Source organism: Klebsiella indica, from assembly GCF_005860775.1.
Taxonomy (GTDB): domain Bacteria; phylum Pseudomonadota; class Gammaproteobacteria; order Enterobacterales; family Enterobacteriaceae; genus Klebsiella; species Klebsiella indica.
This window is the reverse complement of sequence record NZ_VCHQ01000019.1, coordinates 1-57,671: the sequence shown is the minus strand read 5'-3', so window position 1 is coordinate 57,671 and position 57,671 is coordinate 1. Positions and strand designations below refer to the sequence as shown.

The 57,671-nt window shown below is 52.0% G+C and carries 48 protein-coding genes, 1 tRNA gene and 1 pseudogene (1 of these 50 running past the window's edge); 37 read left to right on the top strand and 13 right to left on the bottom strand.

What is annotated here, in order from left to right; genetic code table 11:
* The 3 genes from FE839_RS15140 to pepA form a co-directional block, all read right to left on the bottom strand.
* Positions 1-1,076, bottom strand: the beginning of a protein-coding gene (locus FE839_RS15140; RefSeq protein WP_138361630.1) for a valine--tRNA ligase. 1,780 nt of this gene lie to the left of the window's left edge; the window shows 1,076 of its 2,856 coding nt (coding positions 1-1,076); it begins with the start codon at positions 1,074-1,076; the stop codon falls past the left edge of the window.
* Positions 1,076-1,519: a DNA polymerase III subunit chi gene (gene holC, locus FE839_RS15135; protein WP_138361629.1), complete on the bottom strand. Its 444-nt coding sequence runs from the start codon at positions 1,517-1,519 to the stop codon at positions 1,076-1,078. The genes FE839_RS15140 and holC overlap by 1 nt, the downstream gene beginning before the upstream one ends.
* A gap of 121 nt (positions 1,520-1,640) precedes the next feature.
* A complete protein-coding gene (gene pepA / locus FE839_RS15130; protein ID WP_138361628.1) occupies positions 1,641-3,152 on the bottom strand; it encodes a leucyl aminopeptidase in 1,512 nt (503 codons plus the stop codon).
* Positions 3,153-3,546: 394 nt separating this feature from the next.
* Between pepA and lptF the strand changes: the two genes are divergently transcribed.
* From lptF to iolB, 4 genes are all read left to right on the top strand, one after another.
* Complete coding sequence (gene lptF, locus FE839_RS15125) at positions 3,547-4,644, top strand: LPS export ABC transporter permease LptF (protein ID WP_138361627.1); 1,098 nt, start codon at positions 3,547-3,549, stop codon at positions 4,642-4,644.
* Positions 4,644-5,726 carry an LPS export ABC transporter permease LptG gene (lptG, locus tag FE839_RS15120; RefSeq protein WP_138361626.1) on the top strand — a complete coding sequence of 361 codons (1,083 nt, stop codon included), beginning with the start codon at positions 4,644-4,646 and terminating at the stop codon, positions 5,724-5,726. Before lptF ends, lptG begins: the two co-directional genes overlap by 1 nt.
* A 526-nt stretch (positions 5,727-6,252) precedes the next feature.
* Positions 6,253-7,758, top strand: a complete 1,506-nt coding sequence (locus FE839_RS15115; protein WP_138361625.1) for a CoA-acylating methylmalonate-semialdehyde dehydrogenase — start codon at positions 6,253-6,255, stop codon at positions 7,756-7,758.
* A gap of 18 nt (positions 7,759-7,776) precedes the next feature.
* The gene (gene iolB / locus FE839_RS15110; protein WP_138361624.1) at positions 7,777-8,589 is read left to right on the top strand and encodes a 5-deoxy-glucuronate isomerase; all 813 of its coding nucleotides are present in this window, start codon (positions 7,777-7,779) and stop codon (positions 8,587-8,589) included.
* A gap of 168 nt (positions 8,590-8,757) precedes the next feature.
* Here the strand turns inward: iolB and FE839_RS15105 are convergent, their stop codons facing one another.
* Both FE839_RS15105 and FE839_RS15100 read right to left on the bottom strand, forming a co-directional pair.
* Entirely contained in the window at positions 8,758-9,615 is an 858-nt protein-coding gene (locus FE839_RS15105) for a MurR/RpiR family transcriptional regulator (RefSeq protein ID WP_138361623.1), read from the bottom strand.
* A gap of 152 nt (positions 9,616-9,767) precedes the next feature.
* A complete protein-coding gene (locus tag FE839_RS15100; protein WP_138361622.1) occupies positions 9,768-11,681 on the bottom strand; it encodes a bifunctional 5-dehydro-2-deoxygluconokinase/5-dehydro-2-deoxyphosphogluconate aldolase in 1,914 nt (637 codons plus the stop codon).
* A gap of 954 nt (positions 11,682-12,635) precedes the next feature.
* Between FE839_RS15100 and iolD the strand changes: the two genes are divergently transcribed.
* From iolD to FE839_RS15065, 7 genes are all read left to right on the top strand, one after another.
* The gene (gene iolD / locus FE839_RS15095; protein ID WP_138361621.1) at positions 12,636-14,576 is read left to right on the top strand and encodes a 3D-(3,5/4)-trihydroxycyclohexane-1,2-dione acylhydrolase (decyclizing); all 1,941 of its coding nucleotides are present in this window, start codon (positions 12,636-12,638) and stop codon (positions 14,574-14,576) included.
* A 48-nt stretch (positions 14,577-14,624) separates the two neighbouring features.
* Positions 14,625-15,638, top strand: a complete 1,014-nt coding sequence (gene iolG / locus FE839_RS15090) for a bifunctional inositol 2-dehydrogenase/D-chiro-inositol 1-dehydrogenase (protein ID WP_138361620.1) — start codon at positions 14,625-14,627, stop codon at positions 15,636-15,638.
* 128 nt (positions 15,639-15,766) lie between these two features.
* Positions 15,767-16,666: a myo-inosose-2 dehydratase gene (gene iolE / locus FE839_RS15085; RefSeq protein ID WP_138361619.1), complete on the top strand. Its 900-nt coding sequence runs from the start codon at positions 15,767-15,769 to the stop codon at positions 16,664-16,666.
* Between the two features lie 330 nt (positions 16,667-16,996).
* Positions 16,997-17,905 (top strand): dihydrodipicolinate synthase family protein, encoded by a 909-nt coding sequence (locus FE839_RS15080; RefSeq protein ID WP_138361618.1) that lies wholly within the window; start codon positions 16,997-16,999, stop codon positions 17,903-17,905.
* A 14-nt stretch (positions 17,906-17,919) separates the two neighbouring features.
* The gene (locus FE839_RS15075) at positions 17,920-19,887 is read left to right on the top strand and encodes a YjhG/YagF family D-xylonate dehydratase (RefSeq protein WP_138361617.1); all 1,968 of its coding nucleotides are present in this window, start codon (positions 17,920-17,922) and stop codon (positions 19,885-19,887) included.
* A 353-nt stretch (positions 19,888-20,240) separates the two neighbouring features.
* Positions 20,241-21,620 (top strand): glycoside-pentoside-hexuronide (GPH):cation symporter, encoded by a 1,380-nt coding sequence (locus FE839_RS15070; RefSeq protein WP_138361616.1) that lies wholly within the window; start codon positions 20,241-20,243, stop codon positions 21,618-21,620.
* A 12-nt stretch (positions 21,621-21,632) separates the two neighbouring features.
* Entirely contained in the window at positions 21,633-23,252 is a 1,620-nt protein-coding gene (locus FE839_RS15065) for a glycoside hydrolase family 43 protein (RefSeq protein ID WP_138361615.1), read from the top strand.
* Positions 23,253-23,256: 4 nt separating this feature from the next.
* Here the strand turns inward: FE839_RS15065 and FE839_RS15060 are convergent, their stop codons facing one another.
* The 7 genes from FE839_RS15060 to ahr all read right to left on the bottom strand — a co-directional run bounded on the left by FE839_RS15060 (position 23,257) and on the right by ahr (position 30,459).
* Complete coding sequence (locus tag FE839_RS15060; protein WP_138361614.1) at positions 23,257-24,015, bottom strand: IclR family transcriptional regulator; 759 nt, start codon at positions 24,013-24,015, stop codon at positions 23,257-23,259.
* Positions 24,016-24,248: 233 nt separating this feature from the next.
* Positions 24,249-25,559, bottom strand: coding sequence for an ABC transporter substrate-binding protein (locus FE839_RS15055; RefSeq protein ID WP_138361613.1), 1,311 nt, complete (start codon positions 25,557-25,559; stop codon positions 24,249-24,251).
* 2 nt (positions 25,560-25,561) lie between these two features.
* Positions 25,562-26,647, bottom strand: a complete 1,086-nt coding sequence (locus FE839_RS15050; protein WP_138361612.1) for an ABC transporter ATP-binding protein — start codon at positions 26,645-26,647, stop codon at positions 25,562-25,564.
* Positions 26,648-26,652: 5 nt separating this feature from the next.
* Complete coding sequence (locus FE839_RS15045; protein ID WP_138361611.1) at positions 26,653-27,477, bottom strand: phosphodiesterase; 825 nt, start codon at positions 27,475-27,477, stop codon at positions 26,653-26,655.
* 10 nt (positions 27,478-27,487) lie between these two features.
* A complete protein-coding gene (locus FE839_RS15040; protein ID WP_138361610.1) occupies positions 27,488-28,375 on the bottom strand; it encodes a carbohydrate ABC transporter permease in 888 nt (295 codons plus the stop codon).
* On the bottom strand, positions 28,365-29,237 hold the full coding sequence (locus FE839_RS15035; RefSeq protein ID WP_138361609.1) for a carbohydrate ABC transporter permease: 873 nt from the start codon (positions 29,235-29,237) through the stop codon (positions 28,365-28,367). Before FE839_RS15035 ends, FE839_RS15040 begins: the two co-directional genes overlap by 11 nt.
* A gap of 202 nt (positions 29,238-29,439) precedes the next feature.
* On the bottom strand, positions 29,440-30,459 hold the full coding sequence (gene ahr / locus FE839_RS15030; RefSeq protein ID WP_138361608.1) for an NADPH-dependent aldehyde reductase Ahr: 1,020 nt from the start codon (positions 30,457-30,459) through the stop codon (positions 29,440-29,442).
* A 222-nt stretch (positions 30,460-30,681) separates the two neighbouring features.
* Here ahr and FE839_RS15025 point away from each other — a divergent pair.
* The 11 genes from FE839_RS15025 to FE839_RS14975 all read left to right on the top strand — a co-directional run bounded on the left by FE839_RS15025 (position 30,682) and on the right by FE839_RS14975 (position 38,109).
* Positions 30,682-30,766: transfer RNA gene (locus tag FE839_RS15025), tRNA-Leu, on the top strand.
* 164 nt (positions 30,767-30,930) lie between these two features.
* The gene (locus FE839_RS15020; RefSeq protein ID WP_138361607.1) at positions 30,931-32,193 is read left to right on the top strand and encodes a tyrosine-type recombinase/integrase; all 1,263 of its coding nucleotides are present in this window, start codon (positions 30,931-30,933) and stop codon (positions 32,191-32,193) included.
* 52 nt (positions 32,194-32,245) lie between these two features.
* Positions 32,246-32,887 carry a hypothetical protein gene (locus FE839_RS15015; RefSeq protein WP_241675635.1) on the top strand — a complete coding sequence of 214 codons (642 nt, stop codon included), beginning with the start codon at positions 32,246-32,248 and terminating at the stop codon, positions 32,885-32,887.
* Between the two features lie 379 nt (positions 32,888-33,266).
* Entirely contained in the window at positions 33,267-33,497 is a 231-nt protein-coding gene (locus FE839_RS15010; protein WP_138361606.1) for a helix-turn-helix transcriptional regulator, read from the top strand.
* 140 nt (positions 33,498-33,637) lie between these two features.
* Entirely contained in the window at positions 33,638-34,195 is a 558-nt protein-coding gene (locus FE839_RS15005) for a host cell division inhibitor Icd-like protein (protein ID WP_421808668.1), read from the top strand.
* Complete coding sequence (locus tag FE839_RS15000; RefSeq protein WP_138361604.1) at positions 34,188-34,388, top strand: hypothetical protein; 201 nt, start codon at positions 34,188-34,190, stop codon at positions 34,386-34,388. Before FE839_RS15005 ends, FE839_RS15000 begins: the two co-directional genes overlap by 8 nt.
* Positions 34,381-34,572, top strand: coding sequence for a hypothetical protein (locus tag FE839_RS14995; protein ID WP_138361603.1), 192 nt, complete (start codon positions 34,381-34,383; stop codon positions 34,570-34,572). Before FE839_RS15000 ends, FE839_RS14995 begins: the two co-directional genes overlap by 8 nt.
* The gene (locus tag FE839_RS14990) at positions 34,565-34,759 is read left to right on the top strand and encodes a hypothetical protein (RefSeq protein WP_138361602.1); all 195 of its coding nucleotides are present in this window, start codon (positions 34,565-34,567) and stop codon (positions 34,757-34,759) included. The genes FE839_RS14995 and FE839_RS14990 overlap by 8 nt, the downstream gene beginning before the upstream one ends.
* The gene (locus FE839_RS14985) at positions 34,752-34,982 is read left to right on the top strand and encodes a hypothetical protein (RefSeq protein ID WP_138361601.1); all 231 of its coding nucleotides are present in this window, start codon (positions 34,752-34,754) and stop codon (positions 34,980-34,982) included. Before FE839_RS14990 ends, FE839_RS14985 begins: the two co-directional genes overlap by 8 nt.
* Positions 34,983-35,036: 54 nt before the next feature.
* Complete coding sequence (locus FE839_RS14980; RefSeq protein WP_138361600.1) at positions 35,037-35,408, top strand: hypothetical protein; 372 nt, start codon at positions 35,037-35,039, stop codon at positions 35,406-35,408.
* 40 nt (positions 35,409-35,448) lie between these two features.
* Positions 35,449-38,109, top strand: coding sequence for a toprim domain-containing protein (locus FE839_RS14975; RefSeq protein ID WP_138361599.1), 2,661 nt, complete (start codon positions 35,449-35,451; stop codon positions 38,107-38,109).
* A 137-nt stretch (positions 38,110-38,246) separates the two neighbouring features.
* Here FE839_RS14975 and FE839_RS14970 read toward each other — a convergent pair whose 3' ends face one another.
* Entirely contained in the window at positions 38,247-38,954 is a 708-nt protein-coding gene (locus tag FE839_RS14970; protein ID WP_138361598.1) for a hypothetical protein, read from the bottom strand.
* 1,473 nt (positions 38,955-40,427) lie between these two features.
* On the opposite strand from FE839_RS14970, the pseudogene FE839_RS14960 reads away from it, so the two are divergent.
* The 15 genes and pseudogenes from FE839_RS14960 to tnpC form a co-directional block, all read left to right on the top strand.
* Positions 40,428-40,607, top strand: a pseudogene (locus FE839_RS14960) (Ogr/Delta-like zinc finger protein); the annotation flags it as partial.
* Between the two features lie 484 nt (positions 40,608-41,091).
* Positions 41,092-41,814 carry a hypothetical protein gene (locus tag FE839_RS14955; RefSeq protein ID WP_138361595.1) on the top strand — a complete coding sequence of 241 codons (723 nt, stop codon included), beginning with the start codon at positions 41,092-41,094 and terminating at the stop codon, positions 41,812-41,814.
* A 17-nt stretch (positions 41,815-41,831) separates the two neighbouring features.
* The gene (locus FE839_RS14950) at positions 41,832-43,103 is read left to right on the top strand and encodes a P2 family phage major capsid protein (RefSeq protein ID WP_138361594.1); all 1,272 of its coding nucleotides are present in this window, start codon (positions 41,832-41,834) and stop codon (positions 43,101-43,103) included.
* Positions 43,104-43,187: 84 nt separating this feature from the next.
* Positions 43,188-43,928: a hypothetical protein gene (locus FE839_RS14945; RefSeq protein ID WP_138361593.1), complete on the top strand. Its 741-nt coding sequence runs from the start codon at positions 43,188-43,190 to the stop codon at positions 43,926-43,928.
* Between the two features lie 417 nt (positions 43,929-44,345).
* Entirely contained in the window at positions 44,346-45,665 is a 1,320-nt protein-coding gene (locus FE839_RS14935) for a tyrosine-type recombinase/integrase (RefSeq protein ID WP_138361591.1), read from the top strand.
* Between the two features lie 131 nt (positions 45,666-45,796).
* Complete coding sequence (locus tag FE839_RS14930; RefSeq protein WP_138361590.1) at positions 45,797-46,036, top strand: HTH-like domain-containing protein; 240 nt, start codon at positions 45,797-45,799, stop codon at positions 46,034-46,036.
* Between the two features lie 39 nt (positions 46,037-46,075).
* Positions 46,076-48,514, top strand: a complete 2,439-nt coding sequence (locus FE839_RS14925; RefSeq protein WP_138361589.1) for a type I restriction-modification system subunit M — start codon at positions 46,076-46,078, stop codon at positions 48,512-48,514.
* Positions 48,514-49,875, top strand: coding sequence for a restriction endonuclease subunit S (locus tag FE839_RS14920; protein ID WP_138361685.1), 1,362 nt, complete (start codon positions 48,514-48,516; stop codon positions 49,873-49,875). Before FE839_RS14925 ends, FE839_RS14920 begins: the two co-directional genes overlap by 1 nt.
* Positions 49,876-49,887: 12 nt before the next feature.
* The gene (darT, locus tag FE839_RS14915; RefSeq protein WP_138361588.1) at positions 49,888-50,544 is read left to right on the top strand and encodes a type II toxin-antitoxin system toxin DNA ADP-ribosyl transferase DarT; all 657 of its coding nucleotides are present in this window, start codon (positions 49,888-49,890) and stop codon (positions 50,542-50,544) included.
* The gene (gene darG / locus FE839_RS14910) at positions 50,541-51,608 is read left to right on the top strand and encodes a type II toxin-antitoxin system antitoxin DNA ADP-ribosyl glycohydrolase DarG (RefSeq protein ID WP_138361587.1); all 1,068 of its coding nucleotides are present in this window, start codon (positions 50,541-50,543) and stop codon (positions 51,606-51,608) included. The genes darT and darG overlap by 4 nt, the downstream gene beginning before the upstream one ends.
* A 20-nt stretch (positions 51,609-51,628) precedes the next feature.
* Complete coding sequence (locus FE839_RS14905; protein WP_138361586.1) at positions 51,629-54,724, top strand: type I restriction endonuclease subunit R; 3,096 nt, start codon at positions 51,629-51,631, stop codon at positions 54,722-54,724.
* Entirely contained in the window at positions 54,724-55,440 is a 717-nt protein-coding gene (locus FE839_RS14900) for a M48 family metallopeptidase (protein ID WP_138361585.1), read from the top strand. The genes FE839_RS14905 and FE839_RS14900 overlap by 1 nt, the downstream gene beginning before the upstream one ends.
* A gap of 89 nt (positions 55,441-55,529) precedes the next feature.
* Positions 55,530-55,931 (top strand): IS66-like element accessory protein TnpA, encoded by a 402-nt coding sequence (tnpA, locus tag FE839_RS14895; RefSeq protein ID WP_138361584.1) that lies wholly within the window; start codon positions 55,530-55,532, stop codon positions 55,929-55,931.
* Positions 55,928-56,275, top strand: coding sequence for an IS66 family insertion sequence element accessory protein TnpB (gene tnpB, locus FE839_RS14890; RefSeq protein WP_042922210.1), 348 nt, complete (start codon positions 55,928-55,930; stop codon positions 56,273-56,275). Before tnpA ends, tnpB begins: the two co-directional genes overlap by 4 nt.
* Before the next feature lie 47 nt (positions 56,276-56,322).
* Positions 56,323-57,671: IS66 family transposase (gene tnpC / locus FE839_RS14885; protein ID WP_138361583.1), on the top strand; the 1,349-nt coding region annotated here is incomplete at its 3' end.

Genomic DNA, 57,671 nt, shown 5'->3' with positions numbered 1-57,671 from the left:
GGTTTAATCTCTTCCAGCAGGCCGAGGGCATCGATAGCGGCAACCACCGCTTTACGTGCGGCAAAGCGCTCCAGCTTCTGGAATTCCGCCGGAATGTCGCTGGAGTAGACGTCGGACTCTTCGCCTTTGGTGTCATACACTTCCGCAGTTTCGCGGATATCGCCATCAAAGGTGAAGATGTTGATCATTGGCAGGGCATGACGACGGCCCACTTCATAGTCGTTAAAGTCGTGCGCTGGGGTGATCTTCACACAGCCGGTGCCTTTTTCCATATCGGCATGTTCATCACCGACGATCGGAATGCGGCGGTCAACCAGCGGCAGAATGACGTATTTGCCGATCAGGTCTTTATAGCGCGGATCTTCCGGGTTGACGGCCACACCGGTATCGCCCAGCAGGGTTTCCGGACGGGTGGTGGCGACCACCAGGTAATCTTTACCGTCTGCGGTTTTCGCACCGTCAGCCAGCGGGTAGCGGATGTGCCACATGGAGCCTTTGGACTCGCGGTTTTCCACTTCCAGGTCAGAGATAGCGGTGCGCAGTTTCGGGTCCCAGTTGACCAGACGCTTGCCGCGGTAGATCAGATCTTCTTTGTACAGGCGGACAAACACTTCTTTCACCGCGTTGGACAGGCCTTCGTCCATGGTGAAGCGCTCGCGCGCCCAGTCTACGGAGTTACCCAGACGGCGCATCTGACGGGTAATGGTGCCGCCGGATTCCGCTTTCCACTGCCAGATTTTGTCGATGAAGGCATCACGCCCGTAATCATGGCGGGTTTTACCCTCTTCGGCGGCAATTTTGCGCTCAACCACCATCTGGGTTGCGATCCCCGCGTGGTCGGTACCGACCTGCCACAGGGTGTTTTTACCCTGCATGCGCTGGTAGCGGATCAGGGTATCCATAATGGTTTGCTGAAAGGCATGACCCATATGCAAACTGCCGGTGACGTTCGGCGGCGGGATCATGATGCAGAAGCTTTCCTGGCTTTCGTCGCCATTGGGTTTGAAATAGCCCTGCTTTTCCCAGTGCTCGTAAAGCGGCTGTTCGATATCTTGGGGGTTGTATGTCTTTTCCATTATTTCCAGGTTGCCGTGTTCAGGTTGAAACCAGCCATGCGGTACGCTTTATAGCGTTCGCGCGCCAGTTGCTTCAAAGAATCTTCATAGGGGACGAAGTCTATCACTTCTGTGAAAGCGGTGGCAAAATCTGCAAAGTTTAGCCGCAGGCTGATCAGAATATCCCGCGGGCTGCTGTTGCGTTTCTGCGGCCAGGCGATCTCCACTGGTGCACCGCCTGCAGGGCCTTCTCCCGACAGATTATGCGGAACAAAACTCTCCGGCGGTCTTGCCCACAGCGCTTCATCCAGGCGGATGGCCTGTTGGTCGTCTTCACAGGCAATCAGCACGCGTTTACCACTGCGCCAACGTTCTGCGGCAATGTCGCACACCAGTTGTTCAACGGCGCTCAGGCCATCAACGATGGTGTCATTGTCCAGAATATAGAACGTTGTATTCTTCATATATGGGGCTTCTTGTTGTGGATTTAAATGCAAAGCCGGGTGGCGCTACGCTTACCCGGCCTACAAACGGCATTTTTCCGTAGGCCCGGTAAGCGTAGCGCCACCGGGCATCAGACGGCAATCACTCTTCGCCGTTAAAACCCGCACGATTGAGCAGGAACTGCGACAGCAACGCCACCGGACGGCCGGTGGCGCCTTTGGCTTTGCCGGAACGCCATGCGGTGCCGGCGATATCCAGGTGCGCCCAGTTGTACTTACGGGTAAAGCGCGACAGGAAGCAGCCCGCGGTAATTGCCCCGCCAGGACGGCCGCCGATGTTCGCCATATCTGCAAAGTTAGACTCTAGCTGTTCCTGGAACTCATCGCCCAGCGGCAAGCGCCATGCGCGATCGCCCGCCAGTTCGGATGCGCCAATGAGCTCATGGGCCAGCGGATTGTGATTCGACATCAGGCCGGTGATATGGTGGCCGAGCGCAATCACGCACGCGCCGGTCAGCGTCGCCACGTCGATAACCGTTTCCGGCTCGAAACGCTCAACGTAGGTCAGCACATCGCATAGCACCAGGCGCCCTTCGGCATCGGTGTTCAGCACTTCAACCGTCTGGCCGGACATGGTGGTCAGCACGTCGCCCGGACGATACGCTCGCCCGCCCGGCATGTTTTCACACCCGGCCAGTACGCCGACAACGTTTAACGGTAGCTGAAGCTCGGCGACCATACGCATCACGCCGTACACCGCCGCTGCGCCGCACATATCGTACTTCATCTCGTCCATGCCTTCGGCAGGCTTGATGGAGATGCCGCCGGAGTCAAAGGTCAGCCCTTTGCCCACCAGCACGATCGGCCGTGCGTCTTCCGACGGGTTGCCTTTGTATTCGATCACCGACATCAGCGATTCGTTCTGCGAACCGTGACCGACCGCCAGGTAAGCGTGCATCCCCAGCTCTTTCATCTGCTGTTCGCCGATGACGCGGGTAATGACGTTCTTGCTGTAGCTGTCGGCCAGCTGGCGCGCCTGGGAGGCCAGGTAGGCGGCATTACAGATATTCGGCGGCATATTGCCGAGATCTTTCGCCGCTTTAATCCCGGCGGCAATCGCCAGACCGTGCTGGATCGCACGCTCGCCGCTGGTCAGTTCCCGGCGGGTCGGCACGTTAAAGACCATTTTACGCAGCGGGCGGCGCGGCTCGCTCTTGTTGGTCTTCAGTTGATCAAAGCTGTACAGCGTCTCTTTGGCCGTTTCGACAGCCTGGCGCACTTTCCAGTAGTTGTTGCGGCCTTTGACGTGCAGTTCGGTCAGGAAGCAGACCGCTTCCATTGAGCCGGTGTCATTCAGCGTATTGATGGTTTTCTGAATGACCTGTTTGTACTGTCGCTCGTCCAGCTCACGCTCTTTACCGCAGCCGATGAGCAGAATGCGCTCCGACAAAATATTCGGCACATGGTGCAGCAATAATGTCTGGCCAGGCTTGCCTTCCAGTTCGCCGCGACGCAGCAGGGCACTGATATAACCATCGCTAATTTTGTCGAGTTGTTCGGCGATGGGGGAGAGCCGACGCGGTTCAAAGACGCCAACTACGATGCAGGCGCTCCGCTGCTTCTCCGGGCTACCGCTTTTTACACTGAACTCCATGCACTATGCTCCTGAATCTTAAAGACAACAGTGGTCGCTACAGATATACTCGTCGTCTTTCACGTTGCAGATGCGTTGGCTGCGCCTGCTCACCTCAGTCACTTACCTGATGTAAGCGCCGGAGCTTCACAGTCTTTGCCGCCTGCCTGCAACTCGAAATCCATAGAGTACAGAAATTGAAAGCTTTCGTAACTCATGTCCGCTGTTGTGGTGACTTCATGTTAATCTTAACGTTATTACGGCTTTGGTTCGTCAGAAAAGATCCTGATACGCGGAACCAGCGAGTCATTTAATCTTAGCGATGTTTTCGACGACCAAAGAGAATAAATGACGTTTAAGCCATGAAACAAGCAATTTTCCTGCAATAAAACGGGTTTTTACGGGCGTATTTATAGTGTTAATCATAAGATATCTGGTTCGTGAGACGCTGAAAAGCCAGTTGGCGATCTTGTTCATCCTGCTACTCATTTTCTTCTGTCAGAAACTGGTCAGGATCCTTGGCGCCGCTGTTGATGGCGATATCCCGACGAATCTGGTGCTCTCACTGTTGGGGCTGGGCGTACCTGAAATGGCGCAGCTCATTCTGCCCCTGAGTTTGTTTCTCGGGCTGCTAATGACGCTGGGTAAACTGTATACCGAAAGTGAAATTACGGTGATGCACGCCTGCGGCTTGAGTAAAGCCGTGCTGGTGAAAGCCGCGATGATCCTTGCACTATTTACCGGCATCATCGCGGCGGTTAACGTCATGTGGGCCGGGCCCTGGTCGTCCCGCCATCAGGATGAAGTGCTGGCGGAAGCGAAAGCGAATCCCGGTATGGCTGCGCTGGCCCAGGGGCAGTTCCAGCAGGCCAGCGACGGCAGCGCGGTACTGTTTATCGAAAATGTCAAAGGCAACCATTTCAGCGATGTCTTCCTGGCACAACTCCGTCCTAAAGGCAATGCCCGTCCTTCGGTGGTGGTCGCGGACACCGGCGAACTGACATTGCGTAAAGACGGCTCGCAGGTGGTCACCATGAATCAGGGCACGCGCTTTGAAGGGACCGCGATGCTGAGAGATTTCCGCATCACCGACTTTAAAAATTATCAGGCGATTATCGGCCATCAGGCGGTGGCATCCGATCCTAACGATACTGAACAGATGGACATGCGTACGTTATGGCGTACTGATACCGATCGCGCCCGGGCGGAGCTGCACTGGCGTTTCACGCTGGTGGCGACGGTGTTCATCATGGCGCTGATGGTTGTGCCGCTCAGCGTGGTGAATCCGCGTCAGGGCCGCGTGCTATCGATGTTGCCGGCGATGCTGCTGTATCTGGTGTTCTTCCTGCTGCAGACGTCGATTAAATCGAACGGCGGTAAAGGAAAAATGGATCCGATGATCTGGATGTGGGGAGTCAATCTGCTCTATTTCGCATTGGCCGTGCTGTTGAACCTGTGGGATACGGTGCCGATGCGCCGCTTCCGTGCCCGTTTTAATAAAGGAGCGGTGTAATGCAGGCGTTTGGCGTACTTGACCGTTATATCGGTAAGACGATCTTCAATACCATCATGATGACGCTGTTCATGCTGGTCTCCCTCTCGGGCATCATCAAATTTGTCGATCAGTTGAAAAAAGCGGGGCAGGGTAACTACGATGCGCTGGGCGCGGGGATTTACACGATCCTTAGCGTGCCGAAAGATATCCAGATATTCTTTCCGATGGCGGCGCTGCTTGGCGCGCTGCTGGGGTTGGGGATGCTGGCCCAGCGCAGCGAACTGGTGGTGATGCAGGCTTCCGGTTTTACCCGTTTTCAGGTTGCGCTGTCGGTAATGAAAACCGCGATCCCGCTGGTATTGCTGACTATGGCTATGGGCGAATGGGTCGCGCCGCAGGGTGAGCAGATGGCGCGTAACTACCGTGCTCAACAGATGTATGGCGGTTCTCTGCTTTCCACTCAGCAAGGGCTGTGGGCGAAAGACGGCAATAACTTTGTTTATATTGAACGGGTAAAAGGCGCCGATGAGCTCGGCGGCGTGAGTATTTACGCTTTTAACGACCAGCGTCGTTTACAGTCGGTTCGCTATGCCGCTTCAGCGAAATTTGATACCGAGAATAAGCTCTGGCACTTGTCGCAGGTGGATGAATCCGATCTTACCAACCCGAAACAGGTGACCGGTACCCAGAGGGTCAGCGGGACCTGGAAAACCAATCTGACGCCGGATAAACTGGGCGTGGTGGCGCTGGACCCGGATGCGCTGTCGATCAGCGGTCTGTATAACTATGTCAACTATCTGCGGTCCAGCGGTCAGGATCCGGGGCGTTATCAGCTCAATATGTGGAGCAAAATCTTCCAGCCGCTGTCGGTGGCGGTGATGATGCTGATGGCCCTGTCATTTATCTTTGGCCCGCTGCGTAGCGTGCCGATGGGGATCAGGGTGGTTACCGGGATTAGCTTCGGTTTTATCTTCTATGTGCTGGACCAGATTTTTGGCCCGTTAACCCTGGTATACGGTATTCCGCCAATTATCGGCGCGTTGTTGCCGAGCGCCAGCTTCTTTTTGCTGAGCCTCTGGTTGATGATGCGTAAATCCTGATGTAATAGGCCCTCTTTCTGATGTCGAAAGGGGGCGCTTTATCGCCCCTTCCTGTCTGACACGCTTCCCTGTATTTTCCGGTTTGCCGCACGACGGCGCATTTCGCCATGGTTTACGCCATGTTGTCGCCTTCACTCTCGAATAAATCCGCTTCAGCGGGTCGAAGCAATACGCTTTACTGGCGCAAAAAAGGGACGCGTTCGGATATGTTACAATTAAAATATTTATTCTAAAAATAACAATGCATGAAATGGTGGATTTTTGAGCCGGATCGCAATGTGAGTGTCTGTTGCGTTTTTGTTACTATCGTTCGCCGCTTCCTGTCATATCTCATCTCTTTTCGTGACTATTTCGCCTGCGAGGTGACATTTTCTTACAGGAAAATGCGACTCTCATCACCAAAATAGAATTTCATTATAGATGAATATTGAAATATTAATTTCATTTTACTACGGTTATAGCATAGCAGATCCAGCAATGGGCCGTACTGCGTTGGCCCCGATACTCCATACTATGAGGCGAAAGCATGACTATCACAGGAAACTTTATTGGCGGGCAGACCGTTACCAGCAGCAGCAATAAAACGATACCGGTTTTTGACCCCGCGACGGGCAAAGTGGTCCGCGAAGTCACGTTATCGACCGCCCAGGAAGTGTCTGACGCCATTCAGGTTGCTCGGGATGCTTTTGAGGGTTGGTCGCGTACCACGCCGCTGCGCCGCGCTCGCGTGATGTTCAATTTTAAAATGTTGCTTGAACAGCATGCCGAAGAGTTGGCAGGGATTATTGTCAGCGAGCACGGTAAAGTCTTTTCAGACGCAATGGGTGAGCTGACCCGTGGCATGGAAGTTGTTGAATTTGCCTGCGGTATTCCGCACCTCATCAAGGGGGAATTCTCCTCGGATGTGGGGACCAGTGTTGACAGCTATTCCCTGATGCAGCCGCTGGGTGTGGTGGCGGGCATTACGCCATTTAACTTCCCTGCGATGGTGCCGATGTGGATGTTCCCGCTGGCGCTGGCTTGTGGAAATAGCTTTGTTCTTAAACCGCCTGCGCTGGCGCCGACCGCCGCTGTACGTCTGGCGGAACTGCTGAAAGAAGCGGGCCTGCCGGATGGCGTCTTTAACGTGGTGCACTGCAGCAATGAAGACGCTGAACAGCTGTATAAGGACCCGCGTATTGCGGCGGTAAGCTTTGTAGGATCTTCCGGCGTGGCGGAGCATATTTATAAAACCGCCAGCGCGTATGGTAAGCGGGTTCAGGCATTCGGCGCGGCGAAAAACCACGCGATTGTTATGCCGGACGCGGATCTTGATGCCACCGTTAACGCCATTATGGGCGGCGCATTCGGCTCAGCAGGCGAACGCTGCATGGCGCTGCCGGTCGTGGTGGCTGTAGGTGATGAAACGGCTGACAAGCTGATCGCACGTCTGAAACCGTTGGTGGAAGCCCTGAAAGTCGGCCCGGGATGTATGCGCGGCAAAGAAGAGAACGAGATGGGACCGGTTGTTTCCGATACTCATCAGAAGAAAGTGCTAGGGTATATTGATAAAGGGGCCAGCGAAGGGGCGACGCTGGTTGTTGACGGACGTAAGCTGCGGGTAGCCGGGTTTGAAGAGGGGTACTACGTCGGCGGAACGCTGTTTGATAACGTTACCCCAGAGATGACTATCTGGCGCGAAGAGATTTTTGGCCCGGTGCTGGGGATTGTCCGCGTGGCGGATTACCACAGCGCGCTGGAGCTGGTGAATAGCCATGAGTTTGGCAACGGCAGCGCCGTCTTTACCAGCAACGGGCACACCGCACGCGAATTTGTACATGATGTTCAGGCCGGAATGGTTGGGGTCAACGTCCCTGTTCCTGTTCCAATGGCCTTCCATAGCTTTGGCGGCTGGAAACGCTCCGTATTTGGCGCACTGAACGTGCATGGGCCGGATGGGGTACGTTTCTACACGCGTATGAAAACCGCCACCGTCCGCTGGCCGCAAGGGCAGCAAACTGTATCTGAGTTCAGTATGCCGACGTTAGGCTAATCGGCGAAGGAGAACGCCATGTCTTTACTGGCTAAAGCGAAACAAGAAGGGCAAATCCAGCACATCACCCCGCAAAGCGCGGGGTGGAAATATATCGGTTTTGATGTCTGGATGTTAAAGAAAGGGCAAACCATTACGCTGGATAGCGGCGATCGCGAACTGTGCCTGGTGCTGGTTGCCGGGCTGGCTTCGGTAAAAACCACGAAAGCTGACTTTCCGAATCTTGGTCAGCGGATGTCGCCGTTTGAGCGCACGCCGCCATGGTCAGTCTACGTGCCGCCGCAGGATAAAGTCGAAGTGACGGCGGATTCTGACCTTGAGCTGGCCGTATGCAGCGCGCCGGGCAAAGGTACGCTTCCTGCGCGAGTCATCTCCCCGCAGGATGTGGGCGTGGAGCATCGCGGTAAAGGCCGCAATCAGCGTCTGGTGCATAATATTCTGCCGGATAACGTGCAGGCGGATTGCCTGCTGGTGGTGGAAGTGTACACCGATGAGGGCGCGACCAGCTCATGGCCATCGCATAAGCATGATACGGCGCTGCCGGGTCAGGAAACCCAACTGGAAGAAACCTATTATCATCGTTTCGATCCGCCGCAGGGTTTTGCGTTTCAGCGTGTTTACACTGATGACCGCAGTCTGGATGCCTGCATGGCCCCTTATAACCACGATGTGGTCATGGTGCCGCGCGGTTATCATCCGGTGGCAGCGATTGCGGGTTATGACAGTTATTATCTGAACGTTATGGCGGGCCCGGATCGTAAATGGCTGTTTACCTGGGAAGACGATCACGCGTGGATCAACAGCCCTGAATATCCCCGTCACGGCGAATAGTTGTTGATGATGAATTACTGATATTACTGATATTACTGATATTACTGATGACGAAAAGGCCGATTAGCGATGCTAACCGGCCTTAAATTTTGCAATAGTGCCCGTATTCTGTGCCGGATGGCGGCTGGACGGGCAGACACAACGCGCAGCCCAGGGAAAACCAAAAAATTAAGCCTGCTGCTTCGCTTCTGCCTCCTGGCTGCTATTCAGCGCCAGAGAGACCGCCAGCGTCTGAGCCAGACACAGGGAGGCCACCTGAGAACGGAAACCATCAACCTGCGCCTCGCGTACCACAAAACAGACATCGCTGAAGGCCGCCAGCGGGCTGACCTGACTGTCGGTAATCGCTATCTGTCGGGCTTTGCGTTGTGCCCCCAGTTCCACCAGTTCGACGACTTCACGCGCATAGGGGGAGAAGCTTACCGCGATGACAACGTCCTTCTGGCTCACAAGGCTGAGCTGTTCGGTGAACATCCCGCCGAGGCCGTCAATCAGGAACGCTTTGCGGTCCAGATGGCGCAGGGCGTAGGTCAGATAGGAGGCGACGCTAAAGGAGCGACGCAGGCCAATCACGTAAATGTTTTCCGCCTCTGCCAGCAGCGCCACCGCGCGCTGTAGCTCATCGCCGGAAGTCTGCATTGCCAGCTGCTGTAACGCCTGTGTGTTGACCATCGTAAACATATTCAGGATTTCGGTCGGCGTTTCCGGCGGGCTGGAGTCATCTGTGGTGGTCTGGCGGAACAGACGCGCACGTTCAGTATAGTTAGCGGTCTCCTCCATCAGATGCTGTTTAAACATCTGCTTCATTTCATTAAAGCCGCTAAAACCAAAGGCATTAGCGAAACGAATCAGTGTTGAAGGCGGGACATCTGCCTGCTGCGCGATAGAGGCCACGGTGTCGAAAGCGACGCTATTACTGTTATCCAGAATATAACGGGCTACCTGCTTCAGGCGTTTACTTAATGTGTCGTAGCGACGCCTGATTTCATCCTGCAAGATGGTAAGTTGAGTCGGATTATTGGCCATAGATTGCGCTCTGAAAAAAGAAAAGGAATATAATTTCCAGTGTATCAAATGAAGCGAATTTTTCATTCACTTCGCTGAAATTCTCGGCTTATTTCGTGAAGATCCAGAAAAAAAGCCCGCATCTTCAGGAGAGGATGCGGGCCGGTTCAGAATCAGCCGCGGGCTTCGCGCCAGTAGCCGATGAGCGTGAGGTAGTTGTGTTTCACTTCTTCAATCAGTGCCTCGTCGGTCAGTTCTCCTTGCATCCAGCGGCGTGAAGGCTGGCCAAAGATGGTGCGACCAACGGCAAAGCCTTTGATCATTGGATGCTTCGCGGCTTCGGCAAAACCGGCGCGCAGGCGATCCGATGGCGCATCCAGGCCGAGGATCAGTATCCCACGACACCAGCTATCTTCACGTTCAATCAGCTTGCTGATCCTCTCCCATTCAGCGCTCGACAGCGGCGGCAGCTTCCACCAGTCCGGCTGAATACCCAACTGATAGAAGTGTTCCAGCATATCGTGGTAATGGCGTTCATCGTTATCCGGGCCGTTCTCCGGCAGGATAATTTCCAGCAGTAGTTCATGACCCGACTTGTTGCACGCCTGCCAGACCTCCAGCAGCAGCGCGTCCTGCTCGGCGCGCAGTTCTGCGGGATCGGCCGGATGGTAGAAGACCAGACATTTCACCACATGCTCCAGCGGCCAGTCGATCAGTTGGGAACCGATGTTGCCATGCTCCAGACGTAGCGGACGTGAGCTCGGCATTTCGATCGGACGACCAATCCACCAGCCTTTACCGGTGATGGCATTGAGTGAACTCTGACCGTAGGTGCCATCGGCGAGGATACCGCTGCGTCCATCAAGTCCGGCTTCTTTCGCGGCGGCTTCCGCGGCGGCCAGCAGCAACAGCTTCAGAGGTGGAATGCAGGATTCATCGCGCCCGGTTTCCAGTGCCAGATCCGCCAGTTGTTTACGGTGGTCAAAGGCGAAGATACACAGCTCAGGCCATGCCTGACGGCGGCTGGTGACACGATGGAGATGGTTGAGGCGCGCGTCGACATCCGGACGCGGGACCGATTCTGCGCGCGACAGGTAGTCGTCAAGCTCGACTTTGGTTGGCATTGCCGGTGCGCAACCGTGGCGCGAGACCACCAGCGCGCCGCAGGCGTTAGCGTAACGGCAAGCCTGCTCCCAGCCTTCATCGTTAAGCCAGCCCCGCAGGAGGCCTGACATAAAGGCGTCGCCAGCGCCCAGAACGTTAAGCACCTCTACGCGCACGCCCTGGTGCAGCGGTACGCTATCCCAGCTGTCCGGAATGGCACCTTCCAGCACCACACAACCCATCGGACCGCGTTTACAAACCAGCGTCGCTTTAGTGGCATTACGCACGTTTTTCAGCGCGGTTAGCGTATCAGTGCTGCCGCCGGCAATATGGAACTCCTCTTCAGTGCCGACCACTAAATCGAACAGATGCAGCACTTCCTGGAGCTGGCTGGTTACCGGGCCGGATTCAATGAAACGCGTTTCACCATCGCCCAGCGAAGTTAAGCCCCAGAGTACCGGGCGATAATCGATGTCCAGCGCGGTACGTAGGCCGTGACGACGGGCATACTCCAGCGCTTTCAACACCGCTTCACGGGTATTGGCGTGCGAAAGGTGAGTACCGGTTACCGCCAGCGCCCGGGAAGAGGCAATATACTCTTCCTTAATATCTTCTGGCGAAAGTGCCATATCGGCGCAGTTATCGCGGTAAAAAATGAGCGGGAACGTCTCCTGATCTTTGATTCCCAGCATCACTAATGCCGTCAGGCGCTGCTTATCCGTGATCAAGTATTCCGTATCGACGCCGGCGCGGCTAAGCGTTTCACGTAAAAAACGGCCATTATGTTCGTCGCCTACGCGCGCGAGCATGGCCGATTTTAATCCCTGAATGGCGGTACCGAAGGCGACGTTGCCGGAAGAGCCTCCAAGGTATTTAGAAAAACTGGCAACATCTTCCAGCCTTGAGCCAATTTGCTGGGCGTAGAGATCGACTGCCACCCGGCCAATACAGATGACATCGAGTCGCTTTACTGCTGCATTCATAGCTAGGGTTTCCTTTTGCATTTCTGCTGTACGGAAGAGTCGGGATGCCGACAGCGTCTCCGAAAACAGCCTGAGGGTTATTGGTTCCCCTTAGTTTGAGAAATAAATATTTCATTTGCAAACTAGTTCGAAATTAAAAAACCAAAAATGTGAGGGATCTACCACTATGCCGCGCTGAGCCTCATTCCGGGATGGATCTTGCGAGGCGGCGAAAAGGCGTCCCGGACGGCGTGTGTTATTTTCTTTATCTATGATTTTTAAGGAAATATAAACGATATGGCCTCATAAACCGCGCGTCCAGCCAAATGCGGGCTGTTAATGAAACGTGTGAAATGCACGGGTAAGCATTTTATCCATAAAACTGCCGCCTTTTGTCGGCCGCTAATCTGTTGGGGTAAAATGATCCGGCGCACTCTTGCCTCTCATCCTGGCCAACCATAACATCACCGCGCCCCCGCCTGTTTCTGATGGATTTCAGACTGCTGACAAACTGCGCCGCGAGGGCATGAATCGTGGGTAGCGTGCCGTAATGGACTGGGGGTATCTATATAACTTTTTGATATTACATGTTTTTAAAGATAGGGTAAGGCGTTAGCCATCATTCGGAAAAAATGTGCGTACCTTATCGAGGGCCGGTTTTTTCATGATGCTCAGATCTGTTTCTGACAGATTTGCTTTTCATTCCAGCCACCTGGCTTGCGCATGCTCATGGGGATGCTGTTTGTTGCCGCCTGAATACCGACTGAATGATTTTATGTATAGTTTGATCCCTCTCGCAAAATGAAATATTTCTTCTGTATTTATATTTAATGAAAAAAATGTTTGCCTATAATCCAACAGTATTCCTGTGACGTTAACGATTTCCCTGAGTCATTAATCGTATCACTGTACAGGCTGTACAGGGCAAACGCGCTAACCCACACAACAAATACTGAAATATAAGGATTAGGCAACATGGGCAGACTGAGACTGACAACGGCGCAGGCGCTGGTTAAGTTCCTGGATAATCAGTACCTGGACGTCGATGGTGAAGAGCATAAATTCGTGCAAGGTATCTTTGCTATCTTTGGCCACGGCAACGTTCTGGGGCTGGGACAGGCCCTGGAGCAAGATAGCGGTGAAATGCGGGTCTATCAGGGGCGTAACGAGCAAGGGATGGCGCATGCTGCGACGGGTTTTGCCAGACAGTCTTTACGCCGTCAGATTATTGCCTGCACCTCCTCCATCGGCCCCGGTGCGGCGAACATGATTACCGCCGCCGGCACCGCGACCGCCAACCGTATTCCTCTGTTATTGCTGCCCGGCGATGTGTTTGCCACTCGCCAGCCCGATCCGGTTTTACAGCAAATTGAACAGAGCCATGATCTGAGTATCAGCACCAACGACGCGTTTCGTGCGGTGAGCAAATACTGGGATCGCATTACCCGCCCGGAACAATTGATGAGCGCCTGCATCAACGCCATGCGCGTGCTGACCGACCCGGCGGAAACGGGCGCGGTGACTCTGTGCCTGCCGCAGGATGTTCAGGGTGAAGCCTGGGATTATCCCGCGTCTTTCTTTACCCGTCGTGTACACCGTCTCGACCGTCGCCCGGTTAGCGCCGTGCAGCTAGCGGACGCGGTTGCCGCAATTAAAGCCAGCCGTAAACCGCTGATTGTTTGCGGTGGCGGGGTGAAATATTCCGGCGCAGGCGAAGCGTTGATCCGTTTCGCCGAACGCTACGGTATCCCGTTTGCCGAAACCCAGGCCGGTAAAGGCACCGTTGTCTCTTCGCATCCGTTTAATGTGGGCGGCGTTGGCGAAACCGGGTGTCTGGCAGCCAACCTGCTGGCGAAAGAAGCGGATTTAGTTATCGGCCTCGGCACGCGGTTCAGCGACTTCACTACGTCGTCGAAATGGATTTTCCAGCATCCGGAAGTGCGTTTTCTCAATATTAACGTCAGCAATTTCGATGCCTGGAAACTGGACGGTATTCCAATGCTGGCCGATGCGCGTGAAGCCCTTACTGCCCTGGATGACGCCCTGTCCGGCGAAACCTGGCAGGCCGGGTGGGGCGAGCAGATTGAAAGCGTGCAGAGCCGTCAATTGAAAGAGACGCAGCGCGTTTATCAGGCGGTGTGGCAGGAAAAGTCTTTCGTACCGGAAATTGATGATCATCTGGATCGTGAGTCGGTGTATCGCGAATTCCGCCAGATAACCGATTCCACCCTGACACAAAGCAGCGTCCTCGGCGTGCTGAACGAAACCTTACCGGCCGACGCGGTGATTGTCGCGGCGGCGGGAAGTTTGCCGGGAGACCTGCAGCGCGTCTGGCGCAACCGGGCAACCAACACCTATCACGTGGAATACGGCTACTCCTGCATGGGTTATGAAGTCAGCGCCGCGCTGGGCGTTAAACTGGCTCAGCCCCAGAGCGAGGTTTACTCCCTGGTGGGTGACGGTTCGTTCATGATGCTGCATTCCGAACTGGTGACCTCCCTGCAGGAGCGCGCGAAGATCAACATCATACTGTTCGACAATATGGCCAATGGTTGCATCAACAACCTGCAGATAGGGCATGGTATGGACAGTTTTGGTACTGAGTTCCGCTTCCGTTGCGCGGAGACGGGCCAGCTTCAGGGGGGCCTGATGCCGGTGGATTTTGCTACTGTTGCTGCCGGCTATGGTTGTAAAACCTGGCGCGTGACGACGCTGGATGAACTGCGCCATGCGCTGGATGCCGCGCGTCGTGAGACGATCAGTACGCTGATCGATATAAAAGTGCTGCCGAAAACGATGGTGCATGGCTATGGAAGTTGGTGGAACGTAGGTGTCGCGCAGACAGCGCTGTCGGCACGGATCCGCGAGGTCGCCAAAATAATTAATGAAAAACGCGCTCAGGCGCGGGATTACTAAAACTGAACATAAACTCTGAACCCTAAAATTATCGGGAGAACACTCACTATGTCACTTAAATTAGGCGTTATCGGCGCAGGTGCCATTGGTAAAGAACATATCCGCCGTTGCACTCAGGTATTACAGGGCGCCACGGTCGTGGCAGTTTCAGATATCAATCAAGAGAACGCTCGCGCTGCGGTTGCATTGCCGGGCGTCACTGCGGAAATTTATGCTGATGGTCATGATGTGATTAAGGCCAGCGATGTTGACGCCATCCTGGTCACCTCATGGGACCCGACCCACGAAGAGTATACGCTGGCTGCTATTGCTGCCGGTAAGCCAGTCTTCTGTGAGAAGCCATTGGCGATGAGCGCGGAAGGCTGTCGCCGTATTGTCGATGCAGAAATGAAAGCGGGGCGCCGCCTGGTGCAGGTTGGTTTCATGCGCCCCTATGACGAAGGCTATCAGGCGTTAAAAAAAGTGATTGATGACGGCGATATCGGTGCGCCGCTGATGCTGCGCTGCGCGCACCGCAATCAGTCTGTAGGCGAGAACTATACCACCGATATGGCGATCACCAATACCCTGATCCACGAGCTGGACGTTTTGCGCTGGTTGTTGAACGACGACTATCGTTCGGTACAGGTACGCTTCCCGCGTTCCACGTCTTACGCCCATGCGGGGCTGAAGGATCCGCAGATCGTGTCGTTTGAAACCAGGAAAGGCACACTGATCGATGTTGAAGTGTTCGTGAATTGCCAGTACGGCTACGACATCCAGTGCGAGGTTATTGGTGAAACCGGCATTGCCCGTCTGCCTGAGCCGTCAGCGGTACAAATGCGTAAATCCGCTAACCTGTCGACCGCTATTCTGGTCGACTGGAAAGACCGCTTTATCAAAGCATATGACGTTGAACTGCAAGCTTTCATTAACGATGTTAAGGCTGGACAACTGAATGGCCCATCAGCATGGGATGGCTATGCGGCATCTGTTGCTGCCGACGCCTGTATCAAAGCGCAGGGGATCAGCGAACCGGTTACGATAGCGTTGCCTGAATGTCCCGAGTTCTATAAACGTTAAGCACATTTTTCTGGTGGGTAGATCTATTTACATAGGGATTTGGAAAATAGAAATCAGGTAACGGAAACATGTGAACTTATCGAGCATCAATTGCTGCGCTGGCAAGGCGCAGCGGCAGGAGCCCTACTATGAACAAAGATAATGTAAAACTGGCTATCGCCCCGATTGGCTGGACGAATGACGATATGCCGGATCTTGGCAGCGAGAATACTTTCCAGCAAACCGTCAGCGAAATGGCGCTGGCGGGTTTTACCGGTAGCGAAGTTGGCAGCAAATATCCACGCGATCCGGCGGTTCTCAAGCCGATGCTGGATATCCGCGGCATTCAGATTTGCAACGCCTGGTTTAGTACCTTTTTTGCCAACGGGCAGCGGGAAAAAACCATTGATGAATTTGTGAATCATATGAATTTTCTTCATGCCATGGGCGCGAAAGTAATCGGTTGTTCTGAGCAGAGCGGCAGTATCCAGGGGCTGGAAAAACCGATTCTTGGCAATGTGAAACCGTGTTTTAGCGAAGAAGAGTGGCAGCGGGTTGCGGAAGGTTACAACACCATCGGCCGTCTGGCGGCGGAAAAGGGTATGCAGGTTTGTCTCCATCATCATATGGGAACCGGTATCCAGACCACCGAAGAGATCGACAAGTTTATGTCGCTGGTAGATGACAAAGTCTTCCTGCTGTTCGACACCGGCCATGCCTGGTATTCCGAAGGCGGTGAGGAGCCGATGCTGGCGATTCTGAAAAAGTATTTGTCGCGGATTAACCATGTGCACCTGAAAGACGTGCGTCCGCCGGTGATTGAACAGGTGCGTCGTGAAGGGCTCTCTTTCCTTGATGGGGTGAAGAAAGGGACCTTTACGGTTCCGGGCGATGGGGTGATTGATTTCCGCCCGGTGTTCAAATTATTGGACGATCATGGTTATAAAGGCTGGATGGTGGTCGAGGCCGAGCAGGATCCGGCGCTGGCCAACCCATTCGAATATGCGGTAAAAGCACGTAAATACATCCGTGAAACGGCAGGAATCTAATCGTTGTTTCATTTCAGGCCACAGCGTGCTGTGGCCTGCTTTTTCTACTTTCCTCTCAGTGGAATAAAACTCCTGGGCACTCGCTCTCTCTCCAGTCATCAATATAGTACAGTTTTTCTTCTCGCAGCCAGTCTGAACGGCGGTATATGTCTCGCACCGAGCTCACCACAACTTTTAGAACAGAACGGTTATTTTGTGATCGAGATTAAAAAATACGCACTTCCGGCTTCCTTAGCATTTACCTTTTCTTTGCTGGCGGCATAGTATGATCGTTAAATAAAAGAACGAGGTTCTATAATATAGAACAAGATGATTCAGCAAGGGGATCTCATGCAGCAAACCATGCAGTTCTCAGGGATTATTCCGCCTGTTTCGACTATTTTTACCGCCGATGGTCAGTTCGATGAAGTGGGTACCGCCGCGTTGATTGATGACATGATTTTCGCTGGCGTTGACGGCCTGTTCATCCTCGGCAGCGGTGGGGAGTTCTCTCAGCTTAATGTCGATGAGCGTAAAACCATTGCCACCTTTGTCATTGGTTATGTGGATCGGCGGGTGCCGGTGTTGGTTGGCACCGGTGGCACTAACGCCCGGGAAGTCATCGAACTTAGTCAGCACGCACAGGAAGCGGGAGCCGACGGCATTGTGGTCATCAACCCCTATTACTGGAAAGTTTCTGAACACAATCTGATTCGTTATTTTCAGCAGGTGGCTGATTGCGTGACTCTGCCGGTGGTGCTGTATAACTTTCCGGCGTTAACAGGCCAGGATCTGCCTCCTGAGTTGGTAAAAACGCTGGTGGATTCGCGACGTAATATTGTTGGCATCAAAGACACTATCGATTCGGTGGCTCACCTGCGCAGCATGATCAAAACGGTCAAATCGGCGCACCCACACTTCTCGGTACTTTGTGGTTACGATGACCACCTATTTAACACTCTGCTGCTTGGCGGTGATGGGGCGATCTCTGCCAGCGTCAATTTTGCGCCGCAGATATCAGTGAAGCTGCTGCAGGCTTTCCGCGATGGCGATCTGGCGCAAGCGGCACACTATCATCAGACGCTGTTGCAAATCCCGCGAATTTATCAACTGGATACACCGTTCGTTAACGTGATTAAAGAGGCGATCGTCATGTGCGGTCGCCCGATTTCGACACACGTACTCCCCCCGGCCTCTCCGCTGGATGAAGTGCAAAAGATGCAGCTTAAAGCGCTGTTGCAACAGCTTAGACTCTGCTAAACCGGAATAATAAGATGGCGATAGAGAAGATATTCATTTCCCAGGATGATGCCTTTTATGCGGTCATCACTCATGCATCCGGACCACAGGGCGTGCTGCCACTGACGCCGCAAATGCTGATGGAATCGCCGAGCGGTAATCTGTTTGGCATGACGCAAAACGCCGGCATGGGCTGGGATACCAACAAGCTTACGGGGAAGGAGGTGTTGATTATTGGTACCCAAGGGGGAATTCGCGCCGGTGATGGTCGCCCGGTGGCGTTAGGTTATCATACCGGGCACTGGGAAATCGGCCTACAGATGCAGGCGGCGGCAAAAGAGATAACGCGCAATGGCGGCATTCCGTTCGCCGCTTTTGTCAGCGATCCGTGCGATGGACGATCTCAGGGTACCCATGGGATGTTCGACTCCTTGCCGTACCGCAACGACGCGGCGATTGTGTTTCGTCGTTTGATCCGTTCGTTGCCGACGCGTCGGGCGGTGATTGGTGTCGCCACCTGTGACAAAGGCCTACCGGCGACGATGATCGCGCTGGCGGCGATGCACGATCTACCGACCATTTTGGTACCCGGTGGGGCAACGCTGCCGCCAACCTTTGGCGAAGACGCTGGAAAGGTACAGACTATTGGCGCACGCTACGCCAACCATGAATTGTCGTTGCAGGAAGCCGCTGAACTCGGCTGTCGTGCCTGTGCCTCGCCGGGCGGCGGCTGCCAGTTCTTAGGCACAGCGGGTACCTCGCAGGTTGTGGCGGAAGCGCTCGGGCTGGCGCTGCCGCACTCGGCGTTGGCGCCATCAGGGCAGGAAGTGTGGCTGGAAATCTCGCGCCAGTCGGCACGAGCGGTAAGCGAACTGGATAATCTCGGCATCACCACTCGCGATATTTTGAGCGATAAAGCGATCGCAAACGCGATGGTAATCCATGCGGCGTTTGGCGGTTCGACCAATCTCCTGTTGCACATTCCCGCTATTGCTCATGCTGCAGGCTGCACGATTCCTGACGTTGAACAGTGGACACGTATAAATCGAAAAGTTCCGCGTCTGGTCAGCGTGCTACCGAATGGACCGGACTACCACCCGACGGTACGCGCTTTTCTCGCCGGTGGAGTGCCGGAAGTGATGCTGCATTTGCGAGGTCTGGGCCTACTGCATCTGGATGCGATGACAGTGACTGGTCAGACGGTGGGTGAAAATCTTGACTGGTGGCAAGCTTCCGAACGACGTGTGAAATTTCGCCAGTGTCTGCGCGATCAGGATGGAGTCGATCCGAATGATGTGATCCTCCCCCCGACCCGTGCAAGGGCTAAAGGACTTACCTCGACGGTTGCCTTCCCTGTTGGCAATATTGCTCCGGAAGGAGCGGTGATCAAAGCCACGGCGATCGATCCGACTGTGGTGGATGAGGATGGTGTGTATCGTCATACCGGGCCTGCGAGGATATTTGTTTCTGAAGCGCTGGCGATCAAAGCGATCAAAAACGGCGAGATCGAACAGGGAGACATTATGGTAGTGATTGGTGGTGGGCCGTCCGGCACTGGCATGGAAGAGACCTACCAGCTTACCTCGGCGTTGAAGCACATCTCATGGGGAAAAACGGTATCCTTGATTACCGATGCCCGTTTCTCCGGGGTTTCGACCGGTGCCTGTTTTGGTCATGTCGCTCCGGAGGCGCTGGCGGGCGGGCCGATCGGTAAACTGCGCGATGACGACATTATTGAGATTGTAGTCGATCGTTTTGCTTTAACCGGCAGCGTTAATTTCATCGGCACAGTGGAAAAGCGATTGACGGTGGAAGAGGGGGGGATGGAATTAGCGGCGAGACCTCTCCATCCTGACCTGCATGCTCATGACTGTTTACCCGACGATACTCGCCTGTGGGCGGCTTTGCAGTCGATTAGCGGTGGTACATGGAAAGGCTGCATATATGATACTGATAAAATTATTGAGGTGATTAACGCCGGTAAAAAAGCCCTTGGACTTTAAATAAATTTAAGTTTTTCTCGCTTGTGTGAAATATTTCGCGGGCCGTTTTTTTATGTCTTAAATAAGCCAAATTCCATTTTCTTATATGTTTGTAATTAGCTAAAAATAAAAGATAAAAATATTTTTTATTTGTGTTTAATGTCGATGGAAATCACAAAAACTAAATAACATAATTCATAAGTAAAAAATGACCATTGCCGTAAAAAGGAACAACTCCGTACACTGAAATAACACGAAAACGTGAATTAAGCACACGTATCATGGGTGTATTCCTGATTCTTCAGCGGCTATTTATTGCTTTTTTCAGGTCCCTGACGTTTGCACGATATCCACTCTCTGGATCGGGGATAAATATGCAATTAACTATGAAAGATAAAATCGGGTACGGGCTGGGCGATACTGCCTGCGGGTTTGTCTGGCAGGCAACGATGTTTCTGCTGGCTTATTTTTACACCGACGTATTCGGCCTGTCCGCCGGCATTATGGGTACGCTGTTTTTAATTTCCCGCGTTCTGGATGCCGTCACCGATCCGCTGATGGGACTGCTGGTGGACCGTACCCGTACTCGCCACGGTCAGTTTCGTCCGTTTCTGCTGTGGGGGGCGATTCCATTTGGGGTCGTCTGTATGCTCACCTTCTACACGCCGGATTTTTCTGCGCAGGGGAAAATTATTTATGCCTGCGTGACCTATATTCTGCTGACGCTGGTTTATACCTTCGTCAACGTGCCCTACTGCGCGATGCCGGGAGTAATTACCGCCGATCCAAAAGAGCGCCATGCGTTACAGTCGTGGCGTTTTTTCCTTGCGGCGGCAGGTTCGCTGGCGATCAGCGGCATAGCGCTGCCGTTGGTGAATATTATCGGTAAAGGTAACGAACAGGTCGGTTATTTTGGCGCGATGTGTGTGCTGGGACTGGTCGGCGTGGTACTGCTTTACGTCTGCTTTTTTACCACCAAAGAGCGTTACACCTTTGAGGTACAGCCAGGGTCGTCGGTGGCGAAAGATCTCAAGTTGCTGTTCGGTAACACCCAATGGCGAATTATGTGTACCTTCAAAATGATGGCGACTTGCTCCAACGTTGTGCGCGGTGGGGCAACGTTATACTTCGTGAAATATGTGATGGATCATCCAGAAATGGCGATGCAGTTCCTGCTTTATGGCAGCATCGCTACTATGTTCGGTTCGCTGGCCTCGTCACGCCTGTTGGGCCGCTTTGACCGGGTAAAGGCTTTTAAAGCGATTATCGTCGTCTATTCGCTGATAAGCCTGCTTATTTTCGTTACTCCTGCTGAGTACATTGCGCTGATTTTCGCTCTCAATATTGTTTTCCTGTTCATCTTTAACACCACTACGCCACTGCAGTGGCTGATGGCTTCCGATGTGGTCGACTATGAAGAGAGTCGTAGCGGGCGGCGTCTCGATGGTCTGGTGTTCTCTACTTACCTGTTCAGTCTGAAAATTGGCCTGGCTATTGGCGGCGCGGTGGTGGGCTGGATTCTGGCATATGTGAACTACTCCGCGAGCAGCAGCGTACAGCCGGTGGAGGTTTTAACCACCATTAAAATCCTGTTCTGCGTGGTGCCTGTGGTGCTCTACGTTGGCATGTTCATCATGCTTTCATTTTATAAATTGACCAATGCCCGCGTTGAAGCCATCAGCCAGCAATTACGTAAGCATCGTGAGGAGCCGAAAGAGGCTATTTCTGCCGCGACCACTGCGACGTCAAATTAATGAGGAGGCAATATGTACACCATTACTAACCCTATTCTGACCGGGTTTAACCCGGACCCATCGCTGTGTCGCCAGAATGAGGATTATTACATCGCAACCTCCACCTTCGAGTGGTTTCCGGGGGTACGCATTTATCACTCGCGGGATTTGAAAAACTGGTCGCTGGTGAGCGCACCGCTGGATCGCGTGTCGATGCTGGATATGAAAGGCAACCCTGATTCCGGCGGCATTTGGGCACCATGCCTGAGCTATGCCGACGGGTTGTTCTGGCTACTGTATACTGATGTGAAAATCGTCGATTCGCCATGGAAAAATGGTCGTAACTATCTGGTGACCGCACCATCGATTGAAGGGCCGTGGAGCGAGCCCGTTGCGATGGGCAACGGCGGCTTCGACCCATCGCTGTTTCATGATAGCGATGGTCGAAAATACTATATTTACCGACCATGGGGGCCGCGTCACCACAGCGATCCGCACTGTACCATCGTGCTACAGGAGTATTTTCCGCAAACCCGGACCCTGTCTAAAACGCGCAAAACTTTGTTTACCGGTACGGCGCTGCGTTATACCGAAGGGGCGCACCTTTATCGCAAGGATGGCTGGTATTATCTGCTGGTCGCTGAGGGAGGTACCAGTTACGAACACGCGGTGGTTGTGCTCAGGGCGAAAAATATTGACGGGCCGTACGAACTGCACCCGGACGGGACAATGATGACCAGTTGGCATCTGCCGGAGAACCCGTTACAGAAAAGCGGCCACGGATCGCTGCTGGAGACGCATACTGGCGAGTGGTATATGGCCTATCTTACTAGTCGTCCGAAGCGTTTACCCGGCGTGCCGCTGCTGGCCTCAGGCGGTCGTGGTTACTGTTCACTGGGACGAGAAACCGGAATTGTGCGCATCGCCTGGCATGACGGTTGGCCGTCCGTGGAAGGAGGAAAACACGCCCAATTGACCGTGCCGGGGCCGCAAATGGTTGAAAGTCGTGCGGCTGCGGTGGTGAACTGGCGAGATGACTTCAATGGCCCGACACTCAATCCAGAGTTGCAAACTCTGCGTATTCCGTTTGATGACACGCTGGGCTCCCTCAGCGTGCGGCCGGGATTTTTACGTCTGTACGGTAATGACTCGCTCAACTCTACCTTTATCCAGTCCACGGTGGCGCGGCGCTGGCAGCATTTCGCCTTTCGCGCCGAAACACGGATGGAGTTCGCCCCGGAAAACTTCCAGCAGAGCGCCGGATTAACCTGTTATTACAACAGCAAAAACTGGAGCTACTGTTTTGTTGACTATGAAGAAGGGAAGGGGAGAACTATTAAAGTATTGCAACTTGACCATAACGTACCGTCGTGGCCGCTGCACGAACAACCCATTGCAGTGCCGGACGAGACGCGGAGCGTGTGGCTGAGGGTTGACGTTGACCATCTTATCTATCGCTACAGCTACTCGTTTGACGGTGAGCAATGGCAAACTGTGCCGGTGGAATATGCAGCCTGGAAGTTGTCGGATGATTACATCGGCGGACGCGGATTCTTTACCGGTGCTTTTGTTGGCTTGCACTGCGAGGATATTAGCGGTGATGGTTGCTACGCTGATTTTGACTACTTCAGTTACCAACCGGTCATCGAGTAAATCCTCAGGCCGGGTAGCCCAGCGCTTTCGACAACTGGCGCCCGGCCTCTTCCAGCAATCCGCGGTAGCGGGCCAGCTCGTCGTCATCGACACGGGAGGTTAACGTTGACAGGCTCAGCGCTGCAATAACGCGAGATTCATGGTTCCACACCGGCACTGCTACGCAGCGTACGTCTTGTTCATTCTCTTCGCAATCCAGCGCATAACCCTGGACGCGGGTTTGTGCCAGCGTCGCCAACAGATCTTCGCGGCAGGTAATTGTTGCTGGAGTGAACGATGTGTACTGATAGCCTTCCAGCAGAGTATTCAGCTCTGTCTCGCTTAGCCAGGCAATCAATATCTTGCCGATAGCCGTCGCATGGATCGGTAAACGACGACCGATACGTGAGTAGGCAATGGCGGCAAGCCTGCCTTCAATTTTCTCGATATAAACGCCTTCGCGTCCGTCAAGAATACCAAGATGGGTGGTCTGTCCGGTGCGTTGCGAGAGTTCCGTCAGCCAGCGTTTCGCCTTCTGACGAATGTCTATGCTGCTTACCACAAAGTTGCCGCGCTCTACTAGCTTCATGCCCAGGCGGTATTTGTCGTTTTCCGGGTTCTGGTCGATATAGCCGTATAACTGTAAAGTTTTGAGTAGCGAATGGAGGGTGCTTTTACTCAGGCCCATCTGTTTGCTGATGTCGGTGATTTTGAGTTCCGTAGCCTGTTCATTAAACAGATCGAGGATCGTCAGTGCACGTTCAACAGACTGAATAATAGGCATAATGCATGACCGCTCACGCTGGGGGGGAGGGAAGATGAAAAAGTACCTTTTTTACGTTGAAAAATCAAACGGCTGGGGCAGAAAGGACGAGTGATATCATCTTGTACTGGCCTGTAGCACCAGTCAGCGAGGTACGATCGGGGAGATTCACGGCGGCGAGTAACCTCCCAATTCACGCCGTGACTGAACGCGCTCCCCACCTCATCGCGGTGTACCGTCTGAGGAGAAAATGCTTACTTCACTTCCGCCAGGGCAGTCTTATCCACGTAGGGTTTCATCAGCGCGTCGGCCTCTTTCTGTGCCGCCTGTGCTGCGGCTTCCGGGGTGACTTTAGCATCGTTCACCACCGCGGCCAGCTGGTTTTCCATCGCTTTACGCACGGCGACGGTCTCCCAGGTGGCGTACCACGGATGCGCATACTTCAACTGCTCAAGAGCGATCGCCGCGCGCGGATCCTGCTGCAAATAGGCCTTCATTTCGGGCGTATCGTAGGCGGCTTTACGCGGTGAGAAATAGCCAGTAAAGCGGCTCCAGGCCCCGTTAACCTGCGGGCTGACCAGATACATCAGGAACTGATACGCGGCTTTTTTCTGCGCGTCGTCGATCCCCTTAAAGCTCACAAGGCTGGCGCCGCCGATCGGCACCGCGCGCTGTTCTTTGGCCGGCAGCATCGCCACGCCGAGCTCAAAATCTTTGCTGTTCTCGCGCATAAAACCCAGCGCGCCGGTGCTGAGCATCGCCATTCCGACTTTACCGGAGAAGAAACTGGCGCTGATCTGTTTCGAGTTCAGCACGCCGGAGGGCATCACTTTGTCTTTATAAATCAGGTTCTGCCAGAAGCGCAGGGCACCGATAGTGGTCGGCGTGTTGTAATACACTTCGCCCGGATAATCCTCGTTAAAGTATTGTCCGCCGTTGGCCCGCACCAGCGCTGAGAAGATCCAGCCGCCGTAATCATCGTTAGTTGACGGCAGCATGATCCCCCATTGCCCTTTACTCGCGTCGGTCAGCTTTTTGGCGTCCGCCAGCAGCTCGGCCCAGGTCTGGGGCGGCTGTTTGATCCCGGCCTGATCGAACATGGTTTTGTTGTAGTAAAGGATTGGCGTCGAATTATGGAACGGGATCGCATAGGTGGTGCCCATCACCTGGGCATTTTTACGCATTGCCGGCCAGAACGCCTGCTGCAAAAAATCCCCCGCTTTTTGATTGCCATAACGGAACAGTTCGTCCATCGGCAGGATCTCATCTTTTAGCGCCAGATCGGTGGTGAAGTTAGCGGACATAATTACCAGCGCGGGCGGTTGTCCGGCCTTTTGCGCCGATTCGGCTTTGATTTTGGTGGTATCGTAGTTGCCGGTAAAGATTCCGCGCACTTCGACATCCTGCTGCGACTCGTTGAAGGCCTTAATGATGCGGGTCATCTCCATGGTCAGCTTGCCATCCACCGGCGCCGGAAACATGAAGTCAATTTTCTCTTTTGCCAGCGCCACGCCGCTGAGAGCGAGGCTTAGCCCAACCGCAAGAGCCGTGAGAGGTTTAAACATGATTAATCTCCTGGAGTAAGCGCCTGATGCACAGGCGTTAAATTATGCTGTTTCTCAGCATGAAAAAGATGAATATCGTCGGGCGAAAAGCCGAGAAGCAGGGTGTCGCCTTTCTCCGGCACCGCTCCGCGATGGCGACGGCTAAAGCGTAAGGTGCCGATAGGGGTGCTGACGTGGAGCAGATAATCGGCTCCCATCAGTTCTCGTTGCAGCACGGTGGCGGGCAGGCGCAGATGGCTCTCTTCCACGCGATCGCTGATATGTTCCGGACGAATACCTAACCAGACGCGGGATTCTTCCCGGTAGCCCGGCGGTAGCGGGTGACGTTGTTCGCCAAGGAGTACCTGACCGTCGGCGCAGGGCAGCGACAGCAGATTCATCGCCGGGGAGCCGATAAAACCGGCGACAAACAAATTGGCCGGATTCGCGTAGAGATACTCCGGGCGTCCGACCTGCTGTACGTGACCGCCGTTCATCACCACAATACGGTCAGCCATCGACATCGCTTCCGTCTGGTCATGGGTGACGTAGATGGTGCTGATGTTGAGCTGCTGGTGGAGGTCCATAATGCTGTCGCGTACTTCGCTGCGCAGGCGGGCATCAAGGTTGGAGAGCGGCTCATCCATCAGGAACAGGCGCGGGTTGCGCACAATTGCCCGCGCCATCGCCACCCGCTGCCGCTGACCGCCGGAAAGCTTCGCCGGTTTGCGGTCCAGCAGGTTTTCCAGTTGCAGCATCTGCGCCACTTTCTCCACCCGCGGCTGCCAGCTGGTTTTATCCTCTTTTCTCACCTTCATGCCGAAGGTGATGTTGTCGCGCACCGACAGATGTGGAAACAGAGCATAGTTCTGGAAAATCATCGCAAAATTACGCTCTCTGGGCGACATTTCGCTGATGTTCTCATCATATAGCCAGATTTCCCCCGCGCTGACCGGCTCCAGCCCGGCGATCAGGCGCAGCAGGGTGCTTTTGCCGCAGCCGGACGGGCCGACCAGCACCACGAATTCACCGTCGTGAATATCCAGCGACAGGGCGCTGAGGGCCGGTTTACCGTCAAATTGTTTACTGATGTTTTGCAGACTAAGCATGGTGATTAGCGATCTTCCGTTGGGCAACTGATATGTTCGTCGTACATCCACGGCCCGGCGTAATGAGTCAGCGGATGTTGATAGCTCACCCACCGATCGCCCACCTGGCGATGCATCAGGCATGACGCGGGGGAGAGGTCGTAATACGGGCGCGTATCTTCGTGAAAATAGGGGACCTGGTGGACGGTTCCCGGAATGGTGGAGATGATGGCCTGGCGATATTGAGTCATGGTCAGACTGTGGTTATGGCCGCAAAAAATGCGCGTCAGCGACGGGAAACGTTCAACCAGCGCCAGCAGACGGTGGCCGTTCTCGCAGGCGATGGGGTCCATCTGCGCGTTGCCCAGCGGCAGCGGCGGATGATGCATAAACACCGTTGCTGGTTTGTCGCCGCCATCAAATAGCTGCGCTTCCAGCCATTTGATGGTGTCGTCCGTTAGCCAGCCTTTCGACGTCCCCGTCCGGCTGGAGTCGATAAACAGCAGGCGAGTGGCAAAATCGTCTACCGCATAATGCATATTTTGCGCATCGTTACCGAGCAGCGGACACAGGGGATGCAGATATTCCAGAAACAGTTCTTTATCGTCGTGGTTGCCGGGAATGAGATAGCGTGGATAGTTGAGGTTGCCGAGGATCTGTCGGGCGACCTGATACTCTTCCGGGCGACCGCAGTTGACGATATCTCCGCTTACCACCACCGCGTCAGGGCGCTCCTGCAGGGCATTAAGCTGGGAGACCACATCGGCGTTGGCGGCGTTGACATCAATAAAACCGTATAGCTTCCGGCCGTGGCTGCGGAAATGGGTATCGGAAATTTGCGCGAGCAGCATGAATAACTCCTTATTTGATCCCGGCGAAACCGAAGCTTCGCAGGAACTGTTTCTGGAAAAGAATGAACGCCAGCATCAGCGGCAGGCAGACCATTAGCGTTCCGGCGCCGATGGTGCCCCACTGGCCGCCGGATTCCGCGCCCATGGCGAAGGAGACCAGCCCCACGGTCAGTACCTGTTTATCCGGGTCGTTAAGCATCATCAGCGGCCACAGATACTCGTTCCAGTGGTAGGTAATGCTGACGGTGGCGAAGGCCAGCACCGAAGGCCATGACATCGGCAGCAGCACGCGGAACAGCACCTGCCACCAGCGACAACCCTCCATCAGCGCCGCCTCTTCCAGCTCTTTGGGGATGGCGAGAAATGCCTGACGCATCAGGAACACGCCGAACGCCGAGGTGAAATAGGGCATCATCACCCCGGTGAGAGTATTGAGCAGGCCGAAGGTTTTCAGGGTCAGCATGTTCGGCACCATCATCACTACCGGCATGATCATCAACTGCACGAGGAACAGCAGAAACAGCGTCTTTTTGCCGCGGAACTCGTGGCAGGCGAAGACGTATCCGGCGGTGGTGATGGTCAACAGCTGTACGCAAAAGGTGCCGAAGGCGAAGATAATGGTGTTGGCATAGAGGTTCAGCCAGTCGGCGCTGGCCCAGGCATCGCGAAAGTTATCCAGCGTCAGCGGCAGTCTGGGCAGCAGGGATGCCATATCTTCGCCGAAGGTTGTGGCGCTGAACGAGGTCGCCAGCATCCACAAAAACGGGCTTATCCACAGCAGCGCCAGGCAGCACATTAATACCGTCACGGTAAAGGGCTGCGAGCGGCGCAGGCGCAGCCACAGCGGGCGCGATGCGCGCTGCGAACGTAGTACCAGCGGTGAGATTTCAGCGCTCATAATGCGCTCCTTTCTCCAGCAGTTTGAGGTTAATCAGCGAGAAGGCGAACAGCCCGGCCAGGGTCAGGAAAGTGGCGGCGGAGGCTTTACCTAAATCGTGGGTGTCCCAGGCGAGGTTCTGAATGTAGTAAAGCAGTACGGTAGTGGCGTTATCCGGACCGCCACGGGTCATCACCGCTACGTGGTCAATCTGGGTAATGGAATAAATCAGCGCCGTGGTGATCACGAAGCTGAGCGTCGGGCGCAACAGCGGCAGAGTGACGTTAAAAAAGACCTGCGTGCGGGTGGCCCCTTCCATAAGCGCCGCCTCGCGGGTTGACGCCGGGATGCTTTGCAGTCCGGCAAGGAAAAACAGCATGTAGTAACCGGCGAACTTCCACACGCCAATGAGCGCCAGCGCCAGTAGCGCACTGTTGCTGCGTCCCAGCCAGTTGTTGTTCATCGGGCCGAACAGCTTCGCGAGGTAATGGTCCAGCAGTCCGAGACCGGGCATAAAGATAAACAGCCACAGCGCGGCGGCGCTGACCATCGGGATAATCATCGGGAAAAAGAACGCGGTGCGCAGCCAGCGATTCACGCGGTGATTTTCGGCCAGAGCGACCGCCAGCAGCAGGGCGAGAGTGACGCCCGGCACCACCGTCAGCAGGATATAGAGCAGATTATTAACCAGCGACTGCCAGAAGACGTCATCGGCAAACAGGCGGGCGAAGTTTTCCAGTCCGACATACTGGCCGCCATCGCTGGCCATTCGGGTATCGAACAGGCTGTCATACACCGAACGCCCCAGCGGCAACCAGGTAAACAGTAATAAAAATAGCAGGGAAGGCGACAGTATCATCCAGGGGAGCCAGTATTTTCTCATGGCGGCAGATGTCTCGTGCAGGCGTTTGTAGAAGCCCGGATTGTGAAAAGGAATGACTGCAAAGGTATGGCAGTGAGATGACGGTTTAATGAACGAATCAGATATGCCGGGCAGAGGGGCAGCCCGGCATGGGGATTAGCGTATCGCCTAAATTATTTGCCTCCAGGCAACCTGCGCATTGCCTGAAGCATAGACGGGAGCGTCAGAAATCGGCTTTTAGCACCACACGATAGCGGGCCTTGCCCTCGCGAACGTGCTTCAGCGCGTCGTTGATTTGCGACATCGGGAACAGCTCAGTGGTCGGCGCGACTTTGCTACGCCCGGCAAATTTCATCAGCTTGCGCAGCTCAGACGGGTTGCCGGTGGCTGAGCCGGAGATGCTGCGGTCGCCGCCAATCAGGGTAAAGGCGGAGACCGGGAACGGCTTCATCACCACGCCGACGGTATGGAAGTTGCCGCCGTAAGCCAGCGCGGCAAAGTACGGTTGCCAGTCGAGGTCGACGGCGACGGTGTTGATGATCAGGTCGAACTGACCGGCGAGCGCTTTTAAGGCGTCAGGATCGCGGCTGTTGACCACGCGATCGGCCCCCATCGCCAGCACTTCCGGCTCTTTGGCCGGGTTTGAGCTAAAGGCGGTGACTTCCGCCCCCATCGCACGCAGCAGCTTGATGGCGATATGACCGAGGCCGCCAATGCCGATGACGCCGACGCGGCTGTTTGCCGTGACGTGATGCATCAGCAGCGGTTTGAAGACGGTGATGCCGCCGCAGAGCATCGGCCCGGCGGATTCGATATCGATGTTTTCCGGCAGCGGGATCACCCATTGCCAGTCGGCGCGTAGCTTATCGGCAAAGCCGCCGCGGTTGGTGATGGTTGGTACCGTTCCTTCCAGGCAGTTAATCTGATTGCCGCTGATACAGGCATCACAGTGCCCGCAGCTGCGCGCCGTCCAGCCGATGCCTACCTTCTGGCCGATTTTCAGTCCTTTATCCTGCGCCGCGTTGCCCAGCGCAGCCACGCGACCAATCACCTCGTGACCGGCTACCAGCGGATAGCTCGACATACCCCATTCGTTGTCGATCATCGACAGGTCGGAGTGGCAGATGCCGCAGTATTCCACCTGTACTTCGACATCTTCCGGCTTGAGATCGCCGGCATCGTACTCCCACAGCGACAGATCGGCCCCCGCTTCTTTGGCGGCGTAACTTTTAATTTTGCTCATCACAGTTTCCTTGGGTTTGGCGTGGTTAAGAAGGAAGTGTAGAGCATACGGCGGGCGGGTGCTGAAAGAAGGTGGAGCAGGAGAATGGGAAAACGGGCGCTTAAAGAAGCTAAGGCACTGAACAGATGAAAAATTCATCACTTGATGGCTGGAGGACGTAACGTTGCTTGCATGGCAGCGTATGACAGGTATAATCCACAACGTTTCCGCATCCCCTTCAGTGCCGAAGTGGCGAAATCGGTAGACGCAGTTGATTCAAAATCAACCGTAGAAATACGTGCCGGTTCGAGTCCGGCCTTCGGCACCATTAACACTTCTTTTGACGTTCCTTGAAGTCTACAATTCTAGAAAAAATCCTTAAAAACAAGCAAGTTAACGTATTTCATGGTCTTTGTTAGTCTCTTGTGGTCTACCCTCTTTTGGGGGCATAATCGGGGGCATGTCAATTCGATCAGGATTTGTGCCCCCAAAATGAAACTCAACGCTCGCCAGATAGAGACCGCAAAGCCGAAAGAGAAAGCCTATAAAATGGCTGATGGAGGCGGCTTGTATCTTGAAGTCTCCCCTAAAGGTTCCAAATACTGGCGCATGAAATATCGTCGCCCATCTGACAAAAAGGAAGATCGGCTCGCTTTTGGTGTATACCCGACGATCACTTTGGCTGAGGCTCGGGGTAAGCGCGATGCAGCAAAGAAATTGTTGTCTCAGGGCATTGACCCCAAAGCTGAGCAAAAGGGGGCACAAGCTGAAATTGAGGGGGCATATTTATTTGAAACTATCGCAAGGCAATGGCACGCAAGTAACCTAACCTGGAGCGAAGATCATAGCCGTCGCGTTCTGCTGACGCTTGAGCAGTATATTTTCCCCTCGATAGGTCAAATCGACGCCAGAACGTTGAGAACCAGCCAGCTTCTCAATCCGATCAAAGCTGTCGATACGGCAGGTAAACATGATGTTGCGCAGCGACTGATGCAGCGCGTAACCGCAATTATGCGTTTCGGTGTGCAGAATGACCTTCTTGAATCAAATCCTGCCAGTGATATGGCTGGAGCGCTTTTAAGCGTTAAGGCAACTCATCACCCAGCGCTACCCCCAAAAAGAATCCCTGAGTTTCTTGAAAGACTATCACGCTATAAAGGGCGACTAATGACACGCCTTGCCGTTGAATTAACGCTGCTCACATTTATTCGTTCAAGTGAGATGCGTTTTGCTCGCTGGAGTGAGGTTAACTTTGAACGAAGCGAGTGGACGATACCCGGAATTCGTAAGCCTATTCCCGGCGTAAAACACTCTGAGCGTGGGATGAAGATGAAAACTGAACATATTGTTCCGCTTAGCAAACAGGCATTCGATATTTTTAAACGTTTATATGCCTTGAGCGGCAAAGGGGAGGTTATATTTCCCAGCGATCATGACCCTAAAAAAGTAATGAGTGAAAATACAGTAAATAGCGCCTTGCGTGTAATGGGATATGATACGAAAACAGAAGTATGTGGGCATGGATTTAGAACTATGGCGCGTGGTGCACTAAGTGAGTCGAAACTATGGAATGATGATGCCATTGAAAGACAGTTAAGCCACGTTGAACGAAAAAACGTGAAAGGTTCATATATGCACACTTCGGAATATCTTGAAGAAAGAAGATTAATGCTGCAATGGTGGGCTGATTACATTGATGCCAACAAGAATTTTGCTATTACACCATATGATTTTGCGCGCGTTCACGGGAAATAGTTTAAGTAATATCTTTAATTTTTAAAATGCTGAATAGTTATGGGAGATGTGAATGATGGATAACGTGAATACAGACGATAAATATTTTTATTTTAAACGATTAACTTACCTTATGCCGCATGAAGTTGCATTGGTAATGTACGGATTTGATTATGATGTTAGCGAGAAGGATTTATCTTCTGAGCAGTTAAAGGATGTTCACAAGCTAAGGTCTGCTATAACAAGAAATATACAGCTATTTGACGAATATAAAAATGTTAGTGCTAAAAAAAGAATAGAAGCCAATTTGGTATTAACGGCGGCATACATCTTTCAAAGGGAAGATGTTGTACCTTTAGAGGTTAAAGAAAGAATAAATATCGCTGTGCAACAGGTAGTAAAATATAAAGATTGGGCTAATATCTTAATTACATTAGGTGGTAATGAGTTATATGAGGTTGGGAAAAGGCTCAGAAATAATAGCAGAGGACAATACCGTAAAGAGGATGAAGACAATAACAATTGGAAGTTGATTGCATTGTTAATAGAGCTATTGAGTAAATATGGAAAAGCAAGCTATACGGATTTAAGCGTGATCTACAATGATATTCTCTCATTATGCCAAGAACGTAACATATCCCTAGAGGGAATAAAACAAGCAACTTTTTATAAGAAAGTAAAAATTGCGAGAGATATTATTAAGTATGGCAAATAAATTATTTATTAGATTAATTGTTCTGTTCAATACTTCTGCTTAAGTATAGGGGGATATAAAGGGTGATAACGGGTGGTAAGGGGGCTAATAGAACTTTATAAGCCTCTATAAATCACTATAAGCCTCTCAGGAGGTGTGAGTAAAGAGGTTTGTTTTTAAAAGGATGAATCGATAACTATTTGATTTTTAGAAATAAAATATTTGTTTAGTGCTTTGTTTTCATTGCTTTATCTGAAAATTCAATTCCATTGCGTTTCAATAGAATTCAACATTTTTCAATAGAATTATATATCCTTTCAATAGATTCCATTATCGCTAGAATCCGTTATTCCCTGCGTTTACAGTCATTGTGTACTTGAGAAGAACACAAGGAATCAGCATGGAATATACGAACAATCAAGATATTTATCAGACCCTTATATCCACAAAAGAAGTTTTACGTCGTTTGCAACGTAGCAAAGCCTGGCTATATAAGCAGCTTTCTAAGAATGCTTTCCCACGCCCGGTTAAAATTGGAACCCGCGCAATTTCATTTATTGAAAGCGAAGTCGATCACTGGATTAAAGAGCAAATATCTGCATCACGTGGTGGCAGGTATGAGCAGCGCTAATGAAAAAGCCCGCCAGCAAGAACTGACGGGCTTGGGAAGTAACTCCCCAGATGGTTTTCACTTGAGCCGGAAAACCTTACATGAAGTGCAACTAAACCGAGATCATTATGACATACGCTAAAAATAATAGGAAATACCGTTTGACAACCTCGCCCGATGGATCGCAGAATCCAGACGTTGCCCCTCAATGGGTAACCGGGCGTAGGAACCCGTGTATGTTATCGGCGACGACAGACGCGCCATGCGTCTTTTTTTACGTCGCAATCAACGCCACAGAGCGCCAGATTATGGCGTGGTGCGTTCACTCCGGGCACGTCAGCGCCGGGCATGAACAGGTAACGCATCACTCCGCCATGTCAATGGTAGCTCAGGCGGGGCAGCTTTCGGGCTGGCCGGTCTCCGATAACGCCGGTATTCCTACCCCCGTCTGGGCTATCGCCATTAGTGAGCGTAGGAACTCCGGCGATAGCAACGATTATGCTGTTATCGGAGGTTGCCTTATGGCTACTACCCCAGTTCACTCACATCCTCAGTTTGTCTGGCTTTTTCTCGCTGTACGCCGTTCTGACGTATCGGCTAAACCCCACCGCGAGGAAGTTACCGCCCCTGATTTCATGAGCGCACGACGCACCATAGCGCGTGATTTTGTTGCCTCCTTTGCTGGCCGTCTGCCGGTTCGTGAGGTGGCTCATGTATAAAATCCTTATCACCCATATAAACCACGAGCTTCACCAGGTGCGGGAATGGACTTATCACCGCAAGTATAAAACCTGTCAGGCGGCCAATCGCGCGGCGAGAGAATTAACCTATGTATGCAAGCCGGATGGCTTTAACGCGATTTCAGAGACAACGGCCAGCGTTGTGAAAATTTCGGGGGTGGCGCATGTATAAGCTCATTATCACTCTGATTAATTATCAGACCGGCGACCAACGAAATCTGGTCAATAACTGGCGTTATACAACCAGTGATGAAGCCTGGATTGATGCAAATAAAATGGCCTATGTTCGTAAAGGCGATGACGGCAAGACCACGCACGAATGCAGGGTTAAAGTTGTGGGGGTGAGTCATGTATGAGATTCATGTAAAAGCCAGGAATGTAATTACCGGAAAAATAAATTTTTACCGTCATGCAAAAAAATATAATTCGCCGGGTAAAGCGCTCAAAACAGCCAGAAGGCTTGTTGATGGCATTACCTTTAATGGATGTCATTTAGACGATAACGAATATACGGTGACGGTTGGGAAGGTGAAACATGGCTAACATTTTTTGCGGCAAAGTAACACGTAATAAAACATATCTGGTTTCCGGTTATGCGGTGACGCGTAAAGGTTATACGCGCAGCGCACAGGTGACGGTTGAGGCGCTTAGTCGCGATGATGCAATAATCCGGGCTACGGCTCAGTTATGCTGGGAGGGGTTAAAGTACTTTAAGGCTCTCAGGGTGCTGGAGATAACCACGCCATTAATCAGCAAACTGCACTGATAATCCGTTAAACAAATTTATGTTTTATATGACCGTTACTGGTCAGGGGGTTTTATGTCTCAGAATCACATCAATGAAAATGAAATCGTCTCTCAGGATGCGAACTTGTGGAACAGAGATTATTCGTGGTTATTTTCCGAAGAAAGTTATTACCGGTTGGATGATGTTATAAATATTTCAAGATTGCTCGAAGACTTACTTGATTCTAAAGCCGAAATGAAGCGCGAGACTAACGTTCCTGCCAATCAGATGGGTAGCCTTTTCAAGGTGATGATTAAAGAACTTGATGCAATAAAATCAGAGCTTTCTGGGGGTAAAGGAATATATTCGCGAGGTGAGGTTGATCTGGGTTTAAGTGCCGTCAGGTTATTCGGCGTGCATCGGGTTACAGAAATGATTAATGACGCTACACAAGGCGACCATTAAATACAAAAGCGCCGTGGTAAGCGGCGCTTAAGGATTTTATATGTACAGAGAAGATTTACGCACAGATATTATAAAGCGTCTTATTGCTGATTTCCAGTTTAAAGAGCAAAACGGTTATTTACGGCGAGGCGTTTGCCCTCACTGTAAGAAAAAGGAATTATTCACCAGTCTGGATAAACCCTATGTATTGCGCTGCGGACGGGAGAATAAATGCGGCGGTGAAGTAATTGTAAAAGAGCGCTATGCTGATTTATTTAATAACTGGTCGGAACGCTATCAGCGGACGGAAGCTAACCCCCATGCAGCAGCAGAAGCCTATTTACGTGAAGGGCGTGGCCTTGATACAGCATTGATTGCCGGATGTTACAGACAGGAAAGCTATCACCAGAGGGGTATAGGTAGTGCGACGGTTCGCTTTGCATTGCCTAACGGCGCTTACTGGGAACGGATAATTGACCGGCCAGAGCAGTTTGACCGTAAGGCCAATTTTGGTGGGCGCTATGCCGGCCAGTGGTGGTCTGCCCCGGCCCAAAATCTTGCTAGGCAAAAAGAGATCTGGCTGGTCGAAGGGATTTTTGACGCCATCAGCCTGAATCAGAACGGCATAGCGGCTGTGTCTATCATGACCTGCAATAACTACCCGGATAAAGCCTTGCAGAAACTGGCGGCGCTGTACGCTAAAAGTCCTCGTCCGGTTCTGGTGTGGGCGCTGGACAGAGGGCAGGCCGGGGAGCGCGCCATACGTAAGCATGTTGAGCGCAGCCGTGTTGAAGGGTGGACCGCTAACGCAGCTCTTCCCCCAGAGGGTAAAAAGGAGGCTGACTGGAACGATCTGCATATCAGAGGCAGGCTGACGGCCAGAGATCTGGATACTTATCGCTACTATGGCGCGCTGCTTATTGCCCGCAGCGCCAGCGATAAAGCGTTGCTGATGTTCAATCGCACTGAGCGACACGAGTTTCATTTTGAATACGATTCCCGCCTGTGCTGGTTCAAGCTTGATGTGGATCGGCACATGAAGGCAGTCGAGCGCATTCAGATGGCCGAGCCGGATTTAGATGAACGGGACGCGAAGGCCAAAGCGCTGAAGGAGTCGGGCGCCGTGGCCGAAATTGCCAATTGCTACCCGACGCCACTGTATTTCCAGAAGTCGGAAGCAACGGACGAGGCCTGGTATTACATGCGTGTGGATTTTCCAAATGGCTCCCCGCCGGTTAAAGCGACGTTTACTGCCGCGCAGCTCTCCAGTGCCTCCGAGTTCAAAAAACGACTTTTACATGTGGCTAAGGGCGCGGTGTATACCGGCAACACCAATCAGCTCGATAAGCTGGCAAAGCAGGATTTACCCGGGATTAAAGAGGTCAATACGCAAAACTTCATCGGGTACAACAAAGAGTTCGGGGCTTATGTATTCAATGACGTTGCTGTACATAACGGCACGCTCTATCCGCTCAATGATGAGGATTATTTTGAAATGCGGGATCTGAGCCTGAAAAGCCTCAGTGTATCGCCACTCCTGGCGCTAAATCCTGAGCTGGCTGATTTTAACCCGGCATGGTGTGCCGACCTGTGGCAGGCATTTGGCGCTAAAGGGTATATTGCGCTGGCCTTCTGGCTGGGAACCCTGTTTGCTGAGCAAATCCGCGCTGTACAAAAAAGTTATCCGTTTCTGGAGGTTGTCGGTGAGCCGGGCTCCGGCAAAAGTACCCTGCTGGAGTTTTTGTGGCGGCTGAGCGGCCGGCCGGATTACGAAGGGTTTGATCCGTCTAAATCCACCCCTGTGGCGCGGGCGCGTAACTTTGCTCAGGTGGGGAACCTGCCGGTATGCCTGATTGAAGGCGATCGTACGCTGGACAATGCGAAGCAACGGGCCTTTGACTGGGATGAGCTGAAATCTCTGTACAACGGACGCTCCCCGCGGGCCGTAGGGATCAAAACGAATAACAATGAAACCTATGAGCCACCCTTCAAGGGCGCGATTATCATTGCTCAGAACGCCAATACAGACGGCTCCCCGGCATTTCTGGAACGTATTATTCACCTGCATACCGACCGGCGCGACCAGACCCCACAAACGAAAGCCGCAGCGGAGGCGCTGGAGCGCTACCCGATAGAGTCCATTTCCGGCTTTGTCCTGATGGCTATCCTCAAGGAACGGGAAATTATGGAACGTTTCTTTACCCGTTTTGAGTCCGCCGAAGCGGAGGTGCTGGCCGTTATGCCCTCTCAGCATATCCGCATTATCAAAAATCACGCCCAGCTCATCGCCCTGCTGGAAGCGCTGGAGATGGTGATCCCTCTGGATAGCGGATGTATCGAGAAAACGAAGGACATGCTTCTACGGATGGCACCGGAGCGCCTCAAGGCGGTACAGGCCGAGCATCCGCTCGTACAGGAGTTCTGGGAGGTCTTTGATTATCTGGATTCGACGGTGCCGGGAGGGATGAATCATTCGCGGGAACCAGGAGAAATCGCCGTTCAGTTCAGTCATTTTCAGGAAGAGGCGAGCCAGCACCGGCAATCGCACGCTGACATTAAAGAGCTTAAAAAGCTCCTGGAGGGAGCCAAGAGCAGGCATATCATCCGCAAGGGCGCGGTAAGAAGTCACATCTATGAGAGCTACAACCGTAAGCTGCCGGCAGACAGCCCGGCGAAACGCAATGAAGTGCAGCATTGCTGGGTATTCAAGGCACAGCATTAAAGCAAACCGGCCTGATTTGTGGCCGGTCAGTTATTTGCGCACTGTCATTTATCACCATGCAGGCCATCTTGTCGACGCGGTGTTTTATTAGCGAGACTTCCTGGTCGCTGACTGGTAATGTAGGTCCATCGCGCTATCTAAATTTTCACCTTGTCAGTGATGGTGGCATTAAATTTGAGGCTGAATTCTGAAATTAGATGATTCAGACCGGCTAAGATATTCATCTGTTTATTATAATTGTCATCGTCAGGTAATTTAATTCCATTAGCGATGAGAAATTCCTCTAACCTTGCTGTAAAGTTTGTGCTGTCATTGTTTTTGCCAAGGTTTTCTAAAAGTATTTCATTTTCGGATTGCCTGACCATTTCGTTATATTTTTCAGTTATAGATAGTTTCAATGACTCAATCGTAGCTATCAGCTTTTGTTTATCTTCGTTTCGCAGGTCACGCAATGCCGTATCGTTTTCTGCCTTCATTCTAAGGCAGTTATAAGGGTTTTCTGATATAAGTGCTTTGGATTCCTGAAGCTTAACAGAAAAGGATTTTTGTTCACTTTCTTCATATGATGGCGGCTGCATCATTAATGGCGTATAGGGTGAGCAGTCAAAAGTAACGCGCATTACGAATTTACGTATTAGCTCACGTCTGTAATTAATGTAGAGATTATCAATCTTACCTTGAAGTTTTTTTAGCTCGGTTTCTTTTTTAGCTATTGATTCTTGCAGTGATGCATTCTGATAAAGAGGGCGCACGGTATAAAAATAGCCAAAAATTGCGAATCCTACTAACAGCAACTGCGAAAGTTGACTTATCCTGTTTAAATATAAATCGATTTTATTATTCATGTTTCACCTTACCCATTTAATAATTGGTGATGCAATGCTAAGTGCTGGTGTCATTATCTACTCGCAATAAACTTACTGCTTTGATTTCATTAAAGAGTATTTTCTCCTGATTGATAAAGCTTAACTCAAGACCATGAAGTAATGAAGCGAACTCTTACCAGCTTTGCTATGCCAACTTCTGGAGCCGGGTAGTCAAACCGGCCGCCATGTCACACGTTCTGATTCCTTGCGGCGAGATCGTTCACCTGCTCAAGGCGGGCAGAAAATGTGAGAACGCTGGGCGCATGAAGTGTGAAAGGAGTATCAACTCAGATGCGCTTATTCGCCACCACATGACAAACCGGCCAGCACGGACAGGAATGGCTGAGCTGCAGCATGGTCACATTCGGCGGTGCTCGATATCGGACAGTAAGCACCGCCGGCAACACTATTGCTCCCCGGTGGGCAAGGCCAGTGGAAATGCAAACACAAATTGTTAACAAGAAAGAGATGTTTTTATGCCAAATGTGCTCATAAATCATCCATTATTGAATGCTTTTAAAATTTTAGGGGGGGTATCGGAAACTCATTACATTATTACAAGGCTAAAAAATGTTATGTAATGATATGATATATATACTTAATTCTTGTAATAAAACTAACCTTACATACCATTACATGTAATAAAATGGATTTGTTACAAATGAATAATATAACTCATTGTTTTTAAAGGGTGTAATTTGTATGTAATGCGATGTAATATGAGCGATATTACAAATATTAATCTTTAAAATCATTGTCTTAATGGCTATTTTTGTGCTCTGTAATAATGTAATGAGTTTCCGGTGTCCCCCCTGCCTTTTAAGAAAACAACTCTTTTTCTGTTAGCATTTTATTAACAATCATTGATTCAACCGCTGTACTGGCACCAGCCTTCTGCGTCACTCATATATGTTCATTTCGGCCTGTATTACAGCATCCGCTACGGGTGCAATTTTGTGGCTTTTTTACCTGATTTACCCGGTTTCTGGTACTGCACAATAGTGCACAGATTTGCACAATTTTTTTGATGGTATTTATGCCCTTTCCGGCCTGTGCTGGTGCGGCCTGAGGCCAGTTTTGTGCATGCACGGAAAATGGAAGGATTGCAGCGCGCAGGTGACGGGGGGCCTGCCCCCGCAAGCGGGCATAAGGCCAGAAAGTGAGATTCTGCTTTCTCCGTGCAATTCAGCGCTGCGTTTTGACTTGTGGTAATGAGGTGAGGTCACTTTTTATTGCGCCTTCCTGAGTGGCTTACAGACGATATCCGTAAGGGGGTTAAAATGATGTTTATTGCCATAATTCGCTGATATCCGGTATAAAACTGGAGAATATGAGATATTTGACAATGAAAAATTTTGTATGAATAAGGCGATTAAGCAGGGGATTGGTTGTCAGGGGGGGGCGAAAACCGGATAATGCCAGCGAGTTCAACTCCCATGAGGGAGAATATCTATGTTTCGTTGTCCTTTCTGCGGCGCAATGGCCCGCACCCGTACCAGTCGCCGTCTGAGTGAGCACACAATACGCCAGTATCATCAGTGTCAGAATCTGGAATGCAGTGAGAGTTTCACCACCCTGAATGCTTTTGAACACCGGGTCAGTCGTCGTAACTCCCCGGCCATGCCTCCGCCCGCAGCGGGAAATTGAATTGATTCGTTAAGCCGTTCCCCGCCCGAGAGGGCGGGCTAGCCTTTTCTCCCTCCACGCATCAGCACATCACTTATCAGGTTATCCAGGCTTCGGTAGCGACCGGGGCTGTCGTTGAAGGAATGCTCCATACCCTGCCGGGCCAGCTTTATCACACACCCCGAATAGGTGAGTGTATGTTGCTCGCACAGTCTGCGGATCTGCTCATCCAGCTCGTGGGGGATCCTGACTGCACGCAATACCGATTTACCGTTTCTTGCCGGGCTGTACATGAGTTTCCTGCCTTTACCAGTGTGACCTGACCGGCATTATCCTGGGAATATTTAACCCTGTTATACAGTTTTGGCTCTGGCCTGCGGCTTACAACAAAAGCGCCGCGACATCCCTTCTGATTCTGGTGAAACATAGCGGGCAGACCGGCAGGCAGAGTGCATGCCGTTGTAACTGTATGACACAAGGAGTCAGGAATATGAAAATGACACCCGAGCTTACCCGGCTGGCAGAGAGCGCCACGACGCTGCGCCGCGAATTTGACGAGGCGAACGGCCCGCTGAAAGATAAGCTGGACACGGTGCAGAATTTGCTCGATACCCGTAAAAAACTGGAAGAAGAAGCAGGCCGACAGTCTGACGGATGGGAGCAGAGCCTGCTGGCGTCCGGTGGCGTTGAAAGTGAGGACTCTGACAAAGCCTCGTTACTTGCCAGCCTGGCAAAAGAGAAGCTGGGGCGTATCTCTCCCCTGATTGAGGCCGCCCGTGTGGAGGCGCTTACGCTGCGTTATAGCACTGCTGAAAAGGCCCGGCGTTATGATTTTGCCTGGCATGAACTGTGTTCTGCACTCATCCGGCCTGAGTGTGAAGCCCTGATTAATGATCTCCGTGAATCGCTTGAAATTGTTCGCGGGTTGCTTGTCCTGTCCCGTGTACCGACCCATGAGCTTGATAATTTGCTGACTGCGTTGATGGGAGACATTGCCCGGGAGAACAATCTTGACCCGGCACAGGAATATCTGGCGATGGCCGAGGGTAATACGGAAAATCCCCTTCATCTCTGGCCGGGAGCTTTTCCGGCTGAGGCGAGCGCCGCCATTCGCCTTTCGCCATCTGCCGGACAAATGGCGCTGGCCCGGAAAGATACAGCATTAATGCAGGCGCTGGCCGAAGGGCGTGAACCCTGCAAAGGGCTGAACTGAGAGACAGGATTAAACCGATGAACTTTAATGAGAAAATCCGGCGCCTGATTAACCGTAACCGACAGGCCGCGCAGAACGCCTCACCCCGAATGAAACAGGCGCTGGAAGAGGAAAATGTAAAGCTGGAAAAAGAGATTTCATTGCATAAACAGCACCCGGGCGCACCCGCTGACGGCGCGAAATATTTTGTGAACGCGGAACCCGCAGCGCGGGATATTTTTGCAGGCCTGCCTGTGCAGGATGTGAAAACAAACGACCCTGCGACGATGATGGATCGTGTTATCAGGGAACTGACCGGCATGGAGTCACAGGCGCTGAACTTTTCAGCCACTCCGGGCAGAGTGTCATTTTCAGATGTCGGAGCGTCGCCTGTTCAACACGGAGAACTGGCGGCCAGCTATGGGGTTGATTTCCTTTCGCGGATTAACGTCATTCCGGTTACGGAATCCTCCGCAACAGTGGTGAGAATGGGATCGCGCGGCCCGCTTGCCAGCACAAACAACGGCGGCATACGTAGAAATCCGGTAGACAGCACGTCCAGAAAGCCTCATCAGTATCATTGCAGGAAGGTCAACCTTGACGCACAGATCTCCTACGATGAACTTGATGCGTGGAGCCATCTGGATAATTACCCGGAACTGGTGCGCGCGGCGGTAGAGCGGCAGAGAAATCTGGATCGGCTTATGATTGGGTTTAACGGGACGCATTATGCCCCAGTTTCAGATCCTGCACTCTGTCCAAATCGGGAGGATTGTGGGATTGGCTGGCTGGAAAAATACCGTCAGGAAGCGCCGGAAAGGGTCATGGACGGGCTTTCAGTGGCCGGACGTGATGAGGATAACCGGATCATAGCTTATGGCGATTACGGCACGATTGACGCGCTTGTACTTGATGGCTGGCAGTCAGGCATCAGTAAGCAATACCGGAATGGACTGGTGGCGATTTGCAGCATGAGTACGCTGTTTCGTAAAGAGTTCCCTTTTGTCAATGCGGTCTCTCCCAATCAACCCAATATGGAGCATCTGGTGAATGAGCTGCTTCTGAAGAATCCTACGCTGGGAAATCTTCACGCCGTGCCCGTCCCGTTCTTTCCTGATAATGCGGTGTGGGTCACATCACTGAGTAACATCGCACTATACTGGCAAAAAGGCAGTATCAGAAAACGCGCTGTAAATGAGCCTCATCATAATCGGCTGGCGGTGTATGAGTCATGGAGTGAAGCATATATGGTGGAGCGGTATGAAGCTGGTTGTTTGATCGATAAAATAGAATGGGAAACAAAACATTAAACAGTTATACTTGAGTTTAAGTCAGGGGCTAAAATTTATGCCCCTATATTTAAGTGTTTTTAACTACAATATAGTGGTGGTAAGATGAATGATACTGCAATGATTGCTATATATATTTCCATGGGCAGTCTTATTATATCTCTTCTAGGTTTGGCAAATACTATCATTCAAGGTAAGATAAATAGAAGGAATGAGCGTTTAAAAGTTTATGATAAAATTTTTCATGAAGTCTGTGAAATTCTTTTGTATGACTATAATAGAAACTCTCAGAAAAAATATACGTCACATGATAAGTTAATGGAACAAGCAGTTAATCAATATGCAAATCTACATTGGGTTGAACAGATGTATGGCCCAGCTCACTATGAGGGAACTAACTTTGACACCGATGAGGAGAGAATGAAATTTCATCACTCTGTTGTTGAAGAGTTTAGAAAACATCAGAAAACAATACTCAGCGATTTTAGTTTAATAAAACAGTCTCCTGTTTTTCATCTGGATGAAGAATTATTTAGAGAGCGTTTCTATAGGATTATGCAATATATAAAGGATAACCTATCTTTTTTTAGTCCTCAAGTGAGAAAATTTTGGGAGGAAACAACATTAGTATCTCCTGATAAAATTAAGTGTGAATACGTTTCTCTCCTGAGAGTTAATGAGATTTCTTGTGAGCCAGTTGAAGAAGAAATAAATGATCCTTACCTCAATGTTTTATTAATGGTAAGAAAAGAATTTAGAGAAATGAACGATGCGCCGATGGATAAAATAAAAAATAAAATATTTCGCATGCAAAGTACTTTTCATAAAATGTTAAGGAAGCGTTAATCTTATTGGAGGGGGATTAGCCATTGTTGTTTCCGCATAAAAAATCCGGTTAGGATCCGCATTACGGAATCGAACTAATATTTGAATAATAATAATAAAATTATAATACGGCAGCTTAAATGGCAGGGGGCATAAAAAGGGGCATGTGATGATTTTCATGAGTAAAAATACCTTATAATCATATCGTTATGTTTTTTTTCGGTTCCGGCCTTCGCACCATCGGAACATCAATAGACGTCAACGGACGTCTTTTTTTGTGCCTGAAATCCAGTATCCGCAAGGCTTTCCTCGCTTTTTCACTCAACCTAAGTCAACCTGATTCAATCTACATCAACTTACTGATGCGGGTACAACTGCGGGTATATCCCGGTTCGATAATGTTTGTACCCGCACAGAAACCTTGAAAGGATACTTATCATGGCTCTGAGTGATGTGAAGGTTCGTTCGGCTAAGCCGGAAGCAAAAGCCTATAAACTGACTGACGGTGAAGGCATGGTTTTGCTGGTTCACCCTAACGGCTCCAAATACTGGCGGCTTCGTTATCGTTTTGGCGGTAAGGAGAAGATGCTAGCTCTGGGGAGATACCCTGAGGTTTCGCTAGCGGATGCCAGGGCACGCCGGGATGGGGCCCGTAAGCTATTAGCTAATGGCGTCGATCCCAGTGAAAACAAGAAAGCCGTTAAGGTAGAGCAGGAGCAAGAGGCGATAACTTTTGAAGTGGTTGCCAGAGACTGGCATGCCAGTAATCAGAAGTGGTCTGCATCGCACAGTGCCCGTGTATTGAAAAGCCTCGAAGATAATCTCTTTGCAGCTATCGGTAAGCGGAACATTGCGGAACTAAAAACGCGGGATCTACTTGTACCCATTAAAGCGGTGGAGTTATCCGGGCGTCTTGAAGTCGCTGCCCGTTTACAGCAGCGTACTACCGCTATTATGCGCTTTGCTGTGCAAAGCGGTTTAATCGACTACAACCCTGCACAAGAGATTGCCGGTGCAGTTGCTACGGCGAAAAGACAGCATCGTGCTGCTCTGGATCTTGAACGTATTCCCGAATTACTTCACCGCATTGATCACTATTCTGGCAGACCCTTAACTCGATTGGCTGTTGAACTCACTTTGTTGGTTTTCATCCGTTCAAGCGAGCTGCGTTTTGCCCGCTGGTCAGAAGTAGATTTTGATACTGCCATGTGGACGATTCCGGGTGAGCGTGAACCGTTGGAAGGTGTTAAGCATTCTCAACGTGGTTCAAAGATGCGGACGCCCCATCTTGTTCCCTTATCGAGTCAGGCCTTAGCTATTCTGGAAAAGATCAAAAGCATGAATGGGAACCGAGAGCTGATCTTCGTTGGCGATCACGATCCTCGTAAGCCGATGAGTGAGAACACGGTTAACAAGGCCTTGCGTGTGATGGGTTACGATACGAAGGTTGAGGTTTGCGGGCATGGTTTCAGGACTATGGCATGTAGTTCATTGATTGAATCAGGGTTGTGGTCGAAGGATGCGGTAGAGCGGCAAATGAGTCACCAGGAACGTAACTCTGTGCGCGCGGCTTATATTCATAAGGCTGAGCACTTGGGTGAACGCAGGTTGATGTTGCAGTGGTGGGCTGATTATTTGGATGCGAATCGGGAGAAGATCATCGCTCCTTTTGATTATGCAAAAATCAATAGCCCACTCCGACAGAAGAAGCAACTACCTGATTTTGCAGATACTGGTAAGAAATATCGTGAGGGTTAGTTTACTGTAAGAAATTTTCTTCGCTCATAAACTGTGCAAACAGCACTGCCGATCGCCGTAATTCTTGTACCTGATGTCACATTTAGCTAATTTAGCTAAATTATCAAGTGCATCTACGGTTACCCGTCTTTATGAACGAAAACGAGATTTATCACCGCATTCAGCAGGTGCTGTCCAGTGCGCCGCGTAATCAGTACATCGTCGAGCTGCATCTGCAAATGATCAAATATGCCGACGAGCTGGAGCACATTACGGCAAAAGCCTTTTGCGAAGGCACCGGCTTGAGTCAAAGCCTCGGCACCGAATTCAGCAAAATGCGTAACTTAACCCGTCGGTTGAAAGCCGCCGGACTGAACACAGATCTGCTGTAACCCGCTTACCGCACATCACCGTGCAAAACGAGATATTTAATGGCTATCAAAAAAACCGAACTCTACTCCTCTTTATGGGCAAGCTGCGACGAGCTGCGCGGTGGGATGGACGCCAGCCAGTACAAGGACTATGTGCTGACCCTGCTATTTATGAAGTATGTGTCCGACAAATATAAAGGCGACCCTTACGGAATGATCGTTATCCCGAAAGGGGCCAGCTTTGACGATATGGTCGCGCTGAAGAACGATAAAGAAATCGGCGATAAAATTAACAAAATCATCCGCAAGCTGGCGGAAGAGAACGATTTGAAAGGCGTTATTGACGAGGCCGACTTTAACGACGAGGACAAGCTTGGTAAAGGCAAGGAGATGATTGACCGCCTGACGAAGCTGGTCGGCATCTTTGAGGGGTTGGATCTGTCCGGCAACCGGGCCGATGGCGACGATCTGCTGGGCGATGCCTATGAGTACCTGATGCGCCACTTCGCCACCGAATCCGGTAAAAGCAAGGGACAATTTTATACTCCGGCAGAGGTGTCACGCATTCTGGCGAAGGTGATCGGCATTACCCCCGATACGCCGCAGGATGCCACGGTGTATGACCCGACCTGCGGCTCCGGCTCGCTGCTGCTCAAAGTCAGCGACGAAACACGACGCGGGCTGTCGCTCTATGGACAGGAGATGGACAACGCCACCAGCGCGCTGGCGCGGATGAACATGATCCTGCACAACAATGAAACGGCTAAAATCTGGCAGGGCAATACGCTAAGCGATCCGCAGTGGAAAGAAGCCAACGGTAGGCTGAAAGCCTTTGATTTCGCCGTGGCCAACCCGCCGTTTTCCAATAAAAACTGGACCAGCGGACTGGATCCGAAAAAAGATCCATTTGAGCGCTTCGTCTGGGGCGTTCCACCGGAGAAGAACGGGGATTACGCTTTTCTGTTGCACATCATCAAGAGCCTGAAAAGCACCGGAAAAGGGGCGGTGATCCTGCCGCACGGCGTGCTGTTCCGCGGCAACGCCGAGGCGAATATCCGCGAAAACCTGATTAAACAGGGCTATATCAAAGGCATTATCGGCTTACCGGCCAACCTGTTTTATGGCACGGGCATCCCGGCGTGCATTATCGTAATTGATAAGGAACACGCACACAGCCGCAAAGGCATTTTTATGATCGACGCCAGCCGGGGCTTTATCAAGGACGGCAATAAGAACCGCCTGCGCAGCCGGGATATTCACTGCATCGTGGATGTGTTTAATCATCAGCGCACGGTGCCCGGCTACAGTAGGATGGTGCCGTTAAGCGACATCGCCGGGAATGATTACAACCTGAATATCCCCCGCTATATCGATGGCGGCGAACCGGAAGATCTGCACGATCTGGCCGCGCACTTACAGGGCGGTATTCCGGCGCGCGATGTTGATGCTTTACAGGATTACTGGCGAGTTTTCCCTGCCCTGCGCGATGTGCTGTTTGCTGACGATCGCCCCGGCTACTGTCAGGCGCAGGTCGAAGCCCAGCAGGTTAAACCGACCATTCTGGCGCATCAGGAATTTAAGGATTTTGCCACCCGCAGCCTGCTGCCATTTAAGGCGTGGGTGAAAGAGGCGGCGCTGGCAGATATTGGCAAAGGCGATAAACCGAAGGAACTGATCCACGATATCAGCGAGATGCTGCTGGCGCAGTATGCCAACAGTGAGTTGCTGAATAAATACAGTGTGTACCAGATCCTAATGGACTACTGGGCCGATGCTATGCAGGACGATGTCTATGTGATCACGCAGGAGGGCTGGCAAGCCGCCGCGCAAATTCGCGAACTCCAGCCGGTGAAAGGCAAGGACGGCAAAAACGTCTGGAAAGAAGCGCACGATTTTGAGTTTGACAAGCGGCGCTACAAGGCCGACGTGCTGCCCCGTTCACTGGTGGAAATTCGCTGTTTCCCGGATCTGCTGGATGCGCTGAACCGCTCACAGGAACGCAGTGAAGAAGCCAGCCGTCAGTTAGCCGAGTATGTCGAGGAGCAGGCCGGGGAAGACGATCTGCTGGCCGAGGCGAAGAACGATAAGGATAAGGTGACGCAAAAGCTGGTCAATGCCCGCCTGACTCAACTGAAGAAAACCACCGCCGACCCCGATGAGCTGGCGGCACTGACTCGCTGCCTGGCGCTGATTAAAGCAGAGGCGAATGCGAAAAAAGCGCTGAAAATCGCGCAGGAAGCGCTGGATCGCGCAGTGTTTAAACATTATCCCACGCTGGATGACGCGGCGATCAAAGCGCTGGTGGTAGAGGACAAATGGCTGGCGACGTTGCAGGTCGGGATTAAGGCGGAGATTGAGCGCATCACTCAGCAACTGGCGGAGCGCGTGAAGGAGCTGGAAGAGCGCTATGCCGAGCCGTTACCGGTGCTTGAAGCGTCCGTTGAAGCGTTGAGCGAGAAGGTGGCCGGGCATTTGCGGGCGATGGGGCTGGTGTGGTGATGGTGGATTTAATGGTGAGTGAGCAGCAGTCGGGTACAACGGAGGAAAATGTGCCTGCAGGGTTTAAAATGACTGAGGTGGGGGTTATTCCTGAGGATTGGGATTGCAAATACCTTGGAGAACTTGGCGATATTGTTCGGGGGGGATCTCCTCGCCCAGCAGGTGATCCTAAATATTTTGAGGGTGATTTTATCCCTTGGCTTACGGTTGCTTCATTGACGACAATTCCGGATGCTCAACAGGTCGTTATGACGACATCCTCAATGTTAACCGAATTAGGTTCTAAGCATAGCCGGACCTTAGAAAAAGGTACTCTTATTATTTCTAATAGTGGCGCGACACTTGGTGTTGCAAAACTCTTAGGTATGAAGTGCTGTGCAAATGATGGTGTTGCTGCGATTATTAATCAACGAGTCGGCAATAAATCATTTTTGATCCATTATATTAATACAATAACAAAAAGTCTTCACGACAATATTGCAACGGGGAATGGACAACCTAATCTTAATACCGATTTGATCAGACTTATTCCTGTACCTTTTCCAAATGAGCAAGAGCAGAAGAAAATAGCAGATACGCTATCGGATTGTGATAATTTTATTCTTAAACTAGAGAAGCTAATCGCAAAAAAACAAACTATAAAAACAGCAACCATGCAGCAACTATTGACAGGCAAGACCCGCTTGCCGCAGTTTGCATTGCGGGGTGATGGTATTGTTAAGGGTCATAAAAAGAGTGAGTTGGGGGAGATTCCTGAGGATTGGAACTATATTAATATCGGAAAGGATTGCTCTTTGAGAGCTAGAATAGGTTGGCAAGCACTTACTACAAAAGAATATTTAAGTTCTGGTACATACTATCTGGTTACTGGAACAGACTTTAATGCTGGTCTCGTTGATTGGAGTTCCTGTTGTTTCGTAAGTGAATGGCGTTATAAACAAGATAGCAATATCCAATTAAAAGTTAATGATGTCCTTATTACCAAAGATGGAACAATTGGTAAGGCTGGATATATTAATGCTTTACCTTTACCCGCAACACTTAATAGTGGGGTGTTTCTAATAAGGCCTAAGGACGACAAAATAGTTCCTGAGTATTTATTTTTTATTCTAACTTCAAGAATATTTGATAATTTTATAAACGGAATTACTGCGGGTTCAACAATTGTGCATTTGTACCAAAAAGACTTTGTACACTTTGGATATTATGCACCACATCCTGAAGAGCAAACCGCCATCGCCGCCATCCTCTCCGATATAGACAAGGACATTCAGACCCTGCAACAGCGTCTGGACAAAACCCGCCAGCTTAAACAGGGGATGATGCAGGAGCTGTTAACCGGGAAAACCCGCTTAATATAGAAGGGAACGCATATGGTTTATGATTACAGCGCTAATATCAACCCGGAAAAAGCCCTGATCTGGCGTATTGTCCATCGGGACAATATCCCGTGGATACTGGACAACGGCCTGCACTGTGGCAACAGCCAAGCGCAGGCTGCAAACTGGGTTAATATCGGCAACCCAGAGCTTATCGACAAACGCGCCGGGCATCCGGTGCCTGCGGGGACGGGCGGGACGCTGCATGATTATGTGCCGTTTTACTTTACTCCTTTCTCGCCGATGCTGATGAATATTCGCAGCGGGCGTGGCGGTATTAAGCAGCGCCCCAATGAGGAAATCGTTATTCTAGTCAGCTGCCTGCGACACGTGGCGGCGCAGAACATTCCCTTCGTGTTTACCGACAGCCACGCCTACTATAATCTGGCGAATTATTATACCGATCTAAACAATCTGCATCGGATCGACTGGCCAATCTTACAAGCACGGGATTTCCGTCGCGATCAGGACGATCTTGGCAAGTTTGAACGCTATCAGGCTGAGGCGTTAATCTGGAAGCACTGCCCAATCTCACTGCTGGGCGGGATGATTTGTTACAACGATGGCGTCAGGTTACAATTAGAGCAGTGGTTGTCTCAACGCAATCTGTCAATGCCCGTTCACGCGCGGGCTGGGTGGTACTTCTCATGATTACATTTACACAAGGCAATTTACTGGATGCGCCCGTAGAAGCACTAGTGAATACGGTTAATACCGTCGGTGTCATGGGTAAAGGCATAGCGCTGATGTTCAAAGAGCGCTTCCCGGACAATATGAAAGCCTATGCTCTCGCCTGCAAACATAAGCAGGTAATGACAGGTAAAATGTTTATTACCGAAACCGGCGAACTGATGGGGCCGCGCTGGATTGTCAACTTCCCAACCAAGCAGCACTGGCGCGCCGACTCCCGCATGGAGTGGATTGAGGACGGCTTGCAGGACCTGCGCCGCTTTCTGATCGAAGAGAAAGTGCAGTCCATCGCCATTCCTCCACTGGGCGCAGGCAACGGTGGCCTGAACTGGCCGGACGTCCGGGCGCGGATTGAATCTGCGCTGGGCGACCTTCCGGGCACAGAAATCCTGATTTATGAGCCTACCGAAAAATACCAGAACGTCGCCAAGAGCACCGGCGTAAAAAAGCTCACACCCGCCAGAGCGATGATCGCTGAACTGGTGCGCCGCTACTGGGTGCTAGGCATGGAGTGCAGCCTGCTGGAAATCCAGAAGCTGGCATGGCTGTTACAACGCGCTATTGAACTGCACCAGCAGGAGGACGTGTTAAAGCTGCGCTTTGAGGCGCACAATTACGGTCCCTTTTCCCCCAACCTGAACCATCTGCTTAATGCGCTGGACGGCACCTATCTGAAAGCCGAGAAACGCATCCCAGACAGCCAGCCGCTGGACGTGATCTGGTTTAACGATCGGGAAAAAGAACACGTCAACCTCTGGCTGAACAACGAGGCCAAAGAGTGGCTACCGGCGCTTGAGCAGGTCAGTCAGTTGATTGACGGCTTTGAATCACCGTTTGGTCTGGAGCTGCTGGCGACCGTTGACTGGCTGCTGACCCGAGGAGAATGCCTGCCCACGCTGGATTCCGTAAAAGAGGGGCTTCACCAATGGCCTGCGGGTGAACGCTGGGCCAGCCGTAAGATGAAGTTATTTGATGATAATCATCTTCAATTCGCCATAAACCGCGTGATGGAGTTCCATTGCTGAACATTTAGGGAGAGCGCCCTTTGAGTACCATAGGCCAGCGCGAACGCGCCACACAGCAGCGTCTGATTCAGTTTTTTGTTAAGGATTTAGGATACCGTTATTTGGGGCGGAGCGCTGGATATGCCGGTGACAGCAATATCGACACGGACATACTGAGCGCATGGCTGAAACGGCGTGGCGTCAGCGATACGCTGATTACCCGCGTGCTTCGGCAACTGGATTCCGCCGCCGCGCTGGGCGAAGGCAAGAAGCTGTATTACGCCAATAAAGAGGTCTATCGCCTGCTGCGTTACGGCGCGAAGGAGAAGGAAGGCGCGGGCGAGCAGAACCAGACCGTGTGGCTGATTGACTGGGTGCATCCTGAAGCCAATGATTTCGCCATCGCCGATGAGGTGACGATAAAAGGTGAATACAGCAAGCGCCCCGATTTGGTGCTGTACGTTAACGGCATCGCGCTGGGCGTGATTGAACTTAAACGCTCTTCAGTCCACGTCAGCGAAGGCATCCGGCAGAATCTCGACAATCAGAAGAAAACCTTTATCCGCAATTTCTTTACCACCATGCAACTGGTGATGGCGGGTAACGATACGCAGGGGTTGCGTTACGGCACCATCGAAACGCCGGAAAAGTATTATCTGGAATGGAAAGAAGAGAATACCGATGCATATACGCATAAACTCGACTTTCATTTAAGTCGTCTTTGCAACAAGTCAAGGCTGCTAGATATCGTCCATAATTACATGGCCTTTGACGTTGGAGTGAAAAAACTTTGTCGCCATAATCAGTTCTTCGGCGTCGAGGCGGCTAAACAGCATATTGCTCGTCGTGAAGGCGGGATTATCTGGCACACGCAGGGATCGGGTAAAAGCCTGACGATGGTCTGGCTGGCGAAGTGGATCCGCGAAAATGTGCCGAATTCACGCGTGTTGATTGTGACCGACCGCACCGAGCTGGATGAACAGATCGAAAGCGTGTTTATGGGGGTGGATGAAGAGATTTATCGCACCTCCAGCGGCAACGACCTTATCGCGACGCTCAATCATCCTAACCCGTGGCTCATCTGCTCGCTGGTGCATAAGTTTGGTCGTCGTAGTGAAGCAGAAGACACCGCGGCAACCGACGATTTCATCACCGAGTTACAGCAATCCCTGACAAAAACGTTCCGCGCCAAAGGCGATCTGTTCGTCTTCGTCGATGAGTGCCACCGTACGCAGTCCGGCAAATTGCATAACGCGATGACCGCTATTCTGCCGGAAGCCCTGTTTATCGGTTTTACCGGCACGCCGCTGATGAAGAAAGATAAAAAGAAATCGGTGGAAGTGTTCGGCCCTTATATCCACACCTACAAGTTTGATGAGGCTGTGGCCGACGGGGTGGTGCTGGATCTGCGCTATGAGGCACGCGATATTGACCAGTATCTGACGTCTGAGAAAAAGGTCGATGACTGGTTTGAAGCCAAAACGCGTGGCTTGTCGAACTTAGCCAAAACCCAGCTTAAACAAAAGTGGGGCTCAATGCAGAAACTGCTTTCCAGCAAGTCACGGCTGGAGCAGATCGTTAATGATATTCTGTTGGATATGGATACCCGCCCGCGGCTGATGGACGGGCGCGGCAACGCCATGCTGGTATGCAGTAGTGTGTATCAGGCTTGTAAGGTTTACGAGATGTTTAGCCAGACCGATCTGGCTGGAAAAGTGGCTATTGTAACCAGCTTCCGTCCCGATGCTGCCAGTATCAAAGGTGAAGAAACCGGCGCAGGCCTGACCGAGAAACTTTACAAATTCTCGACCTATCGCAAAATGCTGGCTGACTATTTTGAACAAAGCGAAGAGAAGATTGCTGGTCGTATAGCCGAATTCGAGCGAGACGTTAAGCAACGCTTTATAAATGAACCGGGGCAAATGCGTTTGCTTATCGTGGTGGATAAGCTGCTAACCGGCTTTGATGCACCGTCTGCGACCTATCTTTATATTGATAAAACCATGACAGACCATACGCTGTTTCAGGCGATTTGTCGGGTAAACAGGCTGGACGGGGAAGATAAAGAGTACGGCTATATTATCGATTATAAAGATCTGTTCCGCTCTCTGGATAAAGCGATAACCGATTACACCACGGGCGCGTTTGACGATTACGATCGCGATGATGTTGATGGGCTGTTAAAAAATCGTCTGGAGCAGGCAAAGCTAGATCTCGACAGCGCGCTAGAGGTAGTTCGCAGCCTATGTGAACCTGTCAATGCTCCGCGCGAATTGCAGGACTATCAGCACTATTTCTGTGGTCAGTCGGGGGAAAACCAGACGATATTAGGTGAAAAAGAGGCGCTGCGCCTTTCGTTCTATCAGAATGTCGCCCGCCTGCTGCGCGCTTACGCCAGCCTGGCGAATGAAATGCAGGAAGCGGGCTATACCGATGAGGAAGTTGAAAGCATTCGCGCCGAAGTCGCTAAATTCGAGAGACTGCGCTACGACATTAAACTGACCAGCGGCGATCTACTGGACATGAAGCGCTTTGAGCCCGCCATGCGCCACCTGCTGGATATGTACGTTCGCGCCGACGGTAGCGAAGTGCTTATGGATTTCGAAGAGTTAAGCCTGATTGAGCTGATTGTTGAAAAAGGCGCAGCAGCAACCGCTGCTCTGCCGGACGAGATCCGCAACAATCAGGATGCGATGGCGGAAACCATCGAAAACAACGTGCGTAAAACCATCGTGGATGAAAACCCGGTGAACCCAAAATACTACGGACGCATGTCGCTTTTGCTGGATGAGCTGATTACCCTTCGCCGCCAGAATGCGCTTGATTATCAGCAGTATCTGGAACGTATCCGGGATTTGAGCAAGCAGGTCATACGCCCAGAACAAACCAACGGAGCATCCTATCCTGAAACAATGGATACGCAGGCAAAGCGCGCGTTTTATGATAACTTCGGTCATGACGAGGTGCTGGCAACCCGTATTGATACGACAATCCGCTATACCAAAAAAGCGGAGTGGATTGGCGATCGTTTTAAGGAACGAGAGCTTGCCCGTGCACTGCGCGAAGAAACCGCCAGTTATAACGTAAATATTGATGACGTTCTTGAGCTTGCCCGCAAGCAAAAGGAATACCACTGATGCCGGTCATGCAGATAGGCACGCTACGCTTACAGATCAATCGTAAAGCGATTAAGAACTTGCATATCAGCGTCCTGCCGCCTGACGGCAAAGTCCGCGTTTCTGCCCCGGAACACATGACGGAAACGGCGATACGGATGGCTGTAGCTTCCCGCTTTCGCTGGATCCGAAAGCAGCAGCAGGATTTTGCCAGACAGCCCCGCCAATCCGAGCGGGAGATGGTCAGTGGAGAGTGCCACTATCTTTGGGGCCGTAAGTATCGCTTGTTTGTGATCGAGCGCCAGGGACGCCATGAAGTGAAGGTCGCGGGAAACAATAAACTCCAGCTTTATATTCAGCCGGGAACCAGTAATGAAAATAAGGAGCTGGTATTAACCGACTTTTATCGGCATGAACTGAAGAGGCAGGTTGCCAAATTGCTGCCCGAATGGCAGGCCAGATCCGGTGTCCCCCCAACGTTCTGGGGCATCAAAAAGATGAAAACCTTTTGGGGTACCTGTAATACCACCACAAAGCGAATCTGGCTCAATCTGGAGCTGGTTAAGAAGCCACCGGAGTGTCTGGAGTATATTCTGGTGCATGAACTGGTTCACCTGCTGGAGCGTCATCATAACGAGCGCTTCCGGCTGCATATGGACCGCTTGATCCCTAACTGGCGCGAGCGCCGGGATTTGCTCAATAAGATGCCGCTGGCGTTTGAGGCATGGGACTATTAGTCGTTTCGTAAGCGTCCAGCGAGCACCGTCTGGTCATCATCTGATGAATTCGACAAAGTGGTGTCCACCAAATAGTGGTGGGAACCAAAATGTCAGATTTGCACAAAACAGTCGCTCCCGGCAGCCGTAAGGGCCGCCCTAATTACTCTCCCGAATTTAAGCAGCAGCTTGTCGCAGCCTCCTGTGAACCCGGTGTGTCCATATCAAAGCTGGCGCTTGAAAATGGCATCAACGCCAATCTGTTATTTAAATGGCGTCAGCAGTGGCGAGAGGGGAAACTCCCGCTGCCTTCGGCAGACCTTCCTCAGCTGCTCCCTGTAACACTCGATGTCACCAGTGCCCTGCTGGCTGTGCCGCCAGAAACGCCTGCAGATAAGTCGGAAACCCTCAGTATCAGCTGTGAGGTGACGTTCCGGCACGGAACGCTCCGTCTGGATGGCGCTGTCAGCGAAGGCCTGCTGACAATATTGATACAGGAGCTTAAACAGTGATCCCGCTACCATCAGGCACGAAAATCTGGCTGGTCGCCGGCATCACCGACATGAGAAACGGCTTCAACGGGCTGGCCGCAAAGGTGCAGACCGCGCTGAAAGATGATCCGATGTCGGGTCACGTCTTTATCTTCCGCGGCCGAAGTGGCAGTCAGGTGAAACTCCTCTGGTCAACTGGCGACGGGTTATGCCTGCTGACGAAACGGCTGGAGCGTGGGCGCTTCGCCTGGCCGTCAGCCCGGGATGGCAAAGTCTTCCTCACCCCGGCACAGCTGGCGATGCTCCTCGAGGGCATCGACTGGCGGCAACCTAAAAGACTGCTGACATCCCTGACTATGCTGTAATCTTTTTATCCTGGTCGTGGGCGAATGAGCCTGGTAAAATCCCCCGCATGAACAGCCCGCTTCCCGATGACATCAATGAACTGAAACGTCTTCTTGCCGAACAGGAGGCGCTGAACCGTACCCTGCTGGAAAAGCTGGCGGACCGTGAACGCGAAATCGACAAGCTGCAGGCACAGCTGGATAAGCTCCGCCGGATGAACTTCGGCAGCCGCTCCGAAAAAATATCGCGCCGTATCGCACAGATGGAAGCCGACCTGAACCGGCTTCAAAAGGAAAGTGATACGCTGACCGGCCGGGTGGATGACCCGGCGGTACAGCGCCCGCTGCGCCAGACCCGTACACGTAAACCCTTCCCTGAATCACTCCTCCGGGATGAAAAGCGTCTGCTACCGGCAGAGCCCTGTTGCCCGGACTGTGGGGGGGCGCTGAGTTATCTGGGTGAGGATGCCGCCGAACAACTGGAGCTGATGCGCAGCGCCTTCCGGGTTATCCGCACGGTGCGCGAAAAACACGCCTGTACGAAGTGCGACCGTATCGTTCAGGCTCCGGCGCCTTCACGGCCCATCGAACGCGGTATCGCCGGGCCGGGGCTACTGGCACGGGTACTCACATCAAAGTACGCAGAGCATACACCGCTGTATCGTCAGTCAGAAATATATGCCCGCCAGGGTGTTGAGCTGAGCCGCTCAGTGCTGTCGGGCTGGGTGGATGCCTGTTGCCGGCTGCTGTCACCGCTGGAAGAGGCGCTTCGGAACTATGTGCTGACTGATGGCAAGCTCCACGCCGATGACACGCCCGTCCCGGTGCTGTTGCCGGGCAATAAAAAGACGAAGACCGGACGGTTATGGACGTACGTTCGTGACGACCGTAACGCCGGGTCAGCGTCGCCACCGGCGGTCTGGTTCGCATACAGCCCGGACAGAAAAGGCATCCACCCGCAGACCCATCTTGCGGGGTTCAGCGGAGTGCTGCAGGCGGATGCTTACGCCGGGTTCCATGAGCTCTACCGCGAAGGTCATATAAAGGAAGCGGGCTGCTGGGCCCATGCCCGCCGAAAGATCCATGATGTGCATATCCGCACTCCGTCGGCCCTGACGGAAGAAGCGCTGAAACGGATCGGCGAGTTGTATGCTATCGAAGCGGATATAAGGGGAATGCCAGCAGAACAGCGGGTTGCCGAACGCCAGTTGAAAACGAAAGCGCTTCTTAAATCACTGGAAAACTGGCTGCGTGAAAAGATGAAAACCCTGTCGCGACACTCAGAACTGGCGAAGGCGTTCGCTTATGCCCTGAATCAGTGGCAAGCGTTGATGTACTACGCAGACAACGGCTGGGCTGAAGCGGGTAGAGTAGAGATGTGGCGCGGTGGTTTTAGTTCAGGCATATCTGTTAATCC

Excerpts from the sequence above, each read along its gene's own strand:
- holC (WP_138361629.1), bottom strand. The coding sequence starts at position 1,519 with ATGAAGAATACAACGTTCTATATTCTGGACAATGACACCATCGTTGAT.
- pepA (WP_138361628.1), bottom strand. The coding sequence starts at position 3,152 with ATGGAGTTCAGTGTAAAAAGCGGTAGCCCGGAGAAGCAGCGGAGCGCC.
- lptG (WP_138361626.1), top strand. The coding sequence starts at position 4,644 with ATGCAGGCGTTTGGCGTACTTGACCGTTATATCGGTAAGACGATCTTC.
- FE839_RS15115 (WP_138361625.1), top strand. The coding sequence starts at position 6,253 with ATGACTATCACAGGAAACTTTATTGGCGGGCAGACCGTTACCAGCAGC.
- iolB (WP_138361624.1), top strand. The coding sequence starts at position 7,777 with ATGTCTTTACTGGCTAAAGCGAAACAAGAAGGGCAAATCCAGCACATC.
- FE839_RS15105 (WP_138361623.1), bottom strand. The coding sequence starts at position 9,615 with ATGGCCAATAATCCGACTCAACTTACCATCTTGCAGGATGAAATCAGG.
- FE839_RS15100 (WP_138361622.1), bottom strand. The coding sequence starts at position 11,681 with ATGAATGCAGCAGTAAAGCGACTCGATGTCATCTGTATTGGCCGGGTG.
- iolD (WP_138361621.1), top strand. The coding sequence starts at position 12,636 with ATGGGCAGACTGAGACTGACAACGGCGCAGGCGCTGGTTAAGTTCCTG.
- iolG (WP_138361620.1), top strand. The coding sequence starts at position 14,625 with ATGTCACTTAAATTAGGCGTTATCGGCGCAGGTGCCATTGGTAAAGAA.
- iolE (WP_138361619.1), top strand. The coding sequence starts at position 15,767 with ATGAACAAAGATAATGTAAAACTGGCTATCGCCCCGATTGGCTGGACG.
- FE839_RS15080 (WP_138361618.1), top strand. The coding sequence starts at position 16,997 with ATGCAGCAAACCATGCAGTTCTCAGGGATTATTCCGCCTGTTTCGACT.
- FE839_RS15075 (WP_138361617.1), top strand. The coding sequence starts at position 17,920 with ATGGCGATAGAGAAGATATTCATTTCCCAGGATGATGCCTTTTATGCG.
- FE839_RS15070 (WP_138361616.1), top strand. The coding sequence starts at position 20,241 with ATGCAATTAACTATGAAAGATAAAATCGGGTACGGGCTGGGCGATACT.
- FE839_RS15065 (WP_138361615.1), top strand. The coding sequence starts at position 21,633 with ATGTACACCATTACTAACCCTATTCTGACCGGGTTTAACCCGGACCCA.
- FE839_RS15060 (WP_138361614.1), bottom strand. The coding sequence starts at position 24,015 with ATGCCTATTATTCAGTCTGTTGAACGTGCACTGACGATCCTCGATCTG.
- FE839_RS15055 (WP_138361613.1), bottom strand. The coding sequence starts at position 25,559 with ATGTTTAAACCTCTCACGGCTCTTGCGGTTGGGCTAAGCCTCGCTCTC.
- FE839_RS15050 (WP_138361612.1), bottom strand. The coding sequence starts at position 26,647 with ATGCTTAGTCTGCAAAACATCAGTAAACAATTTGACGGTAAACCGGCC.
- FE839_RS15045 (WP_138361611.1), bottom strand. The coding sequence starts at position 27,477 with ATGCTGCTCGCGCAAATTTCCGATACCCATTTCCGCAGCCACGGCCGG.
- FE839_RS15040 (WP_138361610.1), bottom strand. The coding sequence starts at position 28,375 with ATGAGCGCTGAAATCTCACCGCTGGTACTACGTTCGCAGCGCGCATCG.
- FE839_RS15035 (WP_138361609.1), bottom strand. The coding sequence starts at position 29,237 with ATGAGAAAATACTGGCTCCCCTGGATGATACTGTCGCCTTCCCTGCTA.
- ahr (WP_138361608.1), bottom strand. The coding sequence starts at position 30,459 with ATGAGCAAAATTAAAAGTTACGCCGCCAAAGAAGCGGGGGCCGATCTG.
- FE839_RS15020 (WP_138361607.1), top strand. The coding sequence starts at position 30,931 with ATGAAACTCAACGCTCGCCAGATAGAGACCGCAAAGCCGAAAGAGAAA.
- FE839_RS15015 (WP_241675635.1), top strand. The coding sequence starts at position 32,246 with ATGATGGATAACGTGAATACAGACGATAAATATTTTTATTTTAAACGA.
- FE839_RS15010 (WP_138361606.1), top strand. The coding sequence starts at position 33,267 with ATGGAATATACGAACAATCAAGATATTTATCAGACCCTTATATCCACA.
- FE839_RS15000 (WP_138361604.1), top strand. The coding sequence starts at position 34,188 with ATGTATAAAATCCTTATCACCCATATAAACCACGAGCTTCACCAGGTG.
- FE839_RS14995 (WP_138361603.1), top strand. The coding sequence starts at position 34,381 with ATGTATAAGCTCATTATCACTCTGATTAATTATCAGACCGGCGACCAA.
- FE839_RS14990 (WP_138361602.1), top strand. The coding sequence starts at position 34,565 with ATGTATGAGATTCATGTAAAAGCCAGGAATGTAATTACCGGAAAAATA.
- FE839_RS14985 (WP_138361601.1), top strand. The coding sequence starts at position 34,752 with ATGGCTAACATTTTTTGCGGCAAAGTAACACGTAATAAAACATATCTG.
- FE839_RS14980 (WP_138361600.1), top strand. The coding sequence starts at position 35,037 with ATGTCTCAGAATCACATCAATGAAAATGAAATCGTCTCTCAGGATGCG.
- FE839_RS14975 (WP_138361599.1), top strand. The coding sequence starts at position 35,449 with ATGTACAGAGAAGATTTACGCACAGATATTATAAAGCGTCTTATTGCT.
- FE839_RS14970 (WP_138361598.1), bottom strand. The coding sequence starts at position 38,954 with ATGAATAATAAAATCGATTTATATTTAAACAGGATAAGTCAACTTTCG.
- FE839_RS14955 (WP_138361595.1), top strand. The coding sequence starts at position 41,092 with ATGAAAATGACACCCGAGCTTACCCGGCTGGCAGAGAGCGCCACGACG.
- FE839_RS14950 (WP_138361594.1), top strand. The coding sequence starts at position 41,832 with ATGAACTTTAATGAGAAAATCCGGCGCCTGATTAACCGTAACCGACAG.
- FE839_RS14945 (WP_138361593.1), top strand. The coding sequence starts at position 43,188 with ATGAATGATACTGCAATGATTGCTATATATATTTCCATGGGCAGTCTT.
- FE839_RS14935 (WP_138361591.1), top strand. The coding sequence starts at position 44,346 with ATGGCTCTGAGTGATGTGAAGGTTCGTTCGGCTAAGCCGGAAGCAAAA.
- FE839_RS14930 (WP_138361590.1), top strand. The coding sequence starts at position 45,797 with ATGAACGAAAACGAGATTTATCACCGCATTCAGCAGGTGCTGTCCAGT.
- FE839_RS14925 (WP_138361589.1), top strand. The coding sequence starts at position 46,076 with ATGGCTATCAAAAAAACCGAACTCTACTCCTCTTTATGGGCAAGCTGC.
- FE839_RS14920 (WP_138361685.1), top strand. The coding sequence starts at position 48,514 with ATGGTGGATTTAATGGTGAGTGAGCAGCAGTCGGGTACAACGGAGGAA.
- darT (WP_138361588.1), top strand. The coding sequence starts at position 49,888 with ATGGTTTATGATTACAGCGCTAATATCAACCCGGAAAAAGCCCTGATC.
- darG (WP_138361587.1), top strand. The coding sequence starts at position 50,541 with ATGATTACATTTACACAAGGCAATTTACTGGATGCGCCCGTAGAAGCA.
- FE839_RS14900 (WP_138361585.1), top strand. The coding sequence starts at position 54,724 with ATGCCGGTCATGCAGATAGGCACGCTACGCTTACAGATCAATCGTAAA.
- tnpA (WP_138361584.1), top strand. The coding sequence starts at position 55,530 with ATGTCAGATTTGCACAAAACAGTCGCTCCCGGCAGCCGTAAGGGCCGC.